At 54.2% G+C, this 57,671-nt stretch carries 44 protein-coding genes (1 of these 44 running past the window's edge); 22 read left to right on the top strand and 22 right to left on the bottom strand.

Annotated elements, in window-relative coordinates; genetic code table 11:
- Positions 1-4,878, top strand: partial view of an amino acid adenylation domain-containing protein gene (locus AC2FD9_RS22120; protein ID WP_496838841.1) — the end only. The gene continues 4,893 nt to the left of window position 1, outside the view; only the last 4,878 of its 9,771 coding nucleotides appear in the window; the start codon falls outside the window, past its left edge; it ends in the stop codon at positions 4,876-4,878.
- Here AC2FD9_RS22120 and AC2FD9_RS22115 read toward each other — a convergent pair.
- Positions 4,873-6,519, bottom strand: coding sequence for a glycoside hydrolase 5 family protein (locus AC2FD9_RS22115; protein WP_496838840.1), 1,647 nt, complete (start codon positions 6,517-6,519; stop codon positions 4,873-4,875). The genes AC2FD9_RS22120 and AC2FD9_RS22115 overlap by 6 nt on opposite strands.
- On the bottom strand, positions 6,516-7,541 hold the full coding sequence (locus AC2FD9_RS22110) for a glucosamine inositolphosphorylceramide transferase family protein (RefSeq protein ID WP_282169652.1): 1,026 nt from the start codon (positions 7,539-7,541) through the stop codon (positions 6,516-6,518). The genes AC2FD9_RS22115 and AC2FD9_RS22110 overlap by 4 nt, the downstream gene beginning before the upstream one ends.
- Before the next feature lie 72 nt (positions 7,542-7,613).
- Here AC2FD9_RS22110 and AC2FD9_RS22105 point away from each other — a divergent pair, with 72 nt between their 5' ends.
- A complete protein-coding gene (locus tag AC2FD9_RS22105) occupies positions 7,614-7,799 on the top strand; it encodes a hypothetical protein (protein ID WP_496707636.1) in 186 nt (61 codons plus the stop codon).
- 247 nt (positions 7,800-8,046) lie between these two features.
- Here the strand turns inward: AC2FD9_RS22105 and AC2FD9_RS22100 are convergent, their stop codons facing one another.
- Positions 8,047-10,542, bottom strand: a complete 2,496-nt coding sequence (locus AC2FD9_RS22100) for a condensation domain-containing protein (protein ID WP_496838839.1) — start codon at positions 10,540-10,542, stop codon at positions 8,047-8,049.
- Positions 10,543-10,837: 295 nt separating this feature from the next.
- Here AC2FD9_RS22100 and AC2FD9_RS22095 point away from each other — a divergent pair, with 295 nt between their 5' ends.
- The 3 genes from AC2FD9_RS22095 to AC2FD9_RS22085 are packed head-to-tail and all read left to right on the top strand — an operon-like array spanning position 10,838 to position 15,450.
- Complete coding sequence (locus AC2FD9_RS22095) at positions 10,838-12,109, top strand: polysaccharide biosynthesis/export family protein (RefSeq protein WP_496838838.1); 1,272 nt, start codon at positions 10,838-10,840, stop codon at positions 12,107-12,109.
- Complete coding sequence (locus tag AC2FD9_RS22090) at positions 12,106-14,325, top strand: GumC family protein (protein ID WP_496758324.1); 2,220 nt, start codon at positions 12,106-12,108, stop codon at positions 14,323-14,325. The genes AC2FD9_RS22095 and AC2FD9_RS22090 overlap by 4 nt, the downstream gene beginning before the upstream one ends.
- A 27-nt stretch (positions 14,326-14,352) precedes the next feature.
- A complete protein-coding gene (locus AC2FD9_RS22085) occupies positions 14,353-15,450 on the top strand; it encodes a glycosyltransferase (protein ID WP_496838837.1) in 1,098 nt (365 codons plus the stop codon).
- A 24-nt stretch (positions 15,451-15,474) separates the two neighbouring features.
- On the opposite strand, the gene AC2FD9_RS22080 is transcribed toward AC2FD9_RS22085, so the two are convergent.
- Positions 15,475-17,193: a CocE/NonD family hydrolase gene (locus AC2FD9_RS22080; protein ID WP_496838836.1), complete on the bottom strand. Its 1,719-nt coding sequence runs from the start codon at positions 17,191-17,193 to the stop codon at positions 15,475-15,477.
- A gap of 128 nt (positions 17,194-17,321) precedes the next feature.
- Between AC2FD9_RS22080 and AC2FD9_RS22075 the strand changes: the two genes are divergently transcribed.
- Positions 17,322-18,029 (top strand): 4'-phosphopantetheinyl transferase family protein, encoded by a 708-nt coding sequence (locus AC2FD9_RS22075; protein ID WP_496838835.1) that lies wholly within the window; start codon positions 17,322-17,324, stop codon positions 18,027-18,029.
- Here the strand turns inward: AC2FD9_RS22075 and AC2FD9_RS22070 are convergent.
- Positions 18,005-18,889: a methyltransferase, TIGR04325 family gene (locus tag AC2FD9_RS22070; protein ID WP_496707629.1), complete on the bottom strand. Its 885-nt coding sequence runs from the start codon at positions 18,887-18,889 to the stop codon at positions 18,005-18,007. The genes AC2FD9_RS22075 and AC2FD9_RS22070 overlap by 25 nt on opposite strands.
- Positions 18,890-19,181: 292 nt before the next feature.
- Here AC2FD9_RS22070 and AC2FD9_RS22065 point away from each other — a divergent pair, with 292 nt between their 5' ends.
- From AC2FD9_RS22065 to AC2FD9_RS22045, 5 genes are all read left to right on the top strand, one after another.
- The gene (locus AC2FD9_RS22065; RefSeq protein WP_496838834.1) at positions 19,182-20,597 is read left to right on the top strand and encodes a hypothetical protein; all 1,416 of its coding nucleotides are present in this window, start codon (positions 19,182-19,184) and stop codon (positions 20,595-20,597) included.
- Positions 20,598-20,841: 244 nt separating this feature from the next.
- Positions 20,842-21,543 carry a sugar transferase gene (locus AC2FD9_RS22060; RefSeq protein ID WP_282169660.1) on the top strand — a complete coding sequence of 234 codons (702 nt, stop codon included), beginning with the start codon at positions 20,842-20,844 and terminating at the stop codon, positions 21,541-21,543.
- Between the two features lie 287 nt (positions 21,544-21,830).
- Complete coding sequence (locus AC2FD9_RS22055) at positions 21,831-22,709, top strand: glycosyltransferase family 2 protein (protein WP_282169661.1); 879 nt, start codon at positions 21,831-21,833, stop codon at positions 22,707-22,709.
- Positions 22,710-23,308: 599 nt separating this feature from the next.
- A complete protein-coding gene (locus AC2FD9_RS22050) occupies positions 23,309-23,974 on the top strand; it encodes a glycosyltransferase (protein ID WP_282169662.1) in 666 nt (221 codons plus the stop codon).
- A gap of 158 nt (positions 23,975-24,132) precedes the next feature.
- Positions 24,133-25,599 carry an oligosaccharide flippase family protein gene (locus tag AC2FD9_RS22045; protein WP_496838605.1) on the top strand — a complete coding sequence of 489 codons (1,467 nt, stop codon included), beginning with the start codon at positions 24,133-24,135 and terminating at the stop codon, positions 25,597-25,599.
- 64 nt (positions 25,600-25,663) lie between these two features.
- Here AC2FD9_RS22045 and AC2FD9_RS22040 read toward each other — a convergent pair whose 3' ends face one another.
- The 9 genes from AC2FD9_RS22040 to AC2FD9_RS22000 form a co-directional block, all read right to left on the bottom strand.
- Complete coding sequence (locus tag AC2FD9_RS22040) at positions 25,664-27,277, bottom strand: GMC family oxidoreductase (RefSeq protein ID WP_496838833.1); 1,614 nt, start codon at positions 27,275-27,277, stop codon at positions 25,664-25,666.
- Positions 27,278-27,632: 355 nt separating this feature from the next.
- A complete protein-coding gene (curA, locus tag AC2FD9_RS22035; protein WP_496838832.1) occupies positions 27,633-28,664 on the bottom strand; it encodes an NADPH-dependent curcumin/dihydrocurcumin reductase in 1,032 nt (343 codons plus the stop codon).
- Between the two features lie 304 nt (positions 28,665-28,968).
- A complete protein-coding gene (locus AC2FD9_RS22030; RefSeq protein WP_282119251.1) occupies positions 28,969-29,742 on the bottom strand; it encodes a hypothetical protein in 774 nt (257 codons plus the stop codon).
- Positions 29,743-29,893: 151 nt separating this feature from the next.
- On the bottom strand, positions 29,894-30,814 hold the full coding sequence (locus tag AC2FD9_RS22025) for an RDD family protein (protein ID WP_496838831.1): 921 nt from the start codon (positions 30,812-30,814) through the stop codon (positions 29,894-29,896).
- On the bottom strand, positions 30,811-31,809 hold the full coding sequence (locus AC2FD9_RS22020; protein ID WP_282119249.1) for a stage II sporulation protein M: 999 nt from the start codon (positions 31,807-31,809) through the stop codon (positions 30,811-30,813). The genes AC2FD9_RS22025 and AC2FD9_RS22020 overlap by 4 nt, the downstream gene beginning before the upstream one ends.
- A complete protein-coding gene (locus tag AC2FD9_RS22015; protein ID WP_496838830.1) occupies positions 31,809-33,059 on the bottom strand; it encodes a DUF58 domain-containing protein in 1,251 nt (416 codons plus the stop codon). Before AC2FD9_RS22015 ends, AC2FD9_RS22020 begins: the two co-directional genes overlap by 1 nt.
- Before the next feature lie 44 nt (positions 33,060-33,103).
- Positions 33,104-34,060 (bottom strand): AAA family ATPase, encoded by a 957-nt coding sequence (locus AC2FD9_RS22010; protein WP_282119247.1) that lies wholly within the window; start codon positions 34,058-34,060, stop codon positions 33,104-33,106.
- Positions 34,050-35,366, bottom strand: a complete 1,317-nt coding sequence (locus tag AC2FD9_RS22005) for a hypothetical protein (protein WP_496838829.1) — start codon at positions 35,364-35,366, stop codon at positions 34,050-34,052. The genes AC2FD9_RS22010 and AC2FD9_RS22005 overlap by 11 nt, the downstream gene beginning before the upstream one ends.
- Complete coding sequence (locus tag AC2FD9_RS22000) at positions 35,363-36,076, bottom strand: DUF4129 domain-containing protein (protein WP_496838828.1); 714 nt, start codon at positions 36,074-36,076, stop codon at positions 35,363-35,365. The genes AC2FD9_RS22005 and AC2FD9_RS22000 overlap by 4 nt, the downstream gene beginning before the upstream one ends.
- 406 nt (positions 36,077-36,482) lie before the next feature.
- Here AC2FD9_RS22000 and AC2FD9_RS21995 point away from each other — a divergent pair, with 406 nt between their 5' ends.
- A complete protein-coding gene (locus AC2FD9_RS21995; RefSeq protein WP_496838827.1) occupies positions 36,483-37,382 on the top strand; it encodes a hypothetical protein in 900 nt (299 codons plus the stop codon).
- 100 nt (positions 37,383-37,482) lie between these two features.
- Here AC2FD9_RS21995 and AC2FD9_RS21990 read toward each other — a convergent pair whose 3' ends face one another.
- The gene (locus AC2FD9_RS21990) at positions 37,483-38,682 is read right to left on the bottom strand and encodes an ROK family transcriptional regulator (RefSeq protein ID WP_496838845.1); all 1,200 of its coding nucleotides are present in this window, start codon (positions 38,680-38,682) and stop codon (positions 37,483-37,485) included.
- Positions 38,683-38,868: 186 nt separating this feature from the next.
- Here AC2FD9_RS21990 and AC2FD9_RS21985 point away from each other — a divergent pair, with 186 nt between their 5' ends.
- The 3 genes from AC2FD9_RS21985 to AC2FD9_RS21975 all read left to right on the top strand — a co-directional run bounded on the left by AC2FD9_RS21985 (position 38,869) and on the right by AC2FD9_RS21975 (position 41,858).
- Complete coding sequence (locus tag AC2FD9_RS21985) at positions 38,869-39,888, top strand: sugar ABC transporter substrate-binding protein (RefSeq protein ID WP_109311180.1); 1,020 nt, start codon at positions 38,869-38,871, stop codon at positions 39,886-39,888.
- 117 nt (positions 39,889-40,005) lie between these two features.
- On the top strand, positions 40,006-41,076 hold the full coding sequence (locus AC2FD9_RS21980) for an ABC transporter permease (RefSeq protein ID WP_109310884.1): 1,071 nt from the start codon (positions 40,006-40,008) through the stop codon (positions 41,074-41,076).
- Positions 41,076-41,858, top strand: coding sequence for an ATP-binding cassette domain-containing protein (locus AC2FD9_RS21975; RefSeq protein ID WP_282119243.1), 783 nt, complete (start codon positions 41,076-41,078; stop codon positions 41,856-41,858). Before AC2FD9_RS21980 ends, AC2FD9_RS21975 begins: the two co-directional genes overlap by 1 nt.
- Before the next feature lie 289 nt (positions 41,859-42,147).
- Here AC2FD9_RS21975 and AC2FD9_RS21970 read toward each other — a convergent pair whose 3' ends face one another.
- The 4 genes from AC2FD9_RS21970 to AC2FD9_RS21955 all read right to left on the bottom strand — a co-directional run bounded on the left by AC2FD9_RS21970 (position 42,148) and on the right by AC2FD9_RS21955 (position 46,494).
- Entirely contained in the window at positions 42,148-42,870 is a 723-nt protein-coding gene (locus AC2FD9_RS21970) for an alpha/beta fold hydrolase (RefSeq protein WP_496758296.1), read from the bottom strand.
- Positions 42,867-44,408 (bottom strand): ABC transporter permease, encoded by a 1,542-nt coding sequence (locus tag AC2FD9_RS21965; RefSeq protein WP_282119241.1) that lies wholly within the window; start codon positions 44,406-44,408, stop codon positions 42,867-42,869. The genes AC2FD9_RS21970 and AC2FD9_RS21965 overlap by 4 nt, the downstream gene beginning before the upstream one ends.
- The gene (locus AC2FD9_RS21960) at positions 44,405-45,460 is read right to left on the bottom strand and encodes a quaternary amine ABC transporter ATP-binding protein (protein WP_282119240.1); all 1,056 of its coding nucleotides are present in this window, start codon (positions 45,458-45,460) and stop codon (positions 44,405-44,407) included. Before AC2FD9_RS21960 ends, AC2FD9_RS21965 begins: the two co-directional genes overlap by 4 nt.
- Positions 45,461-45,528: 68 nt before the next feature.
- Entirely contained in the window at positions 45,529-46,494 is a 966-nt protein-coding gene (locus AC2FD9_RS21955; RefSeq protein ID WP_108859040.1) for an ABC transporter substrate-binding protein, read from the bottom strand.
- 254 nt (positions 46,495-46,748) lie between these two features.
- Here AC2FD9_RS21955 and AC2FD9_RS21950 point away from each other — a divergent pair, with 254 nt between their 5' ends.
- Positions 46,749-47,648 carry a LysR family transcriptional regulator gene (locus tag AC2FD9_RS21950; protein ID WP_496838826.1) on the top strand — a complete coding sequence of 300 codons (900 nt, stop codon included), beginning with the start codon at positions 46,749-46,751 and terminating at the stop codon, positions 47,646-47,648.
- 44 nt (positions 47,649-47,692) lie between these two features.
- Here the strand turns inward: AC2FD9_RS21950 and cuyB are convergent, their stop codons facing one another.
- Complete coding sequence (gene cuyB / locus AC2FD9_RS21945) at positions 47,693-48,406, bottom strand: cysteate racemase (RefSeq protein ID WP_496838825.1); 714 nt, start codon at positions 48,404-48,406, stop codon at positions 47,693-47,695.
- A 3-nt stretch (positions 48,407-48,409) separates the two neighbouring features.
- Positions 48,410-49,423, bottom strand: a complete 1,014-nt coding sequence (gene cuyA / locus AC2FD9_RS21940) for a D-cysteate sulfo-lyase (RefSeq protein WP_496838824.1) — start codon at positions 49,421-49,423, stop codon at positions 48,410-48,412.
- 122 nt (positions 49,424-49,545) lie between these two features.
- On the opposite strand from cuyA, the gene AC2FD9_RS21935 reads away from it, so the two are divergent.
- Positions 49,546-50,436 (top strand): LysR family transcriptional regulator, encoded by an 891-nt coding sequence (locus AC2FD9_RS21935; protein ID WP_496838823.1) that lies wholly within the window; start codon positions 49,546-49,548, stop codon positions 50,434-50,436.
- A 288-nt stretch (positions 50,437-50,724) separates the two neighbouring features.
- Here AC2FD9_RS21935 and AC2FD9_RS21930 read toward each other — a convergent pair whose 3' ends face one another.
- Complete coding sequence (locus AC2FD9_RS21930; RefSeq protein WP_058273743.1) at positions 50,725-51,354, bottom strand: response regulator transcription factor; 630 nt, start codon at positions 51,352-51,354, stop codon at positions 50,725-50,727.
- A gap of 220 nt (positions 51,355-51,574) precedes the next feature.
- Between AC2FD9_RS21930 and AC2FD9_RS21925 the strand changes: the two genes are divergently transcribed.
- From AC2FD9_RS21925 to AC2FD9_RS21905, 5 genes are all read left to right on the top strand, one after another.
- Positions 51,575-52,816: a pyridoxal-phosphate-dependent aminotransferase family protein gene (locus AC2FD9_RS21925; protein WP_282119234.1), complete on the top strand. Its 1,242-nt coding sequence runs from the start codon at positions 51,575-51,577 to the stop codon at positions 52,814-52,816.
- 31 nt (positions 52,817-52,847) lie between these two features.
- Positions 52,848-54,044: a malate--CoA ligase subunit beta gene (locus tag AC2FD9_RS21920; RefSeq protein WP_058273745.1), complete on the top strand. Its 1,197-nt coding sequence runs from the start codon at positions 52,848-52,850 to the stop codon at positions 54,042-54,044.
- Entirely contained in the window at positions 54,044-54,934 is an 891-nt protein-coding gene (gene sucD, locus AC2FD9_RS21915; protein WP_109313481.1) for a succinate--CoA ligase subunit alpha, read from the top strand. Before AC2FD9_RS21920 ends, sucD begins: the two co-directional genes overlap by 1 nt.
- Positions 54,934-55,905, top strand: coding sequence for a 2-hydroxyacid dehydrogenase (locus tag AC2FD9_RS21910; RefSeq protein ID WP_496838822.1), 972 nt, complete (start codon positions 54,934-54,936; stop codon positions 55,903-55,905). The genes sucD and AC2FD9_RS21910 overlap by 1 nt, the downstream gene beginning before the upstream one ends.
- The coding region (locus tag AC2FD9_RS21905; protein WP_496838821.1) for a phosphoenolpyruvate carboxylase at positions 55,905-57,671 on the top strand (1,767 nt) is incomplete at its 3' end. The genes AC2FD9_RS21910 and AC2FD9_RS21905, both read left to right, overlap by 1 nt.

Genomic DNA, 57,671 nt, shown 5'->3' with positions numbered 1-57,671 from the left:
TCGGTTGAACCGGAGGCCACACAAACGGTCACGCAAAGCGCTACGGAACCCGTGGCTCCTGCGGTATTGCCACCATCAGTTGTGCCCGCCGCGCCGATTGGTGATGGGTCAGTCGCTGCTGTCATGCAGGCGCAGGTCGCTGCCATGCAGTCACTTTTTGCACAACAGCTTCAAGCTTTGTCTGGAGCTCAGACAGCGGCACCTACTGCTGTGACCAGTACACCAAAAGTTGAGACAGAGATTAAACTAGCAGTTCCTGCGCTGCCCAAAAATGCGGCGAGCAAAGGCGCCTTTTCGATTGGACGTGCAACCAATGCAGCCGGCGGCGACCTCACGTCCGAGCAACTGGCCTTTGCGCGGGACTTGGCAACAAGTTACAGCCAGCGGCACGCCAAATCCAAAGAGTATGTACAGACCTACCGATCTGTGATGGCCGACCCGCGCACGGCAGCTGGGTTTCGCGCTGAATGGAAGGAGTTGGTGTTCCCGGTTGTTTCCGATCGTTCTAAAGGTGCGCGCCTGTGGGATATCGATGGTAATGAATTCATAGATCTGGTCAGTGGTTTCGGGCCTATAGCTTTTGGCCATTCGCCGGATTTTGTCATTGATGCTGTATCACGACAGATGGAACGCGGCTTTGCAATTGGACCGCAATGTGACCTCGCCGGCCCAGTTCTGGAACGCTTTGCTAAATTCGTAGGTCATGAGCGCGCTACGTTCTGTAACACAGGGTCCGAGGCTGTGATGGCAGCAATGCGCATTGCACGAACGGTAACAGGTCGCGACCAGATCGTAGTTTTTGGCAGTGACTACCATGGCCAGTTCGACGAAGTATTGGTTAAAGGCAAGTCACGTGGTGGCGACCCTGCGGCTCTGCCGATTGCACCGGGAATTCCGCGCTTGAGCCTGTCCAACATGGTTGTGTTGCCGTATGGCGCGCCAGAAAGCATCGATTGGATTCGCGAAAATATTGGCTCAGTCGCTGCTGTTGTTGTCGAACCAGTACAGAGCCGGAACCCAAACCTGCGCCCTAAGGAATTTGTGCGTGAACTGCGCCATATCACACACGAAAGCGGTGCGGCCTTGGTCATGGATGAAATTGTGACCGGTTTCCGGGTTGGTGCCCGGGGAATGCAGGGCGAGTGGGATATCCAGGCCGACATGGCAACCTACGGCAAGGTAATCGGAGGCGGTATGCCAATTGGCATGCTGGCGGGTTCAGCCCGGTTTATGGATGCACTCGACGGAGGCATGTGGCAGTTCGGTGATGACTCGGTCCCGGAAGTTTCTCCAACCTTCTTTGCAGGAACGTTCGTTCGTCATCCGTTGATTGTTGCCGCGGTGGACGCAACGCTAGAACATATGGGCACCAATGGGTCCGATCTTTGGCAGCGCACGGCCGCCTGGACGGCTGATGCAGTCGGCAGGATGAATGCCATTCTTGTAGCGCGCGGGTTACCGCAATTGGTCGAAAGCTATTCAAGCTGGTTTGTTCCAAAACTAATGGACTTCGATCCCAATGCCGCCCTGTTTTACCCGCTCATGAAGATGGCCGGTATCCATGTTCAGGTCGGGTATGCCTGCTTCTTTACGACTGCCCATACTGAACAGGACTTCGATGCGGTTGTGAATGCGTTTGAACAATCCGTCGATGCGCTCAGAAGCGTTGGTATCCTTGTCGGCGACGGGAAAGCCAAACCCGTCGCTAAAACGCCGGTAGCCAAACCGCCAACCGAAGGTATCCCCCTGACCGAAGCACAGCGCGAAGTTTGGATGACCAGTCAACTGGGAGAGAAAGCGTCGTGCAGTTTCAATGAAAGCGCCTCGTTCCGTCTAACGGGTTCATTGAACCAAGACGCCTTACAACGGGCGCTTAACCGTGTAATTGAACGGCATGATGGGTTGCGTCAGGTCTTTGCCAAAAACGGTGAGACGTTCAACATTGTCGATCCATTCGAACTGCAGCTTACGCTTCATAATCTGAGTGACAAAGAAGATTCAGAGGCTGCGTTGGCCAGCCTCGTGCGCGAAGACTCTTCGATTGAAATCGACTTGATTTCGGGGCCTCCCATACGGTCTTTCGTTGCACGGATGTCGGCGGAAGAACATGTTCTGATCATCAATGCACACCATATCGTATGCGACGGCTGGTCATACAACGTACTGGCTTCGGACCTGGTGGCATTTTACAAAGCAGAGGTTTCGGGTACGCCGGCGAACCTTCCGCCGGCCCCGTCTTTCGCTGCCTATGCCGCCACTCAGTCCGGTAAAAATGTGCGACCGGCGACGCGCGCCTATTGGGAAGAACAATATTCAGAACCTACTGAATTGCCGGATATACCAACAGATCATTCTAGACCTGCAATCAAAACATTCTCCGGTGCGACTTGCACGGCGCGCATATCGGGAGATGTCGCGTCAGCGGCACGTAAGGCCGGTGCCGCGCAAGGTTGCACGCTGTTTGCAACGCTGTTTGCCGCGTTGCAGATTGTATTAGGACGGCTGACCGGGTCTCATGATCTGGTCATTGGGGTGCCAACCGGCGGGCAGGCCTTGCTGGACAACAACGAAATGGTTGGTCACTGCGTCAATTTTCTGCCGATCCGCGCCGTTCAAGACCGGAATGCTTCGGTTGCTGACTTTCTGACGCAGGTTCGTGATCAGGTTATGAATGCATTTGACCACCAGGATTATACCTACGGAACACTCGTTCGCGATCTGAATATCGAGCGCACGTTGAACCGGTTGCCGCTCACAGAAGTGCAGTTCAATCTGGAACGACTGGGCGAGGCCGTAGATATGGGCCCGCTTAGCATGACGTCGGCACCCAACCCTAAAACAGCTGTGAATTTCGACCTGTTCTTTAACGTGATCGAACGTCGCGACGGTCTGCGAGTGGATGTCGACTACAACACTGACGTCTATAACGAAGACACGGTGATACGTTGGTTGAAGTACTTTGAGACAGTTCTTTCCGAACTGGCAGAGGATTCCGCGCGCCCTCTGTCTAAGGTTAACGTTCAGCCCGCCGACGAGCTCGAGTGGATGCTGGAGACTGTGAATCGAACGAGCGAGGCTTTGCCACAGGCGACAACGCTCGACAGGCTAATTTCGGAAACTGCCAAAACTTATCCAAACGCGATCGCAGTTGAGGATAATCTGGGACAGCTCAGCTACACGGAACTTGACCGGCTAAGTGATGCGGTCGCCGCTGACATCCAGGCCCTTGTCCGCGGGTCCGGCGGCCGGATTGCCGTGGCCATGTCTCGGTCATCACAATGCCTGGCAGCTTTGCTCGGCGTTCTGAAAAGCGGCAACGCCTACGTGCCGATTGATCCCGCTCAACCCGCATCGCGGCTGCGCATGATACTTGAGACGGCAGATGTTTCTGCCGTCCTGCACGATCAGGCCAATCTACCCGACTGCGCTGAAGGTCTTGATCTGCCTGAGCTTCAGATGAGTCAAGTAAGAGCGGGTGGCATTCCTTTGATCATCGCAGATAGAGTTGATCCAACGGCGTATGTGATGTTCACCTCGGGTTCTACTGGCACGCCAAAAGGGGTTGAGATCGGCCATCGCTCGGTGATCAACTTCCTGACGTCTATGGCGTACGAACCCGGTTTCGACCCGCAATCGGTAATGTTGTCAGTGACTACAACGATGTTCGATATCTCGGTTCTGGAACTGTTCCTGCCGTTGCTGCAGGGTGGTCGAGTGGTTATCGCGGCACAAGAAGACGTTCTGGACGGGTTCCGATTGGTCGAACGCTTGAAGCGTGGCGATGTCACGCATATTCAGGCCACGCCTACGCTGTGGAGCATGCTTCTTGAAGCTGGGTTACGGCCTGACAAAGGTTTGACCATGTTGGCGGGCGGTGAACCCTTGCCAGCCGATCTCGCAGAGAGGTTGATGGAAAGCGGCGCGGATCTGTGGAACATGTATGGCCCGACCGAGACCACGATCTGGTCTGCTGTTTCAAAGGTTCATTCGGGCGAATTGATTACGATTGGTCATCCCATAGCCAATACCGAATTGCATGTGCTTGGTCCTGACGACCAGCCGTTGCCAATCGGGGCTGAGGGCGAACTGAACATTGGTGGTACAGGGTTGGCGAAGGGGTACTTCCGACGCAACGATCTAACACAAGCAGCATTTCGTGAAGTGTCCCTGAACGGGCACCCACGTCTTTTGTATAAGACCGGCGATGTTGCCCGCCGTTTGGTCGACGGCACAATCCAAGTGTTGGGTCGCAATGATGGGCAGATCAAATTGCGCGGTTTCCGCATCGAGCTTGGAGAGATTGAAACGGCAATGCGCGCGGTGCGCGGCGTTCAGGCGGCCGCCGCGACTTTGCGTCCTTCGCCGCGTGGAGACAAGCAACTGGTCGGATATGTCGTTGCCGAGCCAGGACATGACCCCAAACCGGAAAGCCTGACTACGGCTTTGGCCGACCGGCTGCCGCACTACATGGTGCCGACTGCTTGGGTATTCCTCAGTAATCTGCCCAAAACCGGCAACGAAAAATTGGATCGCAAAGCTCTGCCTGATCCGGACGTTGTTGCGACAGTCACCGCATTGTACACTGAGCCCAGTACGCCGACGGAAAAGAAAATGGCAAAAATCTGGGAAGACGCTCTGGGTATCGATCAAATTTCAACGTCGCAAACCCTTTTTGCGTTGGGCGCAGACTCCTTAACAGTATTCCGTATTGCCGCGCGCATGATCGATGCTGATTTGAACGTTGAGGCGAGGCACCTATTGGAATACCCCTCAATTGCGCGCCTTGCCGCATTTGCTGACAATCGGGTAGAGGAGGACAGCGCACCGCGCAAACCTTCGCTGAAATCCTATCGTCGCGGTGCCCGACGGGGACTATAAGCGATTTTCGGAGCCATCCGGATGCGAAACGGGTGGCCCTGATATCTTGATCCGGCGTTTTACGGATCCATCGCCATTTGGGCCAGTAGGTGCGATTTCGAAATCCACCGTGTCACCAGATTGCAATTCCAATTCAATCTCGGGCAAAACATAGCCATCATTTGTAACCTCGGCCTCGTGAACAGGTGTTCCGTTGTGCAAGACAGACAGGCGCGATGGTTCGGTCTCTGAGGAGGCTTTCCACTGCCCATTCACTATAAATCGACCATCCATTTGTGCCGTAAATCGTTCTATGGCGTTATAAGGATTGCCATTAAACCGCGCGGTCGTCACACCGTCGTCAGTGATGCGAAGAGGCGAAAGATCAGGTGCGCCGCGGTAGCTCGGCCAATACCAATCGATGATTTCCAGCGGAACCAGACCGATGCTGGGGCGTCTGGCAAAGTAGCTCCATGGTGCCTGATTGAACTGGTATCGCGTGTCCGCGTGTACTGTTTGTACTGACAACTCGACTTTCAGATTCTGTCCAATGATCAGAATTGGCGAATCTGTCAGAGTGTTCACAGGATCAATGGGGCGGCCGCGAGCGTCAAAAAACTCTGCCACTCCTTTCACTTCGAGCACGCCGCTGCCCCACGCGACGAATGCTTCACCGTTCTTTCCAAATTCGTAGATCCGCGCTGGTTCAATCGTTTCGCGTGCGACTGGACGGCCGAATGTCAGGAGCTCACGCTGTAGAAACTCAAATGAGTCAGCTGCGGGTTTTCGTTTTTCAGCGTTTTGCGTACGCAATCCCATGTTGGGCCACCAAGGCTCATCCAGCAACGCATACCAATACGCGTCGTTTATCCCGGATGCCGCCATTTGTGTCACCATCAAGATCATGTAATCAGGTGCATCATTCTGATCTTCAAACCAATTGCCGAACTCGGTTACGTAGATTGGGCGTTCTCCACCGTATTCCTGCATCAAGGCCTTCAGACGATTCAGTTCTGGCAGGACGGTATTGGGGTTGTCGCGATAAGGATGCACGGAAATCGCATCGCAGGCTTGCAGGCCGCCCTGACGAAAAAATTCACGATAGAACCCGATCGCAATTGTGTTTAAGCCGCTGCAGATGATCTTGGCATCGGGATGATCCTGCTCCAGGCGCGTGCGTACCGTTCGAACCAGTGCAGCCAGATATGCCGGTGGGTTCTGGGTAAATGGACCTCTGACAAAATCGCTCGAGTTGAATTCGTTCCCGATTTCGATCTTTAAATTATCGACTCCATAGTGGCTGATAATGGCGCTTACCCAGGCGGCGAAACCTTCGCGACCCTCCTTACTGTGCGGCGTATCACCGTTGTCGTACAAAGGATTCCTGTCGGTGATGACGATAAGCGGTACCATACCTTTTTCAATCAGCGGCAACATGTACTTGTCCGCGACCGCAAAATTGTAAACGCCTGGTCGTTGTTCCGCCGTGGCCCACCCAATCTCATCACGAAGGTGCGTCGCACCCAGATCTTGCGCCAGATCGAGGGCGGCTCTGCTCCATCCCTGTTCCAGATGCGTTTGTACGCCAAGGTTGAACCCATCTTCGTCGGCGATGGCTGATCCCGCCAGAAACACAACTGAGATCGCGAGTTTCCACTTCATTCTGCGCTGCTCCAGTCCATCACGATCTGGCCACCGGCAACACTCAGATGATGCATGCCTTTGACACCAGGTCGATCCTTGGGCGTGAACTGCCGGATAAACCGCTCTTCGTACTCTGTTTCGTCAAGCTTGATAATTTCCATGAGGTTCAGGCCAAAACCGTACACGCCATGGCTGTTGTTTTGCGACGGCCGGAATAGCCGATCCCCTTGCCGGATGATCGCCCCTGCGTTTCTGGCGCAGTCTGACCCAAACACGACAGGATTTTTTGGATGAGGTTTGATCGTTTTCAGATCCGGGCCATCGACCTCAAACAGATACAGTTCGCTGGAATGATCCTGAAAAGCAAAATGATCAGATAAGTTGGTAATCAACCACCACCGCCCATCATCCCCAAGATACATGCTGGAATCTGCTAAGTACTGACCCTCGAATGCTGTGGCATGCAATTCCCATTCTTCTGGAAATTTGGTGCAACGCCATATCTCAAGGCGTTTAGCTGCCTGGGTTTCGGGCATCATAAAGATTGAGTCTCCGGCCCGAAACACGAAAGGAAAAGAAAGGTGATAAGTACACTTCAACGCGGTAACGGGTTCGGTAAGACAGTCTCCTTCCAGACGCGCCACCTCTATGCGACCATTGATATCTTCGGCATTCATGGCTTCGAAAAATACCCACTGTTGCCCTTGATGCTCGAAAAGGAAGGGATCGGCCATTATGCAAGACGATCGCGGCAGGCCTTTTGCCTTTCGTGGATGAAACCCTGAGACCGGACCGGATGAGCTACCAAGTTGCCAAGACTCTCTGATTTGTCCGGCTCGTGCAAGACGTTCAGATTTCAGTTTTTCTGACACGTCACTTACAAGGTTGAATGCATAGACGAGAGAGGATTCAAAGTCAGGTTTTGCCTTGGTAGCCTCGGGAAGCTGCTTGGTTTCAGGCACAATGCGACGCTCTGCCAATTCATTCATTGCATGGAACAGAAAGAGGATCGACTTTTCAGCTACAAAGGCTCCGGTCAAAACACTGCCAGGTTTGCGGTTGTAGCTGGTTTGCCGAAAAACCCGTTGAGTTGGGTCTTCGTAGGATCTCGAATGGATTTCGACCTGGACATGGGGGGCGCGGCCCGCTCCAGTTGTCATGGCAGCCTTGAATGGGTCGCTCATACCGCCAAATGCAACTGCCCATTCTCCGAAACGGAGCTGGGCCAACTGATACTTTGTCAGCGAAGCGGGGCCAAGCGCAAGCGCAAGGTCGGCCTGATCTTGGGTGACCGGTAGAGTGCTAAGGAAATCTGCGGCCGGCTGAGTATCATAAGGCAGAATACGTCGCGCGGCCAGAACCTGTTCGGCCCGCATTAACAAGCGCATCAAAAGTGTTCCTGAACGGTCCCGCCGATCAATTCCGCCAACAATCTGACCCGCAACTTCAAACCGGGGATCATTTCGCAATCGGTCGATCAATATCGCTTGCCAATCCTGCAAGCCTAGCAGTCCCGGTGGTGTTACCAGTGCGACTTTAAGCTTTTCATTTTGCACTGTCGCTCTCCAATCGGCGTGCCTTCGCATCGAAGACTTCGGATATTCGGCCAAAGCCCGATCGCATGAGGGAGTCACCATGCCAGCCATTCACCGGATAGACAGCTGTGTCCGCCGAAAGCAGCTCCGACCATCCCAATACGCCATCGTCAGGAACCATGGCCTGAGATCTTGTGATAAAGAGAACAACTTCGCCGTCATATGGTTCAAAGCTGTAGGCCCGCGTTTGACTTACTAAAGCATCCACGGTGTCGTCGACCAGCGTTTCGGTTGGAGACGCCGGTGGTGCGAGCCCTGTTGCTTGGAGAATACGCTGTGCAAAATCGTTCTGACCGAGGAGATCTGTTGTACTGATCTTTCCACGCCACCGTAGGCTTAGGTAATACCGAAGCCTGCGCATTCTAATGGTCCATTTATCGCGTATGCGTTGAGACCGTGTAAACTTGCCAATTGCGCCGGGGGCCCAAGTGTCAATCATACCAACACAACGCACCCGCTCGCCTAAAGCAGTTAGTTGCTTAGCTAGCCGAAACGCGACACGACCATCGACGCAAAGCCCGCACAAAAGTATGTCGCGCCCTGAATATCGGTCTTGAACAATTGATGCCGCTTCGTCAATCGCCGGGTCGAATCCGGCTTGAGATAGTGCATTGAGCTGCGCCCGATCAGCAATACCGATATTGCCAACAGCACAAATTGCTCCGATCTCTTTGCCCAGTGATTGATAAAGGAATGGTTGATTAACCGTCAGCAAGATGGGCGCGGTTTCTGGCGCGGATTTGAGTTCGGCCAGAGACCAGATTGAATCGGGCGTTGTTTCGTCTCGAGGCGTTGGATGCTTTGTTGCAACAGGTTCGGTCTGTCCCAGTAGATTGGCCAGCCCGTCCAGAGTCGGATCATTCAAAAACGCGTGCAGACTTGGTCTGGTCTCGAAAGTCTCTCCTACGCGCGACAACATTTGCAAAGCCAGTACGGAATAACCGCCCAGATCAAAGAAATCTCCGTTGACGTGATCAACAGGCAGCGCAAGAATGTCGGACCACAAGGAGGCCAGTCGAGGTTTAACGTTGTTCGGGGACGGTGTTGGCTTTGCAAGTGACGTAAAACCATTCAGGTTTAGCGGAGGGTTTTTTACCTTAGTGGGTCGATTTGCTGCTATCGCTGAGGTCGGAGCGGGGTCGCGTCGCATCAAGGCTTGGAACACCTCGAGCAAAAGGTCCGAAAACGCCTGAATAGTGGACTCGTCAAACAGATTGGCATTGTAGTCTATCGCCAGACGCCATCCTGAATTTCGACCTATAATGTTTACATTGAGATCGTAAAGCGTACCAGGTGAGTGTGATTGAACCGAAACCAGTTCTATATCGCCATATTTCCTTTCGTTTAAGAAAACGCGCTGAAGGTTAAACATGATCGAAACCAACGGGATACGTAACGGGTCTCGCGGTGGGTTTAGTACCTGAACCAGCTTATCGAAGGGCAATGTCTGGTGTGCCAGGGCGCCATTTACGACCTCACGAGCAGCGCGACCTTGATCGATTACTGATCTGCTTGCGTCAATGTCGAGGCGCATGACGATGGGATTAGTGAAAATCCCGATCAGTGGTTCCAAATCTATTTCTGTTCGGCCTGCAACCTGGATGGCAAAGCTTACGTCATTGCGGCACGAAAACCGTTCTAGCGCCGTGCTGAAAGCGGAAACGCCCAGGGCAAAGACTGAGGTATCCAGCTCTTTTGCGGTTTCAGAAAGGTTGGTTTCGAAGTCCTGCGGAAGTTCCCTGGCAAATGACTTCGGCTCGGGCTCTGAGGCCGCACGCGGTCGATCAAGCGGCAGTTCGAAATATTCCATGCCACCGAGGGTTTGCTTCCAGTACTCTTCCTCTTCATCCATGGCACCGCTCTGTTCGTAATCAGAAAGCCACATAGAAAAGTCACCGTACTGCAGTGTTAATTCTGGCAGATCAGGATCGGTACCAGTCTGCAGCGCTTCGAGATGTACGCCCAGTTCATGACCCAGGACACCGATGGAGTATCCGTCGAACACGCTGTTATGTACCGAAATCAATAGAGCTGCGCGTTCAGTTTCCATTGGAACAATCGCAACGCGAAAGAGACAGGGTTCAGACAGGTCGAATGGCTGTTCTGAATGTGCAATGGCAATCGAGTTAATTCGCTCTGCGCGATCGGCTTTGGGGACATTAAGGATATCAACGAGATCGAGTTTGAATTCAACATGTGCGAAGACTTCCTGCACAGGCTCCCCGTTTTGTTCTACGAAACGTGTTCGAAAAATCTCATGCCGGTCGATGATCTTCTGGAACGCAGTTTGAACCATGTCGCTGGTTACCGGTCCTCGCAATTCCCACCGTATGGCTAGATTCAGTCCCTTATTACCGGGGTGAATCTGCTCCATAAACCAGCACCGTTTTTGGGTAACAGAAGTGGGAAAGGTTCCGACTATCTGCTGCTGCTTCAATGCCTTCATAAAATCGCTCCGCTAAACCCAATCACCCTGGACGCGGAAAAACGTTTCGCAAGCTATTTCGAGCCAAAAAACTCCCGGCATGCGGCGAACAGGGCAAAATGCGGGTACTAATTACACAATCCAAGTTTCTCTGCCGCAGTCGCGCGAGTCAAATAAAACTCGCTAAATACTACAGGCGCCGTACAACAATCATAAGTTTAAGCCCGCACTTCGCAACTCACGGGGTGAAATGCTCCTGACAGGGCACAATTATTCGCTATCATGTGACAGTTGTTATTTAGTTGTAAGCGATTCGATGATTTGGCTTAAGGGTTCTGATTTAGCTTCCGCGCGAAATCTCGTGCGTAGCCTGTGCGCTGTTTCCGTTTTTGTAAGCGCAGTGATGGTCGGCGGTATTGGCCGGGCGACAACCTTTGATGGATATCTGATAAACGTGGGTGACGAGCTCGAGCTGGATATTCTCGATGATAATGAACCACCGCAGCGATTTACTGTAGGCCTCGATGGTGAGGTGCAGTTACCTTACATCGGCGGTCTACAGGTATCTTCTATTGCGGTTGGCGATGCGAGGGATTTAATTCATCGCACCTACGTAAAAAATGAAATTTTTGTGGACCCCTTGATCGAGCTTTCGGTTGCAAGTTTCCGGCCGATTTCGGTTTTGGGGGATGTTAAGAATCCGGGAAACTTCGACTACCAGCCTTTCATGACTGCAGAACAAGCCGTCGGTTTGGCTGGGGGTCCAGCGATTTCTGCAAACAACGAAGAAGCCCGTGTTCTAGAGCGTAGAAATCTGAAAGGCACGTTGAACAGCCTTGAATACGATCTTGCATTGTCGGCCGCCCAATATGCACGGGCTCAGGCATTGTTGAAAGGCGAGGACAGTTTGAATTGGTCTAACCTGCCGCCAGACCTGCGCCCGGCAGTGAACCGAGAGTTGTTTGACGAACATAAAGCAAGTGAAGATCAGGTCATCACGTTGGAGACGCGGAATGCGATAACCCAACATGAGCTGCTGACGCAGGCCGTGTCCGAAGCTGAAAGCCAGATCGCCATCCTGCGGCAGCGCGAAGTCGTGCAGCAAAGGATTGTGGATGTTTCTCAGACAGAACTGGAGAGAATGATTGATCTGGCGGCCCGAGGTTTGATCCCAAAATTTGATGTCCGAGACTTTGAGCTTAAGACTTCCCAGGCAGAAAGCAGTCTGTTGGATCAACGCGAGCGACAGTCCGAGGCATTGGTGCAACTTGCAACTCTCAAGGGACGATTGTCCCAGTTCGCTTCGGATCTGGAGCAGAAGCGGCTCAACGAATCCCAGCGGATCTGGAACGAGATCAAGAAGCTGATTTCAAACAGAAATTCTATCGAAGACAGATTGGGGCTTTTGGACCAGTGGATGAATGCGGCCTCTGGTTTGGAGAGCGAAATGCTGCTCGAATTCCAAGTGCGCCGACGCGAAGACAACGGGGTTCGCAAGCTACTGTTGCGACCCGGGGACGAGCTTTCGCCGGGCGACTTACTGGTTATCGTGGTGAAACCACCCGAAACGTTGGGTGAACTACAATGAATGTGCGTAGAAACCCGGAGTCGTCCAACCCGCGCGAAGTGGGTCGCGCTGCCAAATCGAATGCCGGTTTCCTAGCTTACCAATCTATCGACGTGATGTATCTGTTCTCGATTTTACGGGTTAATGCACGATTGATTTCCGCAGCGGCCATCGGGTGCGCCGTAGCGATGTTCATTTATCTGCTCTTTGTTCCTCCGACTTACACCGCTTATTCGCAGATCATTCTCGACACGCGCGAAGAAAGTGTATCGCCTGTCGAGGAAGTGGTTTCTGACCTTAATCTGAACAGCTCGGTCCTGGCCGGTGAGGTCGTGACGATGCGGTCGAACGTGCTGATTGGCCAGGTTGTTGACGAATTGGGTTTGTTGGAGCATCCCCGATACGACCCCCGCCAACAGCGCAGCGAAGGCCTATTCGGCCGGGCCAAACGTCTATTGCGCGGAGACGATCCGCCACATGTGGTCGCTGCGCGATTGCCCGAAGAAACGCTACGTTCATGGATTATCAGTGCGGTGCGAGACAATCTGTCTGTAACGCAGATTGGGGTGTCCTATGTGATTGGAGTGAGTTTCCAGAGCACCGATCCGGTGCTTGCTGCAGACATAACCAACGCCATCGCAAACCGGTACATTAACAGTCAGCTTGACTCGAAAATGGATGCCACATTGCGCGCCAATTCTTGGCTATCTGACAGGTTGGCTGAATTGAGCGTTCAACTTGAAGCTGCAGACGCAGCGGTGGTTGATTTCAAGGCCGAGATGATCGAAATCGCGGATGGCAATGAAGAAAGCATCAGCCAGCTATTGGCCGAATTGAATACTAAACTGGTCGGCAGCTCAACCGAGCGCGCGGATGCTGAAGTGCGCCTCTCTCAGGTTAAAGCGCTACAAAATCTTGGCGGCTTACGCGCAGTATCAGACGTTGTGACCTCACCGCTATTGGAAACATTGACCCAGCAAAGAACAGAATTGGCGACAAATCAGGCTCAATTGGCTAGCACCCTCGGGCGTCGGCATCCGGATATGGTTCGAATTAACGCGCAAATCGCGAATATTGACCAATCGATTGATACCGAATTGAGGCGTAGGATCGAAGAAATGCGGGGTGACGTTATCGTGACCACCAATCGAGAGAACGCATTGAGGAGCCAGATCGCCGTTGTATCTGAGAGGGCGGATTCACTGGCCAAGGCCTCGGTACGTTTAGGGCAACTGGAACGGGCGGCGAATGCCAACCGTCTAGTCTACGAAAACTTTCTTTCGCGCTTCAAGGAAACCAGCGCACAGGCGGATTTCCAGCTTCCAGAAGCGCGTATTATTGGTCAGGCCGAGGTTCCGTCTGTCCCCTCTGGTCCGCGCAAGACCCTGCACATGATCGCGGCCTTTGTTTTCGGCCTTTCTGCAGCCACTGCTTTCGTATTCTTGCGAAATCTGGCGCGGTCGCCGGTGAACACAGCGGATGAATTGGAAGCACTGACACAGCGCCGCAATCTGGCTTTGATCCCATACGTCCGGCATTTTGGAAGCAAATACAGATGGCTGCGACAAGAACTGTCAGGCGTGGAAAAATCACAGTTCATGGAGAACGTGCGCACCATTCGCACGAGCCTGTTCGGGCTGGGGAAATCCCGTCAGCCCAAAGTAATAATGATTACGTCTTCTGTTCCGGCAGAAGGAAAATCGTCACTATGTTGTGCTTTGGCGCGGGCAATCAGCACTTCGAAAACATCCGTTTTGTTGTTGGATGCTGACCTTCGGCATCCGGATGTACGAAAAACATTGGACCTACCGTCCGACGGGCCGTGTTTGGTGGAATACCTTAATGGAAATGCAAAGATTAAGGACTTACCCATCCGATCCGATCTGGCTGGCGTTGATGTCATTTCACCATCGTCTGAAACCGCGAGCGCTGCGGATTTGCTGTCGTCTAATCTGTTTGCTGGCTTGTTAAGCCGAGTAAGTGCTCGCTACGACGTCATCATCGTAAACGCGCCGCCTGTGCTGTATTTGTCAGATGCAATTCTGCTGACCAAACATGCCGACACAACCCTGGTCGCCGTGCGTAGTGGCAAGACACCGGCCAAGGTGGTGTTTAGCTCGATTGCGAGGTTGGAGGAGAATGGGCAACCGGTGTTTGGAACGGTGATGACAATGGTACGTCGCCAGGATGCAGCAGCGCGTGATCTTGGGAGCTATTCGTACAAGTACAACTATTGATTTGAGTGTTTGTAAGACAGTGATGTTATGAAAGTTGCCCTTGTTCATTATTGGTTGACTGGTATGCGCGGTGGCGAGCACGTGTTGGAACAATTGGTCAACCTATTTCCTCAAGCTGACCTGTTCACGCATGTTGCCGATCCAGACAAACTGTCGCCTCGGCTAAAAAGCCGTCCCATCCATGAAACATTCATCGCCAGGCTTCCGGGCGCGCGACGCCACTATCAAAAGTACCTGGCTTTTATGCCTCGGGCACTCGAAGAACTGGATCTGTCGGGTTATGACCTGATCATTTCATCCGAAAGCGGGCCGGCCAAAGGTATCATCGCACCACCGGGTACGCCTCATATTTGCTATGCACATTCACCGATGCGATACATCTGGGATCAGTACGGTGCCTACAGCAAGCGGTTGTCACGGATTGAAAAGATGTACTTTTCGCATCTCGCGCACAGGCTTAGAATTTGGGATGTCAGCACTGCGGCCCGAGTCGACAAGTTTGTGGCCAATTCCAATTTTGTGGCACAGAGAATACGGCGTTACTATCATCGTGACGCACAAGTTGTGCATCCGCCGGTCGATCTTGATGCCTACCACCTACCTGACGAGACCAATAGACGCAGCCACTACTTGTTTGTCTCTGAACTGGTTCCGTACAAAAAAGCGGACTTGGTCATCGAGGCCTTTCGTGATCTCGACCGGCAACTGGTTGTCGTAGGTGATGGTAGCCAGCGGTCCGAGTTAGAACAGAATCTTCCTCCAAATGTTCGGTTGCTAGGTCGGGTCCCCAGTGCAGACTTGCCGGGTCTGTATCAGACTGCGAAAGCGTTGATATTCCCGGCCGAAGAAGACTTTGGTATTGTCCCGGTCGAAGCCATGGCCTGCGGGACACCTGTGTTGGCCTACGGCCAAGGCGGTGTGCGCGACAGTGTTATTGAGGGCCGTACAGGCCTGTTCTTCGACGATCAATCAAGCAGTTCTATTGTGGAGACTATTCATCGGTTTGAACGCGCGCTTTTTAATTCCGGCGACATTAGCGAACACGCAAGCGGGTTCGGTGCAGAACGGTTTCGACGTGAGTTCTCCAACGTCGTTGACGCTGTCCTTAGTGATTGGGCCGTCTAAGCGCTTCGCTGTTTTTGACCTATTTCAATGCGGCAGGGTTTGCAGGATCAGCGCGGAGGGTTCGTTAGTGTCACTGAGCACAGTGATCTCTGTCGATCGGACCTCTGTTTCAGAATAGATTGGCCCGCCTGTATTGGTGTTTCTTGAAAGGCGCGGAAAGTTGGTTCCGGCCACGTGCAACCGAATTTGATGACCAGCTTCGAACTTATAGGCGATTTGGCGCATGTCGACTGTTACTTCGTAGATCTGTCCTGGAGTCATCAGCTCGGGTGTTTCAAATCCACCCCTGTATCGCAACCTTAATGCGCCCTCTTGCACCAATAGCGAATTTCCTTGTGTATCTACATCCGAAATGCGCAAGACTAGGTCGGAATCCGGAGTTGAAATGGTGACCCATAGCTTTGCTTGGATTGGGCCCGCGACTGTTATTGGCTGTTCCAGCGGTGCGGATGAGAACAACAGCACATCGTCTCGTTTCTCGATCGAGTTCTGCAACACGGGCCCTTCTCGATCCTCGGGATTTCCAGTGCAGCAAATCGGGCCACCGATAGAGGGAACAGGGTTTTCGGGGTCGGACAAAAAGCTACTCTTTAAGTCTGAAATTGCGCTTTTTTTCCAAAGCAATGACTGACCTGCGCTCAAATATAGCTGCTTTTGAATTGCGTCGGCAGGCGGCCATTTGTTGGCTTCGCGCCACTGGTTATCCACGAGTGTAAAATAGGTGTATTCAGGTAAATCAATGGCGGGTCCGTTCCCCAGGTGCCAAGCCAGAAACCGGCTAATGAGATCAACATAGCCGATGCGGCGATCCGGTGAGACTGGTAGATCCCCAACGACCGTGTCACCGTCCGTACCGAGGTAGTTGCAATGTGTTCCTGCGCCGATGATAGTATTTACGGATGCGCCCGCATTTTGCAGAGTTTCAGCCAGTGTTAGGCTCGAATCTATTCCGGGATCATGCCAGGTATCAATGAATAGTGCAGGTACCGAGAACGCCTCGTTGCCGGTGATATAGCCGGCGTCCCGCCAGTATTGAGGGTTATCGAAGTTCTGCAAAAACGCTTCATAATCAGTCTCGTCCGAGCGCAATTGTGCGACTAGGCCGTCGACAGGAAGTCCATCGAGAACATCGCCCGGATCAATTGGATGATAACCAGACTTGGGTGCGGTTTTGCCGCCTTCTGTACCAAACCAGCCGACGCTGGCTGCCAGGTTGAAGACTCCGCCTTCAAAGGCACTGAAATAAGCGTTCTTCCCTTCGACTGACCCGATTGCGCCGCCTGCTGCGATTGGAACTATGGCATGCAGGGCTGGATGTCCTTGAGCCGCCAACATGAGTTGGGATTCACCCAAAGCTGAACAACCCAGTGTTCCAACCCGTCCATTTGACCACGGTTGATTAATGATCCAATCTAGCGTGGCCGCGCCGTCCGGACCCTCGTTGGGGTATGGGGCGAATGTCCCTTCTGATCCGTACCGTCCGCGCATGTCCTGAGCGACCACAGCGAACCCCCGGCGCGTCAGCTCTCCAACCCAAAACCGCACTTCGCCGTAGGTTCGTTTGCCGTAGGGAAGGCGCATCAAAACCGTTGGGCGCGGGCCGGATTCAGCCGGAAGGTAGACATCCGTCGCCAGGCGCACGCCGTCAGGCACCGTCACCATGACATCCGCTAAATCCGGTGCACCAGCTTGTACCCACCACGCGATTTGATTTCGGTTTTTGTCCAAAAGGGTTTTGCCCATCAGGACTAAACAACCAATTGCAATCACGGAACAGATAACAAGAACAACCTTGCGTTTCATTTAAACACCCTATCGACTTGCTAGGTTCGCCACGAGTAGTTTCGGTATTAGAAGGAAGGATTTTTTGCGTGCTCAGTGTGGATCTTTGGCTGTGGTCTCTGGAAGAAGCGGACGAACACCTTGATCATTTTAGTAAGGAAATGTCGGTTGACGAACTGCGAAGGGCCGATCGTTTTGTCAAATCCAGTGATCGGAGCATGTACATTGTAGGTCGCGCCGGATTGCGGAGAATCTTGGCAGATTACATTGGTCTTGACGCCAAGGCGGTCGAGTTTGAGTACGGGCCGCATGGCAAGCCGTATTTGCAAAATGGCCCTGGGTTTAACCTCAGTCACTCTGGCGGTCGGGCTGCATTGGCAGTGTGCTCGTATGCCCATCCGGGTCTCGATATCGAGTTGGTGCGACCTATCGAAGATGCGGTGGCTAAACATCATTTCTCTCCAGCGGAATACGCCGAGTTGTCGTGCTTGCAATCGTCGGATTGGTTGCAAGGGTTTTTTCGCTGCTGGACCAGAAAAGAGGCTGTTCTGAAATCACTGGGGCATGGGTTGTACATGCCCCTTGATTCTTTCGATGTGACCCTCTCGCCCGGCGTTCCGCCCCGATTGACGCGGATTGAAGACGACAACCCTTTAAGTTGGACTTTAATTCATTTCGAACCTGCGCCGGGTTGGATCGGCGCGTTGGCCCTGCGTGATACAGGTGGCCCTGTCGAGCTTCGGTGGCGATCCGGTGATCCGATCGTCCGAGCCTACTCACGACGTTCCAGAAAATAGCCTCGGCTGACACTTGGGCCCAAACCGGGATGCGTTGAAATGATACGACCAAGAGATGGGATGTCCCATTGATCGCGTATTACATAGCCCATTTCGGTTAGGTTTTTTTCAAAGTCATTTCTGTTTCTGATTTGATAAGGCACCCGGCCAGGCCCGATCTTTTCCAGAGTTACTACGGTCGGGCCACAGCGAGTCGCGACCTTGTTTAGCAAGATGTATTTGGGTGGGGCGTCGAGCTTGCCGATCAATTCAGCCAGAGAAATATCCAAGTATTGCATCAGGCCCGACCCTAGCAACACGTCTATCTGACCAACTTTCGCAAGGTCGTCTTGAAACACAATTTCAGCAGGTAACTCCTGACTCTCCTGTGCGGCGCGGGCCAGATCGACAGTTATGGGCAAATCGTAAACTGTCCACTGCAACCTGTCGATTGGACACAAATCCCGAAAGGCGATGTATTTCGACCCGAAATGCCCCCCTGCATCCAGCAGGTGCATTCCTTCGCTAAAAACTTCGTTAATCCAATGAATGACCGGATAATCCCAAACAACGGTTTTGCGCATCAGGTCGGTGTTCACCTGTGCCACGTCCTTATCATTATACCCGTTGCCGTGGGCTTTACCTGCGGCCGCTGCATAGTTTGGATAAGCGCCAACCATGGCCGGGGGGCGAATGCCGGTCGTCATTAGCCGAGCCCAAGCTGCTGAAACCGGTAGCCCAATCCCACGTTTCAAAAGACTTAAGCTAAATTTTAGGGTTTCTCGTGATCTAAACAAAATTTTACCACCGCACAAAAAGCGAGAAAAACCGCCAGTATGAATTCTGAGCCCGAAGAAAATACTCCGCCAAACTACTTTCAAACCGGATTCGGGAAAACCCAAAGGCAAAATGCGCTCGTTATTGTTAACATTTCGGAAACATTACGAGGGATAGTTGGCAATTGCTGCTCGAATTTTGGGGTGTTAGTGCTTTCGGTTCGCGATCTGAAAATGCTCAGTTACTTTGACAGAGAACGATTTTCGATATGCCGCTTGCCGATAACCGATTCGGGCAACGATGCTTGTCGAAGTAACAGACGAAACAGTGAATTTGACCAATTTAATAGATGTTCCGTTCGGGGTTCACGCTCCGAGGTTGTAAGCGAGGACGAAAATGGCTGTTTATCCTGCTGCAGCCGCATTCTTGCTATTGTGGCTTTGGCTCAGCGCACGAAATGCTGACAATGGGATTTTGATGGCCATAGCGGTCATCCCATTTGGGATGTTCGCAGCGTTGGTTGCCGGTGGTCTCTCAATGATCATTGCCAATTTATTGGCAATTCTTTCGATCTTTCTATTGATCTTACGGCGGATTACGCATGCGCCTGGGTCGGCAGAATTCCGTTTGCCCCCGTCGGGTGTCTATCTTCTTGTTTTTGCGTTGTACTCTGTTTTCTCCGGAATCGTCCTAGTGCGCCTGTTCGAGGGGCAGTTTCTTGTTTTCCCGATGACGGTGACAAACAGAGGGCCACAGGTTAGTAACTTCTTCAGCTCTGTAATGCTGCCACTACGGCCTACAAACTCCAACATAGCGCAATCGGTCTATATCCTGCTGTCCTTTGCCTTCTTTCTAGCGACAGTTTTTGTCGCCAGACGGCGCGGGGCAGAGTTCATTGAAAAAGGACTGGTTTGGGCCGCCTCGCTTAACGTGGTTCTTGGACTCTTAGACTTTCTGGGTGCCGATGCGGTTTTGAGCCTAGTCAGAACTGCCGACTATACCCTTCTAAACGAACATCTGGTGGGGCCGTTCAGTAGGGTGATCGGAGGATATGCCGAAGCGTCCGCTTATGGGGCCGCTTCGGCTGCGTTCTTTACTTACTTTTTTATGTCTTACTTGGTTGTCAGAACGCAAAGCCACGGCATCTTGGCAGCAGCCAATTTTGTTGGCGCCGTGCTTGCCATGTCCAGCACAGGCATAGCCGCTCTTGCCGCAGGGGTATTCTTCGTGACTCTGCATTTCAGAGTTTTTCTGGGCTTCAATATGTCTCGTGGGTTTGGGCATCTCATGGTCATAGGCGTTTCGTTTTTCGCCATTGCGATCAGTGCGTTACTTCTGGTGCCAGTCGTGATGGATAGCGTTTCAGATATTCTAGACCGTTTGGTTTTTTCCAAACAAGATTCCCTATCAGGACGGGAACGCGGCGCGTGGGCTGCGGCTGGGTTTGATACTTTCTTCCAAACCTGGGGGCTTGGGGCCGGAGTCGGCTCAGTGCGGGGGAATGGCATTGCATCCGTTCTTTTAGGAAGTGTGGGCTTTCCCGGAACGATTGCTTTTTTGATGTTCATTTTCAGCGCAATTGGTTTGCCAGCTACAGGAGCCGATCGCGGCACGCTACGGTTGTTTAGCGCTGGTCGCGTTTGCGCGCTGACATTATTGACAGCCATGTTAGTTTCAGCAACGACACCGGATCCAACTCTGCTTCTTATGGCGGTTTCGGGGCTGTGCGTTGTTGCCCGAGAACAGGTTTTCGAAGGCTACACGACTGAGACCTTGGCAGCATCTGCCGAAGGGTTTTCGAATCGTGTTTAGCTTTGGTGGATTATTTTGTCAGGAACAGTCCGGAGGTAAACTTGAGTACTGTTGATCTTATGGCGACAAACTGACTTGAAGAAGTAGGTTATCCACAGGACGCCTGCTGCCCTTCCTCGATTTTACAAAAAAGTTGCGGCTTGGGCAGGGATTTACTTATACTTTGAATGGTGGGGAATTGTAATGCGGGCCAATGTTTTTCGGGTCGCGCGTGTTGTGTATTGTATTAACGATTGGCTGTGTAATGAGAACGAATTTTAATCGTGGGGCTGAGGTGGAGTCTTCATTGCTCGGTGGCTCATCTTCTGGTCGATTAAAGAAGTACAACGGTGGTTCAGACACTTTTCTCAAATCGTTGTTTGACCGTTTGTTTGCATTTTTTGCGCTGATCTTTTTCTCTCCTTTTCTCATTCTGATCTCACTTGTTATTTTGATAACGGACGGTGGGCCGATTTTTTTTGGACACAAACGCATCGGCCGAGATGGCAAAGAATTCAACTGCCTCAAGTTTAGAACGATGGCACGGAATGCCGAAGAGCGTTTGGCGAAGATCTTGGAATCTGACGCCGAAGCGCGCGCCCAGTGGGAAGCTCAACAGAAACTGGATGATGACCCGCGGATTACGACGGTCGGCGAGTTCTTCCGTAAGACGAGCTTGGACGAACTACCGCAATTCTGGAACGTTTTAGTGGGCGACATGGCGATTGTCGGACCTCGCCCGGTCGTTGCTGCAGAAGCGTCGCACTATGGCGAGCATTTCAGTGACTATCTTTCGGTCAAACCAGGGATTACCGGGTATTGGCAGGTCAGTGGGCGGAGCAACACGACCTATGCCGAAAGAGTACAGATGGATGTCTATTACGTGAACAACCGGTCATTTGGACGCGACCTCAAAATCATTCTCAAGACGATAAAAGTGATGATCATGAGCGATGGTGCTCGGTAGCGAAATCTTGGGTTGCGGTCAGAAGAAAACGAACAAAACCACGACTAACCAGAAGAGGAGACAACCGCCAATCACCAGCCTGCGTAGTAACTTAGGTGACGCGGATTCGATCATTTCGATGATGTTGAAACGCAACGTTTTATTCTCGTGAACGAGGGCCATTTGCTATGCTCGACTTTTCTTTTTCATCATTACCACCACGGCTACGCTGAGTACGAATACCTGTCAATAAGGCAGGCTGTGGCGGCGGTTTATCGGCAATATTATGTCTAAAGTGTGTTAGCGTTATGCGTTTAATTGTTTCCATTCCGACTACAAATCGCCCGGATATTGTGGTTCCCACAGTTTTGGACATAGCGCGCCAAAAAAGATTTCCAGACCTCGTGATCGTAGTTGTTGCGCGGGCCGACGATATTGACGCGCATAAAATTGCCAATTTGCCATTCCCAGTTTGCATCGTTCAAAGCGAACGCGGCTGTTGCATTCAACGAAACACAGCCTTGAGCATGCTGCAGGAAGAAGATGTCCTGCTGTATTTGGATGACGATTTTCTAATGGCGCCGGATTATCTGGCCAACCTAGAACATCTGTTCAAGTCTCGGACCGACGTCGTCATGGCGACAGGGACAGTTTTGGCAGATGGAATACATGGCCCGGGAATCAGCCACTTGCGAGGTTTGGAAATGGTCTCGCGAACAGCGCCCACCGTTACTTCTGAAATTACTGACGTCTACAATTGCTATGGCTGCAACATGGCGCTGCGCGCAGCACCAGCTTTGTTGGACAAAATACTCTTTGATACGCGGCTCAAGCTTTACGCTTGGCTTGAGGATGTAGATTTCTCACGCCAGATGTCTGCGCATGGTCGCATCGTTCGATCGAGCAATTTGCGAGGTGTCCATTTAGGAACCAAGGTTGGGCGATCAAGCGGCTTGCGTGTTGGGTACTCGCAAATTGCCAACCCGCTTTATCTGCATAGAAAAGGGACGATGGCGTTTAATCGCGCTCTGAACATCATGTGTAGAAACTTGGCGAGCAACTTTGTCAGGTCTTTCAATTCCGAGCCTGAAATTGATCGGTTGGGGCGCTTGAAAGGAAACCTGCATGCCTTTGGCGACTTGGCGCGCGGCAGGATTAACCCTGAGAAAGTGGCGCGGTTCGAATGACGAACCCAGCTCCAAGTCGCGTGGTGGTACTTAGTGACTTCGCAAAAATTCGCGGAGGGGCTTCCAAGCTTGCGGTTCTTCAGGCCCGGTTGCTTGCGAGACAGGGCATCCCTGTTACATTTTTTTGTGGCGACGATGGGGGGCAGATGCCGACTGGGGTCGAGCTGATATCTATGGGTGGTCAAAGCTTGTTGGATCAGGGTGGACTGTCCGCAGCCGCGTCGGGGCTCTGGAATCGTAGGGTTAGAAGGCGGCTAGCCACTTGGATCAAAAAAAATGACTGCCCGGGCACCATCTACCATGTCCATGGGTATCATCAGACTTTGTCGCCGTCGCTTTTGTGCCCTCTTAAGCCGGTGAGAAGCCGCGCAGTCATGCACGCCCACGACTACTTTCTGAGTTGTCCCAATGGCGCGTTTTTTGATTTTCGCCAGCAAAACACGTGTCCACGCGTTGCGATGTCCGCGTCATGCATACTGCATAACTGTGACAAGCGTAGCTACGGGCAGAAAATCTGGCGGGTGTCACGGCAAGCGCTACAAAACCGAGCGCGACGCAAGTTATTGCCGGACGTCACGACCTTACTAATCCACCCGGGTATGGAACACCGATTGTTTCCGGACGGCACGCCCGGCCCGGTAGTCGCTTTAGCCAATCCGTCAGAACCTCTTTTTCCAGATCCGGTGCCATGCCATCAGAACAGTGAGTTTCTGTACGTTGGCGATCTGCACGAGTACAAAGGGGTCTTCCTATTGGCCGAGGCCGCACGGTGTGCCGGTGTCAAAATGCGGTTTGTGGGCAGTGGTCTGGATCTGGCGAAACTAAAGGTCGACTTTCCCGAACACCGGTTCGATGGTTGGCAAGATCGAACCGGGTTGGAGCGTGCCATGGCCAAAGCCAGGATGCTGGTAGCGCCGACATTGGGTCCCGAACCATTTGGTTTGGCACCGGTCGAAGCTTTGTTATGTGGCGTTCCGGTTCTGGCATCGGATAGCCTGCTAATTAGTCGGGACATTTGCGCTCAAGAGATGGGCGAGAGCTTTGCCGCCGGAGATCGGGATGCGCTGGTTGCAGCATTGGCCGGCCTGTCTGCTGACGATGATTGGGTCGCGCAAATGGCTTCGAATGCCAAAACGGGCGCGCGCCACATCTCATTGTCTTCGCAAGCTTGGTGCGACGCCTTGTTGTCTCTGTACCGCGATATCCTGCAAAGCCCAAGCACAACTCGGGGGACGGAACGTTTGCGTGCCCCTGTGGCCACGTAATGGAGGGACGTTTTGGAAAACACCCGTTGCGATAAATTTGACGCGCAGTGTCGCCTGAGTTGGTTGGGTTTGTCGTCTGCTTGTCCTGCTGAGAATGGCGGCGGGCAACAATGGCCCAACACTGACGCCAGAGCCGGTGCGTCGGACAGGTTGAGCCAATGACACAGCCTGCCCAAAAAAAAGATACTGTGTTGCGTGGCGGGGTTTGGACCACGGTATCCAAGATTTTTACCCAGTTGACGCAGTTTGCGATCTTCTTGGTGGCCGTACGTATGATGACTCCTGCTGAGTTTGGCGTTTTTGCGTTGGCTGCGGCAATGGTCGTTATCCTGACACAAGTTTCAATGGCAGGCTGGTCAGAGTACATCATGCAATGGCATGGGCCCGAGGACCGTATTCGCGAAACTCTTTTTGTGGCCATTCTATGCGGTTTTACGATCGCTGCGATGGGTGTTTTGAGCGGAAGCGCTATCGGGGGCATAGTTTCTGACCCCGTTGCCAAGCCGCTTCTTCAGGTTTTGTCAGTCGGTGTGTTTTTCACTTCGATGGGTGCTGCATACAATGGCGTTTTGGTCCGGCAGGACCGGTTGACGACCGCAGCGCTGATCACGCCGATTGCGGACGTTGCGAACCTGGCCGTCGCGATTTGGGCTTTGTATCAAGGGTTTGGCGTTATGGCGCTGGCATGGGGACGGCTTTGCGGCGCCGTAATCTGGAGCGTCAGTGGTCTGATTGTAAGTAAAACCACACCCGAGATCATGGGGCGTGAAACGCTTACGGATACAGTGGCCTTTTCCAAAAAGATCATAATGACCCGTCTGGTGGTAAATGTTCGTATCTATTTCGCAACCCTGATTATTGGTGGATTTTTGGGCGCAACCTCAGCCGGATATTATCGTGCGGCGCAGCGCATTGTCGCGGCATTTGAAGAAATTGTCAGCGAACCGACCCGTATTCTGTCATGGAATCTCTTCCGCCGCAGCCGTGATGCTTATGGCGATACGTCTAGATTTGGGGCACTTTCGCTGCGCTTCTTTCCCATTCTGTTTTATGGGGCGGTTCCCTTGTTTATCGGTGTGTTCCTCATGGCGGATACGCTGACAGCCGGGATTTTGGGACCCGGTTGGGAGCCCGCAACACCGGTTCTACGTATCCTTGCTGTTGCTGCGCTGATCCGTTGCAGCGGCAATGCCAGCGCCGCGATTTTAACGCTGGCTGGTCAAGTTCAGAAATTACCTTGGATTATGGCGTTGTATTCAGGGATCACGATTGCCGCGATCCTGTCGGCGGCGTCTTTCGGCATAACCGCAATTGCGTTGTCCGAAGTGGTGGCTTCACTCATTGTCTTTTCGATCAACGCAATCATCATGAAGCGTTACGCCGGTATTCACTGGCATATCATCCTCTGCAGGTCTTGGGCAGTGCTACCGGCGCTTGCGTTGGCTTGCATTCCCATTTTCTTCGCAGACAGGCTAAATCTGTTTTCGGAAGCCCACGATCTAGTCCGGTTTGTCTTGATTGGGCTGGGCATGATGGCCTTCGTCATTCCAGCCGTTCTTCTGCTGGATGGATCTTTGCGCAACGCACTGAGAAACAGAGGCTTTTCGGAACATTCAGTGGGGTGAGCAGAGAAGGAGATGCCGCACGGTTTCGTGGCTTACATCCGCAATGCGCAATATACGTCACTTATCAAGTTCCTTCGCGGATCATATCTGCCGCTTTCTCCGCAATCATCACAACCGGGGAGGCCGTATTGCCGGATACGATTTTTGGCATGATAGATGCGTCAACCACCCGTAATCCCGACAGTCCGTGCACCCTGAGATCCGCGCCGACCACAGCAGCTGCATCCGAGCCCATTTTGCAGGTGCCGACAGGGTGGAATATAGTTGTGGCGATATCACCTACACCTTTCACAAGGTCTTCCTCTGTCTCCATCGCTGGGCCGGGCAGGATTTCTTCAGGCTGATAGTGTTTCAAAGCGTTCGCCGTCATAATTTTCCGCGCCTGTCGCACGGATTTCGCTGCAACGCGTTTGTCGTTTTCAGTTGAAAGGTAGTTCAGGCGAATATCAGGCTGTGCTTCGATGTCTTTCGACTGAATATGGCAGGTGCCCACGCTTTCAGGTCGCAAGTTGCAGACCGATACAGTAATCGCAGGGAAAGGGTGAAGCGGATCACCCAACTTGTCGGTGGACAGCGGCTGCACATGGTATTCCAAGTCGGGTGTAGCCAGATCGGGATTGGATTTTGTGAACATCCCAAATTGGCTGGGGGCCATCGACATTGGCCCTGATTGCGTCAGGCCGTATTGCAATGCAATCTTTGCTTTCCCAAGCAGCGAATTCGCCATCGTGTTCAGGGTTTTTGCGTTCTGGACCTTGAACACAGTGCGGATTTGCAAATGGTCCTGCAGGTTCTCACCCACGCCCTGACTTTCGTGTTGCAAGACGATGCCATGTTCAGACAGCACATCGCCCCGGCCCACGCCTGACAATTCTAAAATTTTGGGCGTGTTGATCGCGCCCGCCGCCAACAAGACCTCGGACCCGGCATAGGCGTCATATTGAACGCCCTTGTGCAGGTAGCGTACGCCCGTCACCTGCTTGCCATCGAACAACAGCGTCTCGGTTTCAGCATGGGTCAGAACGCGCAAGTTGGGCCGTTTCATCGCCGGGCGCAAAAAGCCTTTGGCCGTGTTCCAACGCACACCGTTGCGTTGATTAACCTCGAAAAAACCGGTCCCTTCGTTGCTGCCATCGTTGAAATCTGCGCGCGGTTGGATGCCAAATTCCTTAGCGCCCTCCTGCACGGCTTTCAGAATGTCCCATTCCAAGCGCTGTTTCGAGACCTTCCATTCCCCTCCGTGCCCATGCATGTCTGCGGGCCCGGCATGGTGATCCTCGGATTTCAGGAAATAGGGCAACACGTCATCCCAACCCCATCCGGCATTGCCCAGCTGCCGCCAATGATCGTAGTCCGCTGCCTGTCCGCGCATATAGATCATGCCGTTGACCGAGGTGCATCCCCCCAGCACCTTGCCACGCGGATAAACCAGCGAACGTCCGTTCAAGCCCGGCTCGGGGGCAGTTTTCATCATCCAGTCCGTGCGCGGGTTGCCAATGCAATAAAGATACCCCACCGGTATATGCACCCAGTGGTAGTTGTCTGAGCCGCCGGCCTCGAGCAACAGCACCCGCGTTTTGGGGTTTTCTGTCAGGCGGTTGGCCAGAACGCACCCGGCCGTGCCCGCGCCGACTATGATATAGTCGTAATCCCCATCAAGTTTCCGGACGCTTGTCATGGACCATTGGTCTTTCTGATTAAAATGCAACAACGAGTTTGCCGATCATGCGGCCAGATTCAATGATCGCGTGGGCTTCTTTGATCGTGGCCACTCAGGACCCAGCAGTCATCGGCGCGAGCTTTACTTTGAAACTTGGGACAGAAAGGTTCCGGACGGAGCCTACCGCTCGTCACTCCGCCGGAAAAAGTCTGGCAAATTCACCGCTCGAATTTTTTCAATCAGGAATCATGCACCCAGACGAAGATCAGAGAGTCCTGAGCCAGGTTTCTACATAGTTTTGAAATTTGACACTCATGCGTTTTGCGAACGAATTAGGGTCTGAGTTGGAAGGACCAACTTTCACTGCCCTGGCTCAATCCACCTTTACAACCATTTTCCCAAAGTTTTCTCCGGCCAGCAGTTGGTTAAATGCAACCGGAGCATTTTCAAGACCTTCAACCACATGCTCTTTATACGTAATTGAGCCGTCCTTCAGCCATCCTGTCATGTCCCGGACAAACTCGGCGTAAACCTCAGGGCCGAAATTGTCGAAAATTATGAAACCCTGCATTTTGACCTTCATCCGCAACAAGGTACCCATGATCACCGGGCCCATATCCGGTCCGTCCGGCAAACCCGGCAAGTTGTACCAGGCCACGACGCCGCAGACCGGAACACGCGCAAACGGATTCAAAAGCGGTAAGACCGCATACAGCACCTTGCCACCGACATTCTCGAAGTAGACATCAATGCCGTCAGGGCACGCGTCGCGCAATTGTTCCGAAAGATCCGCCGCGCGGTGATCCACACAAGCGTCGAACCCAAGGTTCTTTACCACGTGTTCGCATTTTTCCGGGCCACCCGCGATACCCACCACGCGGCACCCTTTTAGCTTTGCGATCTGACCCACGGTTGCGCCCACCGGTCCAGCCGCAGCCGCCACGACAACGGTTTCACCGGGTTTTGGTTCGCCTATCTTCAGCAGCCCCGCATAAGCCGTGTAGCCGGGCATTCCCAGAATGCCCAACGCCCAGGACGGATTGTCTGGCGTCTTGCCAAGATTGACGACCTGCTCACCAGTTGAGATCGCATAATCCTGCCAGCCACTCGTGTTTAAAACGTAGTCTCCGGCTTCGTACCCTTCGAGGTTCGATTCCACTACCTGCCCCACAACCTGAGCCGTCATGACGCCACCGATCGGAACCGGTTCAGCGTAGGATTTCGCGTCATTCATACGACCCCGCATGTAAGGGTCCAGAGACAGGTACACCGTGCGCACCAGCATCTCTCCGTTGCCGGGTGTTGGAATGTCTGTGATTTCAAGCCGCAAAGTGTTTTTGTCCGGGTGACCAGTGGGACGTTCCGCAAGAACTATGCGACGGTTGGTGTCGGATGCTTGGGGCATTGAAATCTCCTGAAAAATGAGAGTGGTGCAACGCAGCCAAGCAAGATTGTCAAAAACTGTCCAGCCCAAAAACCTCGGTCACAAAAGGAAGCACGGATTGCGAGAATCCACGCTACCCGTTCAATGAAGCCAATTTCCAAAGCAGATCGAACGACCGCTTGCCTAACCCTTGAGAAAAGTTGCCTATCAGCTTCGCCAATGAATCAATCAACCAAGCGTATCAGAAGGCCGAAGGCGCAAGCCTGCGCCTTCGGCCATCAAGGGGTGATCACACCCTTTGTAACCTCACTTGAACTACAAGCGATTAATCGAAAACAGATGCGATCTGATCGACGCTCACGCCTTCTTTGATCTCGCGCAGACGGGCATAGATCAGAGCGACTGAAATGCCGCTCAACCCCGCACCAAAAGCTGCAACAACTGAAAAACCTGCCGTCATTGCCCAGCTTCCGACACCTTCAAGCAAACCAGCGGCGAAACTGGCGAGGAAACCACCGATCCCGGCGCAGATACCGATCAGAAGTAAAGCGCCAAAAATTGGCCAGCGGTATCCCTTGGTCAGAGCCGCGCTGCGCCCAAGCCCGCCAAATCCTGCTTTCTCGATCACTACGGCAGGCGCAACCATCGAAAAAACCGCATAAACCCAAAGACCGGGTATGATCAAAGCAAGCGTTGCAAACCCGGTCAGAATTCCTGCGACCGTCGTCAGCACCGCAACCGGGATAGCAGCTTGCAGAGCTGGTGCAAAATAACGACCCACCTGCAGGCGGCGTCCGAGTTTGGCGTCATATGCCAGTTGCACCAGCAGAGCGGTCGTCAGGGCATAGAACACGACCTGCAGCAAAATCGTCAGTACCCAGGTGGTGACGCCGGAAGAGGTGCTGAAATCGGGGTCTGCCGCACCCAACGCCACATCGGCCCCGACCATCATACCCGCAATCACTGAGCTCAATAACGTCGGCACCAGCGCTAGCAGGATGACGGTGATAAAATTTTTGAACAGGATCGAGAAACTCTCGCCCACGATACTCCCGACGCCGAGCGCCTCGCTGCCCGTGTGTTCTGTTGTGCTGGCCACTGTTTTATCCTCGATACTACTCTGTGTTTCGGCTAGTGTATGATGATCATCTAAGGTTGTCTTCAGTATCTTTATGACACCGGTAATTGAGTTTGAGAGCGGCCTTTCCAAGCCAATTTTTGGGCAAAAAAGGGGCGGCTATTGACATGAATTACGAAGAGTTATCGTCGACCGCATAGTGCTTGTCCCTGCGGCGTTCGCCGAACAACTGGCGTTTCTCAAGATGTTCACGCTGCGCATTATAGAACGCCCGGAGGAATTTCAGCCGATCAGCCTCGGGAACTTTGTTCGCGTAGCCGATCTTTTGGCGGATCTTTTCGACCACGCTTTCAATGGTGGCCCTGTCATTCTGAGAGGGACCCAACGCGCGCCTTTTCTCTTGCGCCCGCAAAAGCGTTTCAAGGGTCTGCAATTCGAATGCGCCGTAGTGATCAAGCTGATGCGCCAGAAAGGTAAAACGCGTTTTTGCGGCGGTCTCGCCGACCGGAGCCTGAGCCAAATCCTTCAACAGCACCGGCACCGGTAGGTGGATCACATGTGTACCGGCCATCAGATCGCCCAGCCTTTGCCTGTGACGATTGAACAGCGGCACAAATAGCCCCCCCAGTATCCAGGCCAGTGCCAGCCCCGAGGCCACGGGTGATGAGGTATCAAGTGTCAGCAGCAGGGTTGCGGGCAGAAAAATCTCAGCCTCTTTCATAAGGTTCCTGAGCACCAACGCATGCGTGCTAAGCGATCGGCCATCATGTGAGACGACCTTGATCTTCATCAACCGCTTTCCCAATGTCTGACCGTTCCACGCCAGTTCGGCGATGACGTAGTAGGGCACCCGGATCACGAAGAACAGAAGACTGCCGATAGCAAGCAGCGTCGTAGGTGTGCCAATACCCAGGGACATGATCAATATCAGGACTGCGACGGCTGCGATCAGCGTAATGCCCACATCTGTAAGCTGCGCGGCAAGGCGCACACCTAGCCCGGCCACCTCAAGGTGGATGGGTACACCTTCGGGCGGGATCAGCTCACCCAGCGATGGGGCTGCCGTCTTTTCTTTGCGTCGCCACAGCTTCATCGCCGCACCCTACCGCCCAAGGCAAACCAGGCCAGCCAGCATAGTCCTAGCCCCCAGCCAATCACGTACCTTATGGCTTTGTCCTGGATAAGCTGGCGTCCGAACCCTTCCACGAGGGCAGCGACCACCAGCATAAAAGCCGCCACCAGCGCAAGCTTTACGGCATCCCGGCCCGCGTGGCGCAAGGCAGCGCGGCGGCTTCTTTTCCCCGGAAAAAGGATCGCTGCCCCCAGTTGCACCCCACCGCCGCATGCAATGCAGATTGCCGACAGCTCGGTCACCCCGTGGATAGACAACCACCCCCCAAGATCACTGCCCAGACCGCGTTCCACGTGCAGCGCATAAAATGCGCCCAGCGACAGGCCGTTATAGAAGGTCAGCAAGACCGCCGGCGCACACAGGAATACCCCAAGGCCAAACACAAAAATCGCGATGCGCGTGTTGTGCGAGAACAGGAAAGTGGCAAAGGCCCCAAGTCCCGAGGTGCTGGGATCCTGATCATAAATCACTTGCCGCAGCTCTTCGGTAGTAGATGTTGGCCCGCGCCCTCCGGCCAGTTCCGGCGGCATGAAAACATGGTACCAAGCCGGGTTTTCCAGAAACAGCTGATATCCCGCCAAAACGCCCAGCCCCATACATAGAAAACCAATCAGAATAAACAGCCAGGACCGACGTATCGCACTCGGCGCGCCGCTTGTAAAAAACTTGCGTACAAGCCCGCCCAGACGCTCCTGAGGGGCATAGACTGACAGATAGGCGCGTGCGGTCAGCGCTTCGAGATAGTCCAGCAGCGCCTTGTCCAAAGAAATTTCGCGGGCAATGGCCAAGGATGTGGTCGCATTTCGGTAAAGCGCGGCCAAATCGCGAGCGGCCGCGAAATCCATTCGCTGTAGTCCGACACGCTCGGCCTGGGTGACCAAAGTTTCCAGACGACGCCAGTCGGCTTCTCGCTCTTTCCGGAACCGGGCCGAGCGGATGAGGTCGCTTTCTGCCATCAGATCAACTCCCGCGCCTTGATTTCTAGATAGGTCGAGATCAGCTTGGCGGTCACCGTATCGGGACGCGCGTCCAGCACCGTAACCCCCAAACGTGCTAACCTTTCCAACACCAGACGACGTTCGCTGATCGTCTGGTTCGCGGCCACCAGCGTGGCGACCCCATCCAGATCCTTGGGTGCGGATTCCACCAGCGCCTCGACCTCTGGGTCGCGGATGGTGACGAAGATCAGCAGATGACGCTTTGACAGAATGGCTATGTTCTCGATCAGAAGTTCGGCCGAAGTCGTGTCGATGAAATCCGTGAAAATGATGATCAGACTGCGTTTTGGGGTGCGGGCATTCAATTCAGTCAGGGCCAGGGTATGGTTGGTCTCGTGGCCTACATAGGCCAGCTCGCTGGTCCAGCTGCGCAGGCGCGCGAAGGTCTGTCGCCCCGCCCGTGGTGCCACAAAAGATCGCGGACGAACGTCATAGGCGTAATACCCCACCAGATCACCGCCAATTGCCGCCGCCCAGGCCACGGCCAGTGCGGCAGTAACGGCATGGTCAATCTTGGGCAAACCGGCGATCTCTTCGCGCATCAGATAGCCGTTATCCAGCGCTACGATAACGTGGTGATTGCGCTCGGCCCTTAACTCTTTGGCTACAAGCCCCCGCCGTTTGGCCGAGCGTTTCCAGTCGATCGATTTAACGTCCATACCCTGTACGAAATCACGAAGCTGGTGAAATTCGGACCCTTCGCCGATGGCACGGTTTTCCTTCACGCCATAAAGCGTGGACTGCACCGTCGTGGCAATCTCACCCGACTGAATCATCCGGATGTTGGGCACCACACGAACCTCCAGCGCGAAATCCAATCGTGGCACAAAATCAAAAAGCTTCAGGCGTGACGACCAGTGAAGCCAGAGATGTTCGAAAGCCCAGATGCCGCGCCGCACGCCGCGACAGCCAATCTCGGCTGATCCAGTCCCATCCGGTCCGATCTTGAACTCGAGCTCTGTCGCCCCGCTCAATCCTTTTGGCCATTCTAGCCGCGCCTGCAAGTCTTTCGGAGCGTCCGGAACCTGCAATTTTAGCGCCTGTATTTCGCCCACAAAAATCTCGGGCCGCATGTCGAAAACCAATTGCTTTCGACGGCTGAAGGACATCAGCAGATCCGCCGCTGACAAAAGCGCCAACAGGACCCACGGCGCCAGCGCCAATTCACGCAACCCGCCGAAAAATGCAAGTCCCAGAATCGACAACACAAGGGCGACGCAGGCGGCGCTCAGCAATCTGGTAGATGGGCGTATCAGCGGGGAGCCTCGATCTGGTTGAGGATGTTTTCGAGAACCATAGCAGAGTTTCGGCCCTCGATCTCGGCCGAGGCACCCAGAACTACTCGATGGCGTAACGCTGGTACGAAAAGCCGTTTTACGTCGTCCGGGATTGCGAAATCCCGCCCGTTTAACCCCGCCTGTGCCCGCGTAGCCGCTGCCAGAGCATCTGCCGCGCGGGTAGAGGCACCAAAAGCAATCTCGGCACTTTCCCGTGTCGCCCGGACCAGCCGCAGGATGTAGGCAAGAATATCGTCATCGAGGATAATCCCGTCGATCAGTGCCCGGCATTCCGCCAGGGCGGCCGCATCCAGGGTCTTCGACAGTACATCCGTTTCCATACCGCTTTCGATCGGGGCATTGGCATGCTGGCGCAGGATCGCCATTTCGATTGCCTCGGGCGGGAAGTCGATTTCAAGCTTAAAGAGAAACCGGTCCAATTGCGCCTCTGGTAAGGGGTACGTACCTTGTTGCTCGATCGGGTTTTGGGTAGCGACTACAATGAATTCACGGCCCAAGGAGTGATCATTGCCATCAATGCTGACCATCCGTTCGTTCATCGCCTGCAAGAGCGCAGCCTGCGTTTTGGGAGGCGCTCGGTTAATCTCATCCGCCAGAAGCACCTGGGTAAAGACCGGGCCGCGCGTCAGGACGAAATCATTGGTCTGAAAATTGAAGATCGAAGTGCCCAGTACGTCTCCTGGCATCAGATCGGGGGTGAACTGGATACGCCCGAATTCCAGATCCAGTGCAGCGGCAAAACTGCGCGCCAACAGGGTCTTGGCGGTGCCCGGCGGCCCCTCAAGCAAGACATGGCCACGCGCAAAAAGCGAGACCAAAAGCAGCTCGACCACATCCTCCTGCCCCAGCACTGTCTTCCCGATCTCGGCACGCAGCGCGTCCGAGCGCGCGCGCAATGTTTCAAGTGTCATTCGTTATCTGCTCCAATAGCGCTTCAAGTTCGTCCACATGGTGCATTGCCTCTGCCGGTGGGATCCGATGTGGAAGGTTCCGGATATCCCTCAACACTGTTTCCAGGTCGCGAGAGAGATCCGGATTGTGCCGCGCCACATAGCCCAAAAAGACCTTGGGTTCAGCATAGTGATGGGCAAGCGCCGGGCCAAACAAAGCCGACGCAGATGCCGCTAGCCGGGCCTTTGCGTATTCACCGGCCAAAGCCCCGTCTTGATCCGAAAGCCGCATCAGACGTGCCCGTGCTCGCACCGCCAGCGATTTTGCGCCTGTGTTGACACCGTCCTCAACCTGCACCGGGCCAAAACGCTGCCATGAGCGCCAGATAAACAGAGCCAACACCAATACCCCGCTCAGCCAGAGCGTCAGAAAAGGCGGGCCAAAAAATCGCTTCAGATCGGCCCAGCTACGTTCATAACGCACGGTTTCTTCGGAGTCCGAGAGCCAGACCTCGCGGCTGTAGTCGATCATCACGTTGCGCTCGTCGGCGAGCGCGCTCAGAAGATTGCGGGCGACAATGGCATTATCGCCCAAGCGCAGCCCATGGTTGTTCAACAAATCGGGGTCCGACAAAACCAAAACCCGCGCGTCCCCTGCACCATCCGCCAGCGGGCATTCCGCCAGAAGCATCGCATCCGAGTTACCAATCAGCGGAGAGCAATCAGCCCCGGTGAACAGTTGTGCCGCATAGATCTGAGCCGATTGCCGAACGTCGTCGCCATCAAAATAGTCGAAATCCGTAAAAGGCGTGCGCGCATATTCGATCCGAGCACCCCTTTGACCGGTCAGCTGTTGCAGCAGTGTTTCGATCTGTTGCTGCCGACTGATCAAGACCGGATGCGCCCGACCGGTTAGCCGCATCCCGCTGCGCCATTTGGGCAAGATCACCAAGGTCTGTACCCGACTGGCCTTTTCCAGCACCGCATCAAGCCGCAGATCGTATTCATCCTGCTGTAACAGCAGTTCTTCTTTTGTGCGCGGATGAACCCTATCCTCATCCAGCACTGTGTCAAATAACGGCAGCACCAAAAGGCCAACGGTTTCCTGATCGACCTGCCAGCCCCCCAGAAAGCTCTGCGCACTTACCTCATTCGTGTTTAGCCAGATCCGCAGACCGTCAAACCCAGACGGAGAGCTTCTCAGCACCTGCTGGCGTTGCGATATAACGTAAAAGATCGTGAACAGCAGCAACGCGACGAAACCCAGAATAATCAGGGTTTCACTTCTGGGGCCGCGTCTTGTTTCTTCGGTCGCTGAGGAGTTCATTTGGGGACCTCAGTCAACAGCGGGCGGATATCCGCGACATGGGCCTGAAAGTCATCCTCGCTTACGTCTCGCCCTCCAAAATGCACCCGTTCGCTTGCCAGAACCAAATTGCGTAGGGCGCCAAGACAACGTTGGTCCTCTGGCAAGTGGCGCAACGCGTCGCGCGCAGTCCAGCTGCGCTGCAGCAGCACCCCATTGGCCTTGATCGCCGCGCCCAGGGCGGCCTGCGCCAACCGGATCAAAGCCTCGCGCCGGTCCGCTATGCGCAGGATCGCATTCAAGCTGCCCGGAGTGGGCGGCGTTCCTAACCCCGCACGCGGTGCACGCCCGTCACGCCCGCTTTCCGTATTCTCGCCCTCGCGCCCGAATGTGACGGCAAAGCCGCTGCCGTAGCGGACAAAGACAAAAGCGATCATCATCAGGATCGCGGCGGAAATAAGCAGTGTCGCGAAATTCACATCGCCGCCCACCGACCATTGGTTTGAACTAGAGGGTGGTCGCGGCTCTTGCGTTGTCTGCATCGGGGGCGGAGGGCTTGCCGGGTCGAAGTAGGCCACATCTGCATCGACACGGCTTAATCTTATCGCCTTCAGAAAGGCTTCGCCACTTTCGCCGATCTCAACGGGGTTTTCGGTAGCCTCTAGGGCGGCTGTCAAATGCGGCACAAAGAAAATGCTGGTTAAGTAAATCAATCGCAAATAACGGCTCATGTGCATATCGATAGTAGAATGCCAGCCGGCACGCAATCTTAAGTTGTTAACTGATCTCGCTTGGTTTTGGCACAAGATCTCTGTGTCAGCGTGTAGCGTTTCAATGCAGCTTTAAGGTGAGGCATATGCCTTCATCGTACACCGCTAAAACCGCGACGTGAGTCAGTGTTTGCCTATAGGACCTTCTGGGTCAAACTAAGTACCGCTTACGCACCAATCTGGAACCAGGAAAACCGCAGATCGCGGCGCACCGTCCACGACAGGTGCCTCAATGCCAACCTGGGAAGAAACGTTCAACAAACATGATTTTGGGAATGGTCTTGAGAAATTGATTGGTTACTCAGGTCGCGCCGCAAAGAAACAAACACGTCGTAGTTTAGCCAAGTTTCCCGAGTAAGCCCCACCTATGAATTGGTTTATACTAATAGCTCATCGTTTATTGCTGAGAATTGTCATCGCGATCACCACTTTGACAGTCGCACTGTCAGTGTCGTATCTGGTGCAACAGCTTGATTGGAATACCAGATCCGATCTGGGCATTGTTCCATACTTCACGGTTGCCGGCCTTGTCGCCATCCTCGCATTGTTGAGCGTACCCGGATTGAACGAAAAGATCGTCGCGCCCTATAAGGCCCGACATATCTTAATTCAGGTTGCAGTATGCCTGTTCGGCGGTGTCATGATCACTTTGACAGGGGTGGTCGCATTTAACACACCCTTGGTGGCTTGGCTGGCTCCAGCCCACATGGCAGCGGTTCTCGCATTGGGATGTGGACCTTTGTACATCTGTCTGGGCATTATGGGCAGCCTTCATGCGCTCTGGCCGATGCCTGATGAAGATGTATCCGACGATTTAACCGCGCTGCGCAAAGTTCATTTTTCTGCCCGCGCACTCGCTTCTGTTTTTGCATTTACCACCAGTGGAATAATCTTGGGGTCAATCTTTGTTCTAAATAGCCCGACAACACCGATTACGGTAAAATGTTCCATCGTCATGTGGTTTTTTGCAGTTGTACTTGGTTCATCGCGGCTTAGCGTGGCAGATTTTGGGAAACCCGTCAGAACTTGGAATATTGTTCTGCAGTTCTTTGTCGTTGTAACAGCGATCTTCATCATAAAGCTCACCACTCGGGCATTGGTCTTTCACACACATCTGTTCGAACGTTTGTCAGAAATTGACGCCGTATACCCAAGGCTTGAAAATCTGCTGATGCTGCCATTTATTGTTTTCGGACTGACAAGCATCGCTCTTATGCTGGCGCGTAAAAAAGAAACTAGCGATGACGTGGCCAAAGTCTTCGCTTAGTTTTGGTCCTGTATTGCGGCCGCGAGTCCTGACCAATAATGTATCCCAGACTTGGCACCCAAGTCCTTGACCGTGCGGGAAACAAGCACGTGGACTTCGGTTACATCCCAGAAAGCCCTGCATTCGTGTTCAATAAAAACTGGCGGAAAATCGGGCTGCTGGCCGCCCCAATACCGCGGGCGTTTTTTCCAACCGCAGCGGCTTCGACAACTGGTGGGATCAATCCGCGTTTGTCTTGATTAACCAGATAGCGGCGCACGCGTGAGACCAGTTCTTCCCGCACATTCGTCGGAAACGCGCCGTCTATGAAAATGGCCTCAAAGTCGATGACAGCACAAATTGAAAGCGCGGCCTTGGCCAATTCCTGTGCAGTCGTGCCAATCCATGGTTCGACATACCTGGAAATGCTGCTCCAATCCTGTGGCGATTTCCAAAGAATACCCGGATCAACACCCGCTTCGATCAGCCTGTCCTCAAGCAAAAACAGCGAAGCGCTATCGATCAATTGCTGGCTTTCGCCCAATGGCCCTGTGGTGCGCATCGCACCCAACGCGCCAGCATTGCCCTGATTGCCTTCGAACACAGTGCCATTCAATGCAACCCCGCCGCCGATCATCGAACCGATGAAGAAGTAGAAATAATCGCGATATTCAGCCCCTCGGCCATAGAGGTGCTCGGCGTGGCAAGCGGCTGTTGCGTCATTGACGACAAATACCGGTAGGTCGCTGAACTTGGCAACCTCGGAGAAGAAGTTCACGTTTTTCCAAGAGCTGAATTTCTTGGCTGGCAGCCCCGACAAATCATGCCATTTCCAAAGCTCGAATGGAGTTCCAATACCAATCCCGCACACGCGATCGCGAAGTTTTTGGGGTTCATGGGCCAGAAGCGTTTCCAAACCTGTTTCCAGAAACCCGAACACGGCCTCGGGCAGCGGATAATCGTAGGTCGTTGAAATCTGTTGGCGGGGCTTGCCGGTGAAGTCGATCAAGAGCAGATCGGCGCTGCGCCGACCGATCTTCATCCCGACTGACAGGATGCCTTCCGGGTTGAGCTCCATGGGAACCGACGGTTTACCAACCCTTCCACGCAGAGGAGTTCCACGCTTGAGAATCTCGTCCTTTTCGAGCTTGCGCAAAATGATTGATACGGTCTGTGGGGACAGGCCCGTCAGCCGCGCGACATCTGCACCTGCTGTCGGTCCATGTCGTTGTAAAACCGTCAAAATCAGACGTTCATTATGATCGCGAACACCGCTTTGGCTTACCCCGCCGGTCAGTATTTTTAGCGCCTCTTTCTCCATAACCCTGAACATAACCACCTTGTTTTCTTATGAAAAGGCGCTCGGGCAAATTAATAAATAAACTTTATTTATTTATTGACAGGCAGGCCAGAATCACAGTTTCTTGAACAGGACCTTCATTAAGGGATGGAGGCGAGTCTTGCCGGCGCGCCGCGCGGGGCCACAACAATTTTCTGGGAGGAGAATATGAGAAGTCTACTCAAGCTAGCCGCATCTGCGACCGTTCTCACGTTTGGTGCTGCATCTGCTCACGCTGCCGGGGAAACCGTCTGCCTGATCACTAAGACCGATACCAACCCCTTCTTTGTGAAAATGAAAGAAGGTGCGACAGCCAAGGCCGAAGAGCTTGGCATGACGCTTAAAGCTTTTGCCGGTAAAATCGATGGTGACCACGAGACCCAGGTTCAGGCCATTGAAACCTGCATCCTCGACGGTGCAAAAGGAATTCTGCTTACGGCATCCGACACAAGTTCAATCGTACCCGCCGTTAAACAAGCGCGAGACGCCGGTGTGTTGGTAATCGCGCTGGACACACCCCTTAGCCCGATTGATTCAGCCGACGCCACATTTGCGACGGACAACTACAAGGCCGGGTTGCTTATCGGACAATGGGCAAAGGCCAAGATGGGCGATGCTGCCGCGGACGCAAAGATCGCGACGCTAGACTTGAATGTCAGCCAACCAACTGTGGACGTTTTGCGCAACCAAGGATTCCTTGAGGGCTTTGGCGTGGAGCTGGCGGATCCCAATGTTATTGGCGACGAAACGGATGCACGTCTGGTCGGCAGTGACGTGACCGACGGCAACGAGGAAGGTGGGCGCCGTGCCATGGAGAACCTTCTGGCCAAGGATTCAGCGATCAACGTAGTTCACACGATCAATGAACCCGCAGCGGCGGGCGCGTACGAGGCTTTGAAATCCATCGGACGTGAAAATGACGTGCTGATCGTTTCGGTCGACGGCGGCTGCCCCGGCGTACAGAACGTACAGGCCGGAGTCATCGGGGCCACAAGCCAGCAATACCCGCTTTTGATGGCGTCATTGGGGGTTGAGGCCGTCAAAAAATGGGCCGACGAAGGGACGAAGCCGGAAAATACACCCGGAAAAGACTTCTACGACACCGGTGTTGCTCTAATCACCGATCAACCCGTTGACGGCGTGGAGTCAATTTCGGTCGCAGAAGGTTTGGAGCTCTGCTGGGGTTAAACGCAGACCTATCAGGTGAGGCGCGCAAGGGCGCCTTACCATTCCTTTCACCAGCAAACTGAAACTTCCTGTAAGCTGATTTCGTGGTCACGAAGCCAGCCACGAAAAGGGGGAGATATGTCCGAAGCGAACCAAAGCGCCCAAGAATTTGAAACTGCCACCAGTCGAACCGACACTGTGGCAGAGTTTGACGATCCTCGGCGTGGTGTGCTGGGCAAGCTTCAGCATCTGCTTCACGTCAACCCGTCCCTCGTACCTCTGATCGTTCTGGTCGGAGCGATTTTGATCTTTGGCCTGCTTTTGGGGTCAAAATTCTTTTCACCCTTCGCAATGACCCTGATCCTGCAACAAGTTCAGATCGTCGGTATCGTGGCCGCCGCACAGAGCCTCGTCATTCTGACCGCAGGCATTGATTTGAGTGTGGGCGCGATCATGGTTTTTTCTTCTGTTATCATGGGACAATTCTCGTTCCGATACGGCATACCGGTGCCTATCGCAGTCATGTGCGGACTTGGCGTCGGAACCCTGATCGGTGCTCTCAACGGCTGGCTTGTCAGCCGCGTCAAACTTCCCCCATTCATCGTCACGCTTGGAATGTGGCAGATCATTCTCGCAACAAATTTCCTGTATTCCGCAAACGAGACGATACGCAGCCAGGATATCGAGGCAAACGCCCCATTTCTGCAATTTTTCGGCACCAAATTCAGCATCGGCGGTGCAACATTCACTGTTGGCGTCCTATTCATGCTCGTCCTGATCTTTGTATTGGCCTACGCGCTTAAACACACAGCCTGGGGGCGACACGTCTATGCTGTGGGCGACGATCCGGAAGCAGCCGAGCTATCCGGCGTTAACGTCCACAGAACACTCATGTCTGTTTACATGCTATCCGGTTTGATCTGTGCCTTTGCCGGCTGGGCTTTGATCGGCCGCATCGGGTCAGTCTCACCAACATCTGGCCAATTGGCCAATATCGAAAGCATCACAGCGGTCGTGATCGGCGGCATCTCCCTTTTCGGCGGGCGCGGATCCATTCTGGGGTCGCTGTTTGGCGCACTGATCGTCGGCGTGTTCACCTTAGGTCTGAGGCTGTTGGGCGCGGATGCGCAGTGGACCTTCCTTCTTATCGGACTTCTCATCATCGCAGCGGTCGCGGTCGACCAGTGGATCAGAAAGGTATCGGGCTAATGTCAGACACTACCCCAGTCGTCCAGGGCCGTGGGATCGTCAAACGCTATGGACATGTGACCGCCATAGACCATTCCGATTTTGAACTGCGTCAGGGTGAAATACTCGCGGTTATCGGTGACAACGGTGCAGGCAAATCATCCATCGTCAAAGCCATCTGCGGCGCCACGATCCCGGATGAGGGCGATATTCTGATCGAAGGGAAGAAGGTGAACTTCACCTCACCGATCGACGCCCGGAACATGGGGATTGAGATCGTTTATCAGCAACTTGCCATGTCTCCTGCCCTGTCGATTGCGGACAACATGTTCATGGGGCGTGAGATCCGGAAATCGGGGTTCATGGGCAAGTATCTACGTCAGCTTGACCGCCCCGCGATGGAAAAGTTCGCCCGTGAAAAACTGACCGAACTTGGCCTGATGACCGTTCAATCCATCAATCAGACGGTCGAGACTCTGTCTGGTGGACAGCGCCAAGGCGTGGCCGTCGCCCGCGCCGCAGCCTTTGCGACCAAGTTCATTATCATGGATGAACCGACGGCTGCGTTGGGGGTGAAGGAGAGCCGGAAAGTTCTCGAACTTATTCAGGATGTGCGGGCACGTGGCATTCCGATCATACTAATCAGCCACAACATGCCGCACGTCTTCGAAGTCGCTGATCGCATCCATGTGCACCGGCTGGGCAAAAGGCTCTGCACGATTGATCCCAAGGACTACACGATGTCCGACGCCGTGGCTTTCATGACCGGAGCCAAAGAACCACCGGAGGAGGACGCCGCTTAAACGAACGCGACGCAATGCGCGTTTGTGAAATGAAAGTCTGTAACAATTCATGAGAATTTCACACTCAAGCGTCGCTTCGGAACACTTGCTTGCCTGGGAAGTAGTGTTGTTACATCAACTTCTGGCCCACGAAGATACCCGAATCACACGTTGACCAAAACAGATCTATGCAATTTTTCAGAGTAGACATTGTTTCACTGCACAGCTGCCCCGGTGACGATTAATCTCGTGTATTACCAAATCTTCAGCAGAATTTCATTTATTGTTTGGGTACTTTGGTCACGATAGGTCAGCAGGCACCAAAAAAATCACTTAATACTCCGTTGAATAGTCCGGCTTTTTCCAGATGTGTCGCATGTGCAGATTCTGGTATCACCGCAAGATTGGCGTTTGGAATGGACTGCCACAGTTTTTCAGTCTGGCTCCATGGGTAGGTACGATCACGATCCCCCCAAAGAACCAGCGTTTTGGCCTGGATCGCCGACAGGCTTTCAGCACCGCTCCAGGAATGCATCGCATCCAAACCCGTGAGTATGGCTTTCAGGCTGCTTTGCTCCGCTATCGCGGCACAATCTTCATAGGTCACAGCCCGTTCCCGCTCGAGAAACCAGGTTGCAGCAATCCGTCGGGCCGTCGCTTGCGGTCCATCTGCGCAGGCGCGCGTTTTTGAGGTATCAATGGTTTCAAACCGCCCAGGCAGCACACCCACAGAACCCGTGCCATAAAGAACCAAACGGTCCACACGCTCGGGTGCGCGGGCAATCATTTCCTGTACGACCATTCCGCCCATCGAGTGCCCAACCAGGTGAAATTTCTCGATGCCACGCATCTTCAACTCATTCAGCGCCCAATCAGCAAAACCCAAGATGCTGCTGAGGGCATCAAGCTGCGCATTTTCACCAAACCCTGGCAAGTCCAGCGTGACGACATCGTAACCTGCCAACGCATCGACCTGCCCTTGCCATTGCCGACTGCCGCCCAGGAACCCATGGACAAATACAACGGGTGTCATTTCCGGCCGCCCTGCACGATGCGATCCAGGATCATGGCACAGAACAGGATTGAGAACCCTGCAAGGATACCTTGGCCAACATTCGCGTACTGCAACGCTTCCAGAACGTCCTCGCCCAACCCTTTAGCACCGATCAACGAAGCCACGACAACCATTGCCAGTGACAGCATGATTGTCTGGTTGATACCGGCCCGAATAGACGGGCTTGCCAGCGGTAGGTCAACTTTGGTCAGCAGATACCACTTATTGGCGCCAAAGCTGATCGCCGCTTCGCGCACGCTTTCGGGCACACCGCGCAAGCCCAGAACGGTCAGGCGCACCACTGGCGTGCCGCCGAAGATCATGGTGACCACGACCGCCGCCGGCTTGCCGACACCAAAGAACGCGATCACGGGGACCATGAAGACAAAGGCCGGCATGGTTTGCATGAAATCCATGATCGGCTGGATGAACGCATAGAACCGTGGGCGACGTGCAGCAAACATGCCCAGCGGAATACCAATGACAATAGACAAACACGCCGCTGTCCCCAACAAGGCCAGCGTGGTCATGGCACCTTCCCAGAAACCCAAGAGGCCCATATAGGCCAGAAATGCGCCTGAATAGATCGCCGTGCTAATGCCAGCGGTCAGCCAGGTCAGCAGAATGATCAGGCTCGCGATCACGATCCATGGCGTCTGGACCAGTATGACTTCTAGCGCATCCAGCAAAGTGCGGATTCCGAATGTCAGCCCGTCAAAAAAAGCCTCGCTGTTGCGTACGCACCAGGCGATGAAATCTTCCACCCACGTGATACTGGTCAGGCGGATGTTTGGGTCTGTCGGGAAATGGCTAAGCAGCGAAAAGCGCCCGGGGAAACTGTAGTGCATCATCGCTGCGGCGACGATCAGCGCCATGAAGATCGCGCTGAACACAATCTGCGATACCGGCATGGCCGAGCGTATCGAACGGTCTGATAACCATTCCGAGAAACGTGCCTCAAGCGCCCAGTTCGCCACTTGAGACTGTATCAGTTTGACGATGATCAGTATGATCAGGCCGGTCAGAATGATGTAAGGACCTTCAGCGGCCATCGCCTCGGCCTCGGCACGGATACCCCCTATGTTTTCTTCAAGCGAGTCCACCGTTCGCTGATAGACATCGATCTTGTCCGAGTTGTTTTCGATTGCCGCCGCCAATTGCTGACGACGCAGTTCAAGCGTCCCTTCAATCGATGCAATACGCTCCATTGCCTCAGCTGCCAGATCGCCGAACAGTCCTCGCGCAATCTGCACAAATGCTATTGTTTCGAGGATCAGAAATGGTAACGCCCATGACCACAGACCCCGCGCGCCGAACCAGACCGGACCAAACAATCCGGCCATCAGATTGAAAGTTGGCGTAAAGCGGGACGACGCACCAATCTTGTCGAAATTGCGGATGTAGTAGTCAGGGCTGGTGCGCACAAAGGTGCGAATGTTTTCACGCCGCTCTTCGGCATAAGCAAGGGCCGCTTCGCTTTCGGTATCTTCCAACGGGTTCACATCAGAAAGGCTCATGACACTTCGGTCCCTTCGATCACGGTGCGCAACAGATCGGCACGGGTTATGACGCCAACATCCACGCCTCCGTCCTCCACAAGGATTGCGCTGCTGTTGTCGATTGCCAGATTTATCAGCGTGCTCAGATTTTCGCCTTCATTCACGCGCGGGGCATCCGCCGATAGCGGCCCATGGGCCGCTATATGTTCTGGAATTGGCCGCATGACCGCATGGGCGCGCACCACTTTGAGGCGTGAAATACCCGCAACGAAATCAGCCACATAGTCATCAGCGGGGTTCATGACGATGTCTTCGGCTGTTCCGATCTGCACCACCTTTCCATCGCGCATGATCGCGATCCGATTGCCGATGCGGACCGCCTCATCCAGGTCGTGTGTAATGAAGATCGTGGTCTTTTTCAGGATCTTGCTCAGGCGGATAAATTCATCCTGCAATTGCCGCCGGATCAAAGGATCAAGGGCCGAGAACGGCTCGTCCATCAAAAGAACATCCGGGTTGGCTGCCAGCGCGCGAGCCAGGCCCACACGTTGTTGCATGCCACCGGACAGCTCGTGTGCGAACTTTGATCCCCAGGCACCCAGTTCGACAATATCGAGAATAGCAGCAGCCTGACGCATGCGTTCATTCTTGCTGACCTGCCGGATTTCCAGTGGCATTGCCACGTTATCCAACACCGACCGATGCGGCATCAGTGCAAAGTTCTGAAACACCATACCGATTTTGTTGTTGCGAAACTGCTGAAGCTCTTTTGGCCCCAAGGCCATGACATCGGTGCCTTCGATTTCGATCTTACCTGCAGTGGGCTCCAGCAGTCGGTTGAAATGGCGGACCAGAGTGGATTTCCCGCTACCTGACAGACCCATGATGCAAAAAATCTCACCCCGGTTTACCGAAAGGCTGACATCAGCGACGCCGACAACACAGTTGTATTCGGCCAGCACTTGGGACTTGTCCAACCCACGGTCGCGGATCGCCTGCAGCGCCACCTCGGGCCTGCCCCCGAATATCTTCCAAACATTCGAGATTTCAATAACGGTATCGTCGCTCATGTGTCCCCCAGAGAACTGTGCTTGGGTGGCGCCACCAATTGGCGCCACCCTTTTTTCTGGAAGTGGGATCAGAGACCCAGCCAGGCGTCCACGCGATCCGGGTTCGCCTCGACCCATTCGCGGGCAACTTCTGCCGGATCACGACCTTTACCGCTGATTTCATAGGCAAAACCGCTAACATCGTCCGCCGTCAGGGCGAAATTCGCAAAAAAGTCAGCAACTGCCGGAGAACGGTCCGGCAATGTGTTGGACCACGCGATCTGAACGTTCTTAAGCGCGTCTTTGGTCGCAACGCTGGATTTGCTGTACCAATCCGGATCGTCCGAGGGCTGAACCATCACGTATTTTGCCGGGTCGAAAGTCGGCTCGCTCAGCATTTGCACGTCGAACATGTACCAAACCGCATGTGGCTTGTAGCAGTAGAAGGCATAGCCTTCGCCTTTGGCGATGCTATCCTTGATCCGCGCGGTCTTCACGCTTTCCTCGGCGCGGACCGGTTCGATGAAATCAAGCAGACCGTAGTCGCGGGTTTTGACTTCGTTCACATTGGCCGAAGCCCAACCCGGCGCTCCGATCCACATTTCACCCTTTCCGTTGCCATCACTGTCCATCAGCGCGGCAACATCGGGACGGCCTAAATCCGCAATATCGGTTATGTTGTTGGCTTCACCAAAATCCTTGCTAACGCAGAAACCCTGATTGCCTTCATAGGGGTTCGACGACAGAGTTACTGTGCCCGCTTCGTCCACATACTTCTTGGTAAAGCTTTCTTGGTTGGGCAGCCAAACATCGGGGTGCACGTCGATATCGCCCTTACCCTGATCCATCGCCTGAAAAATCGTGGCGTTGTTGCCGGGCACATATTCAACTTTGCCGCCGATACGCATTTCCACCACCGCACCCAGTACGTGTGCAATGGCCTGCGCGCCGGTCCAGGATGGCACACCTATTTTGACCTCTTCGGCTGCGAAAGCCGGTATCGCATAAATGCTTACCGCGGCTGCGATTCCCAGCGTTTTCAGATTGGTTCTCATGGTCTTCTCCTCTGTTGAAATGCGCCGTGTTTCGGCGTCGTTTTTTCCGTCGTTCGACTTTCCTATTGCGCAATAGGGTCGAGCCAATATCCCTTTGGCTGCAACATCGGACGGAAGGAAAAAAAGAAGACCAACCGCCAGACCCTGTCCTGAAGTCTAGATCAAGAGCTTTTCTCAGAGCCAATTCAAACATTTCATCAAACTATTCATTTTTTGCATAGTTTGCGTTATGCTCGCCTAGCACGTCTGTTGACATGTTGGAGCACACATTGGACCTGAATTGGCTACGTGACTTTGAATGTCTCGCCCGGACCTTGAATTTCACCCGCGCATCCGACGAGAGAAACATCACGCAATCCGCATTCAGCCGTAGAATCAAAGCTTTGGAAAGTTGGGTTGGATTGCCCTTGGTCAACCGAGCGACATACCCTGTTCAGCTGACAGAGGCCGGTCAACAGTTCCTGCCTGTTGCTCTGGCGGCCATGTCTCAGCTATCGGAATCGCGCCAATCGTTACGGGATGCCGATCGCGGCGATAGCCGGTTCATCAGATTTTCGGTTCTTCACACCATAGCCGTTAATTTTCTGGCAACCCGGATAGACGAGTTGCAGAGGCAAATCCCCGAATTACGCACACGTGTCTTGTCTGATTCCTTAAGCACATGTTGTGATCTTTTGATCGAAGGCGCGGTGGATATCCTGCTTTGTTATTATCATCATTCAGTCTCGCCAATGATTGATGAGGCCGCATTTGAACGTAAGGATCTGGTAAAGGATCGTCTGGTGCCGGTGGCGGCTGTTGAACCAGCGCGCACTATGGGATGGGATCTTGCACGACAGGACGGCCCGCCGATCCCCTATCTTGCCTATGACCGGTCTTCGTTTCTGGGAATGGTCGTAGAAAACACCATTGATCGGAAAACCCTGAATACCGAGACGATCTATGTCGACAGCCTTGTCGAGACCATTAAGCGGCGATTGATGACAGGAAGCGGCGTTGCCTGGATGCCCGAAACGGCAATTACAGCAGAACTTGATCAAGGCTTGCTAGTGCCAGTCGGTGATGATGCGTGGAGCGCGACGTTGACAATTTCGGCCTTTTCCAATCCATCCGGCTTTGATCAAATCGCGCACCAGCTTTGGGAACATTTGTGACGTCAATCTTCCAAAGTGAGCTGCTACTGTGCGCGACGAGTTCTCTAGTCTGCGTCGCTAAGATAGCCTATTTGAGAAAACTCAATGATCGCGTGGACCAGCAAATCAACCGTGTCCGCTGCTTTGACCTCATCCGCGACGCCATCGGCAATAAGCGAGAATTCTGAGCAGGCGACAAGTTGCAGATCGGCCCCCGCTTTGGCCAATGCAATTGAGGCCGTTCGCAGTGTTTCGCGCGCGTCATCACTTGGACCGTCGACCTTAATTCTGCGGATCGCCGTCAGCAGCCTGTCACTATCCGTTGGCCAGACAATCGATAGCCCGCGGGCTTGCAATGCCGTTTCGAAAAGGCGGGTACGGCGCACTGCGGGTGAGGCGAGCACGCCAACACATCCACCGGCCCCCAGTTCACTGACAGCATGATCCGCAGCCAGTTTCACCATATTCAACAAAGGAACGGTCACTGCATCCGTGATCGCGTCGGCATAGTGATGCGCCGTGTTGCAGGGCATTGCCAGCGCAGCGGCGCCAGCGCCCTGAAGACGGCGTGCCATTGCGGCAAGCGTCGGTCCCGGGTCTTCGCCCTTCCCCTCAATCAGATGATCAATCCGCGACGGCACCTGCGGGTTCATATCAATCAGAAGCGGGATGTGATCGCGGTCATCACTTACCGGCACGGCCTCCACCAGCTTACGCTGGAGGAGGATGGTGGCCTCGGGACCCATGCCACCTAGAATGCCAATTGGGCGCAATGTCATTGCTCAGACATTCACCCATCGGTTTTTGTGGTCGAATGCAAAATCATAACCACCAAGGGCCGCAGCACCTCCAGTGTGCAGGAAAACGATCCGCTGGTCATTGAATTCACCCTTGCGGGCCAGGTCGATTAAGCCCGCTGCGCCCTTGGCAGAGTAGCAGGGGTCCAGAAGAATGCCCTCAAGCTCGGCAAACATCTCAATCGCCTCGATGCCGCTTTCGGTCGGAAGGCCATAGCCCTCGCCCACATAGTTGGTATTGGCCATCACGTCCTCGCGCTTTACCACGCCTGAGCAACCCAGCTTTTCGGCTGTTTTGCAGGCGAGATCATAAACCATCTGTTCCTGCTTTGGTTGAGGCGCTCTTGTACCGATACCCAGCACCGGTACCTGCGCATTCATGGCGCACATTCCTGTCACCAACCCAGCCTGCGTTCCCGAGGAACCTGTTGCGTGTACCAACCGGTCAATTCGCAAACCACTGTCATTGGCTTGCCCCAAAAGCTCAAAGGCTGCGTTCACATAGCCAAGTGCCCCGGTCGGGTTCGATCCACCGCCGGGAATGACATAGACATTACGGCCCTCTGTCCGTTTTTTCTCGGCGGCCTTTTCCATTTCGCCCGCCATGTCGTGACCACCGGGATATTTCTCGGTCGTTGCGCCGTGCAAATGATCCAACAGCACGTTCCCGTTCGTGTTGTAGTTTCCGTCCTGATATCCGGTGCGATCTTCCAGAAGGATATGGCAATCAAGTCCCAGCTTGGCGGCAAAGGCTGCGGTTTGACGACCGTGGTTAGTTTGCGTGGCTCCTTGCGTCATAACCATATCCGCGCCCTGCGCTTCCGCCTCGGCCATCAGGAATTCCAGCTTGCGGGTCTTGTTGCCGCCTGTTGACATGCCGGTGCAATCGTCGCGCTTGATCCAGATCTCGACACCCAGTTCTTTCGACAACCGTTTCATCGGTTCAAGCGGTGTCGGAAGATGAGCCAGGTGAAGGCGGGGGAAGCGGGCGAGATGCATAACATGGTTCCTAATATTGGTTTCCGTCAATTTATAATGTGAGATACGGCTCCGCTAATTCGAAATTTGCCTTCTATGTTGCAAAGTTTGCATATTACTGAGCGTTGCAGTAACTGGTTCTCATGCGTTTGGAATGGATCGATGACATATTGGCCGTGTTGGACAGCGGATCTTTGGCCCGCGCTGCGGACAAGCGGTTGCTGACCCAATCTGCCTTTACCCGTCGGGTACGGCTTATCGAAGACAGTATCGGTGCGACCCTATTTGATCGCCGTCGCAAACCGGTATCTCTGATGCCGGGTGTACAGGCTTTGGAGCCTGAGCTGCGTGAGCTGAGTACGCGGCTGCACAAACTACGTCATACTTTGAAAACAGCGAGTGACAGGGCCAACAAGTCTCTGTCTCTTGTGTGCCAACATGCTCTCACGACAACCGTTTCGCCAAAAGTAGTCCGCACCTTGACCGAAAATGACGCTATCTCGGTTCGGGTCCGATCGGGAAATCAGGACGAATGTCTGTTGCAGCTGATCTCAAAAGAGGTCGATTTCGCGATCATGTACACTATTTCGGACGGCAGTGCCCGAGATCTCGAAAATGCGTTTGAGGCCAAGACGATTGGCACAGATATTCTGATCCCGGTTTGCGCGCCTGCAATGCGTGAGGAATTGGTTGGCGAGACCGTTCCCGCGATAGTCTACCCGCCTGATGTCTTCCTTGGACAAGTGTTTTCCCGATTGGTCGCGCCGCGATTGCCTGAGCATTTTACAATCATCTCCAGAGCAGAGACCGCGCTGACGCTCGCGATGCTGCAATATGCCCTGGATGGAATCGGCGTTGCGTGGTTGCCCTATTCTTTGGCCGCCAATCCGCTTGCAGAGGGGCAGCTTGTACGCGTTGACGATGCTCTGCCTGCACAAGAACTTACAATCAGAATGGTCCGATTGGCTGCAGTGCAGTCAGAATTCAGTGAGCATGTATGGCATCGTCTTGCCGGGCAATTGCAGAGCATTTGATCATCACAAGAACGAAGAAATGATGTGACAGGCTTCATCTGAGCGCTGATATTGACCGACGACGCATTCATGATGTTGCGCAAGGGCACCCTCTTGTAACACAGTACTTGGTCGACCTCATTTTGGGTCGCCTACGCGCTTTTGGCCAAAGCTACGCTGGGCGTTTCATGAGATAGCTGAACGTCCAGTCCAATCCGGTTTGAACGTTCAAGCACAATTGGAGCAGGTGTTCATCCTTGTTGCAATGAGCTGGTTTTTCTATTTTGTCTCGACACAATACCTACGAGCCTAATCTGAAGAAGATTTGGCTGAATAGTAATAAGCGATGGCTTGCGCCCTGTTTCTAACTGACAGTTTTTCATAGATATTCGAGAGGTGGAATTTCACGGTATTGGTGGAAATCTGTAACTCTTTTGACAGTTCCCGGTTGGACATTCCCTTCGACAGTGCCTCAAGGATAGCCCGCTCTTTGCGCGACAAGGTCTGAAGAGGACTATGTTGCACAGTGCGCACATCGATGAATGGGAAAACCATCTTACCTTTAGCAACATCAACGCATGTCTCCAGCAAGCCTTCAACCTCACCGGAACGAGGTGCAAACCCTGCGGCGCCTGCTTGCATGGCCAGCCGTGGGACATCACCTGCCTCATCACCATAGACCACAAAACGCGGTGCATTTTCCTGTTCGCGCAGCACTTCGATCAGTTTGGCTGCACCCAAAGCTGGCAGCTCCCAGGATACCACGCAGACCTTTACCGGCACACGCATGACTGCCCCAAGGAAACCTTCGGCAGTTGCAGATGTCGCCACCAACGAGAATCGTTTGTCTCTCTCGAAGATTTCGGACATCGCCGAGAGGACGAGAGAATTGTTGTTGGCGAGCATGATGTCGATTGGAGGGGGCGTTGTATCGAGCATTGATTTTCCACCTAATTTACCCAAGAACTACCATGTTGGGTAGGTAAGTTTCCGGTATACATCGGTATATTTGCCAGAATGGGTAGGTTTTTACCCACCCAAATAGCTACCCTAAAGCAGTAGTAAGTTACGTTGCGCCCTGACGCAAGGATCGGCTTTTCTTTTTGGTAACGCGACAGACGGGGCGCATTACAGACCCCGTCGCCGAGGAGGATCGCCAATGACGTTTCAAATCTACCCGACGCTCGAAATTCCGGAAACACTGGCTGCGGGACCCGGACCAGGCAATACCGATGCCCGCGTTCTGCATGCCTTCGCAAACGCGGGTGTTGCGGATCACATGCAGGGTGACGTCCTGCGCGGCATGATCGAATGCAAGCACATGCTGCGCAAAATCTGGGGCACCGACAATACCTATACCTTCGCGGTTGCCGGCACCGGCTGGAGCGCGTTGGACACTATGTTCTCGGCCGTTATGCCTGGCGACAAGGTGGTTGCGTTCACCAATGGCACCTTTTCCGGCATTGACGCGCTGACCCTACGGATTAAGGCAGCCACACCTGAAGAACATGCCGCCAATCCACTTGATCCCATTGCGGCCAGCGTCACCGTGATCGAAATTCCGCATGGCCAGCCCGTGACCGGTGAGATGGTCGACGTCGCATTGGCCGAACACAAGCCGAAATGGGCTTTCATGGCACATTGGGAAACCGGTTCCGGCCGTGTCAACGATGTACAGGGATTCTCGGATGCGTGTGAAAATCATGGCACCATGGGTCTGATTGATGCTGTGTCTTCGCTGGGTGTTGCAGACTTTCGTATCGACGATTTCCCCGGCATCGCAGGCTGGGCTTCGTGCCCGCAAAAAGGCCTGTGCTGCCTGCCCCTGACCTATGCGCCGGTCAGCTTCACCAACGCCTTTATCGAGGCGCTGAAGACAACCGGTGCTTACTCTTACGTCCACAATCCGATTTTCGAGGCCCGCCATTGGGGCATTGTCGACGGTCAGGATGTTGAGAAAGGCACCTATCACCGGACCCATTCGGGCTATGCCGTCGCCGCGTTCCATGAATCTCTGCGTCTGACCTTGCAGGAAGGACTGGCTAAACGCGCGCATTCCTACAAAACGCATGAGGCCGTCCTGCGTGACGCCGTCACCGCGATGGGCTGCGATGTCACTTCGGACATGCCAAGCCTCGTAGTGCTGAACCTGCCCACAGAACTGGCTGGCCGCGAAATGGAATTGGTACAGAACTGCCGCGCGCGTGGCTTTGGCATCTGGCCGACACTCAGCGCCCCGGTACAGGTGCGCATCGGCATCCTGAACCAACTGAACCACCAATCGATCAGCCGCATCGTAAAACTGTTTGGCGAGGCGATCCGCGAACTGGGTGGCACAGTGGATTTTGAAGCCATCGAAGCGCTGCTGGAAAGCCGCTACGGCACGTCGATCGCGGCCTGACCGCACTGCATGAACGGGAGGAAGATTGCAGATGGATATTCACGAATATCAGGCGAAAGAGGTTCTTTCGAATTTTGGTGTCGCCGTACCTTCGGGTGCGCTGGCCTACAGTCCCGAACAAGCGGCATATCGGGCGCGCGAGCTAGGGGGCGATCGTTGGATCGTGAAGGCTCAAGTCCATGCCGGAGGCCGAGGAAAAGCCGGAGGTGTTAAACTGTGCAACACCGAGAACGAAATCCATGAAGCCTGTGACGAGATGTTCGGACGCAGGTTGGTTACGCATCAAACCGGTCCCGAAGGCAAGGGCATCTACCGTGTCTACGTTGAATCCGCCGTGCCGATTGATCGCGAGATTTATCTGGGCTTCGTGCTGGATCGCTCCAGCCAGCGGGTGATGATCGTGGCCTCGTCGGAAGGCGGCATGGAGATCGAAGATATCTCGGCCGAACGCCCCGACAGCATCGTGCGATCGATCGTCGAACCGGCCGTGGGCCTGCAGGAATTCCAGGCGCGCGAAATCGCATTTCAACTGGGTTTTGAGGCGAAATTGGTGCAGCAAATGGTGCGCACGCTACAGGGCTGCTACGCCGCCTTCAGCAATCTGGACGCCACCATGGTCGAGATCAACCCGCTGGTCATCACCGGTGACGATCGGGTTCTGGCGTTGGATGCCAAGATGAGCTTTGACGACAACGCATTGTTCCGGCATCCGCAGATCTCAGAGTTACGCGACAAAAGCCAGGAAGACCCACGCGAAAGTCGCGCTGCGGATCGCGGCCTGTCTTATGTCGGTCTTGACGGCAATATCGGCTGTATCGTGAACGGCGCCGGTCTGGCCATGGCCACGATGGATACGATCAAGTTGGCGGGGGGCGAACCTGCGAACTTTCTGGACATCGGCGGTGGCGCCTCACCCGAACGTGTGGCCAAGGCCTTTCGTCTGGTCCTGTCAGACAAGAACGTGCAGGCGGTGCTGGTCAACATATTCGCCGGGATCAATCGCTGTGACTGGGTCGCAGAGGGCGTCGTTCAGGCGCTACGCGAACTTGAGCTTGAAATCCCTGTCATCGTGCGGCTGGCCGGCACCAATGTCGCGGAAGGTCAGAAAATTCTGGCCAAATCCGGATTGCCGATCATCCGCGCCACCACCCTGATGGAAGCCGCCGAACGCGCTGTTGGCGCGTGGCAAAACGATCTGACCCAAAACACCAAGATGAGGGCTGTCTAATGAGCATTCTTCTGGATCGCGACAGCCGTGTTATCGTTCAGGGCATTACCGGACGAATGGCACGGTTCCATACCAAGGACATGCTGGACTATGGCACCAATGTCGTCGGCGGAGTTGTCCCCGGCAAGGGCGGCGAGACCGTCGAGGGCGTGCCGGTCTTTGACACCGTAAAACAAGCTGTCGAGGCTACCGGTGCCGATGCCAGCCTTGTTTTCGTGCCACCACCATTTGCCGCCGATTCCATCATGGAGGCCGCAGATGCGGGTATCCGCTATTGCGTCTGTATCACCGACGGTATCCCGGCGCAGGACATGATCCGGGTCAAGCGGTACATGTACCGCTATCCCAAAGACAAGCGCATGGTGCTGACCGGGCCCAACTGCGCGGGCACCATCAGCCCCGGCAAGGCTCTGTTGGGGATCATGCCAGGCCACATCTACCTGCCCGGAAATGTCGGCATCATCGGTCGATCCGGCACGCTTGGCTATGAGGCCGCAGCCCAGCTGAAAGAACACGGCATCGGCGTTTCAACCAGCGTCGGGATCGGCGGCGACCCGATCAACGGGTCTTCGTTCCGCGATATCCTTGAGCGGTTCGAACAGGACAGGGACACTGAAGTCATTGCCATGATCGGCGAGATCGGCGGCCCGCAGGAAGCCGAGGCCGCAGAATACATCCGCGACAACATAACCAAGCCCGTCGTCGCCTATGTTGCAGGTCTGACCGCGCCCAAAGGTCGGACTATGGGTCATGCTGGTGCGATCATCTCGGCCTTTGGCGAAAGTGCCTCCGAGAAGGTTGAAATCTTGTCGGCGGCGGGGGTGACCGTTGCTGAAAACCCGGCGGTGATTGGCGAAACCATTGCCCGCGTCATGGGAAAGGCTGCGTGATGACCAAACCTTCAGTCCTTGTCACCCGTCGCTGGCCCGCCGCCGTCGAGGCGCGACTGGCCGAAGACTACAACACCGTACTCAATACCGGGGATACTCCGATGTCCCCGGCTGAAATCCGCGACGCCCTGAAACACTATGACGCGGTGCTGCCCACCGTTACCGATACGCTCAGCGCCGAGGCGCTGGACGTCCCCACAGCACAGACCAAAATTCTGGCCAATTACGGGGTCGGGTATAGCCACATTTGCGAGCCCTCAGCCCGAGAACTTGGCATGACCGTGACAAACACGCCTGACGTTCTGTCTGAATGTACCGCCGATATCGCAATGACCTTATTGCTGATGGTAGCGCGCCGCGCAGGCGAAGGCGAACGCGAGCTGCGCGCCGGAAACTGGACCGGTTGGCGGCCCACGCATCTGGTCGGCACCAAGGTCAGCGGTAAGACCCTGGGCATCATCGGCTATGGCCGCATCGGGCAGGAAATGGCCCGCCGCGCCCATCATGGCTTTGGTATGGATGTCGTTATTTACAATCGCAGCCAGGTGGCGCCCGACGTTTTAGCCAAGTGCAATGCCACTCAGGTGGATACTGTCGATGAGCTGTTGCCGCGATGCGACTTCGTCTCGCTGCACTGCCCCGGAGGGGCCGCAAACCGGCACCTGATCAACGGTCGAAGACTCGACTTGATGAAACCCGACGCCTTCCTGATCAACACCGCGCGCGGCGAGGTCATCGACGAACACGCCCTGATCCAGGCCCTGATGTTCGACACAATTGGCGGCGCGGCGCTGGATGTATTTGACGGCGAGCCCCGCATTAGCTCGGACCTGCTGCAATGTGACAACCTCGTCATGCTGCCACATCTCGGAAGCGCGACTAAAGAAGCACGCGAAGCTATGGGGTTCCGCGTCATTGAAAACCTCAATGATTTCTTCAATGGCAAAAATCCAAGAGACAAAGTGATCTGATGCAAGCGTTGGCTCAGGATACCCAGCTGTCCCTTCCACCTTCCGCGTATGCGGACGGTCTTCGGACTGAATTGCGCACGCTGTGGCGAAACATCCTTTTGAAAAGGGCGCCACATGTCGCTTCTTGGGCCGAAGCCAAGCCGCTGCCCCCCATTCCAACTGGCCAGGCCGCAATCCCGTATTTGCAGGCCCTGTCGATCTGGTTTCAGCTTTTGCGCATCATCGACGAAAACGCAGATGTGCGGAATCGTCGACAAATCGAAACCCAAAAAGGTGCCCAAGCGGTTGAAGGTGGATTTGCCGAGGTGTTGTCGGACCTTAATCTGAGTGTTGGGGAAACCGAAAAGTTGGCAGGTAGTTTAATGACTGGCCCAACGCTAACGGCGCATCCGACCGAAGCCAAACGCGTCACCGTTCTTGAAATTCACCGCCGGATTTATCGTATCCTGGTCAGCCTCGAATCTCAGCGCTGGACGCCAATTGAACGTTCAACATTGTTGAATGATCTGGAAGGCGAGATCGACCTACTATGGATGACCGGAGAATTACGCTTGTCACGTCCCAGTTTACGTGACGAGATCGAATGGGGTTTGCAGTTTTTCCGCGACGCAATATTCGATGCTGTACCACAGGTCATCGACCGGTTCGATCACGCCTGTATGCAGGTTTTGGGTAAGACTTTAAATGTGACGCCCAATGTCCGATTTCATAGCTGGATTGGCGGTGACCGGGACGGCAACCCGAATGTAACCTCTGAGATGACCAAACTGGCTCTGCAACGTGGGCGCGAGACAGCGATTGATCTCTACTGTCAGGCTCTTGATAAAGCCGCGCAAAAACTGAGCATTAGCGCCCTGATCCTACCACTGCCCGAACCTCACGGTGAACGGTTGCAGGCAATCATCAACCGCGCACCCAAGAATGACCGCAACCCGAACGAACCGTTTCGGCAGGCCTTGAATGCCATCCGCCAAAGACTGACAAGTGCCGGTTATCAGCATATCTCGCAGTTCGAGTGTGATCTCGACGCGCTTGATGAGGCGCTTTGTGCAGTAAACGCCGGTATTCTGACAAGGCGGCATATCCGACCTCTTCGCCGGGCGGCAACCGTATTCGGATTGCGTACCACAACCTTGGACATACGGCAGAATTCGACGGTCACGACCAGCGTTCTGGCAGAAATCTGGTCTGCATTCGAACCTGCGCCCGAATATGGAACACCCGAATGGTCGACCCGTCTGCGCACCGAATTGGCAGACCAGAACCTGCAGTATCCTCAGCGGGACGGGTTGAGTGATCAGGCGCAGGAATTGCTAGCCTTACTAGCCCTTATGCACGCTATTCGAACAGGGCCGGATCCCAAAGCTATGGGACCATTCATATTGTCGATGACACGCTCGGCAGACGATATTCTGGGTGTCTATCTTCTCGCCCGCTATGCCGGGTTCGGATCAGAGACACTGGATATTTCTGTGGTGCCGCTGTTCGAGACGATCGGTGATCTGCGCAACGCCTCAGCAATTCTGCTGGATGTTTTGGATGTTCCGCTTGCCCGCCGCAGCCTTAAGTCAGGTGGCAATGTGATCGAGGTGATGTTGGGATACTCCGACAGCGGCAAAGATGGCGGATATTTCTGTTCGACCTGGGAACTGGACCGTGCGCAGCGCCGGATCGTTACGGCACTTGCGTCGCAGGGATTTAGTGCCGCGTTTTTTCACGGACGTGGTGGTTCTGTCAGCCGGGGTGGTGCCCCCACAGGCCGGGCA

It is taken from the genome of Ruegeria sp. YTSC230, from assembly GCF_059609665.1.
Note: the sequence above shows the minus strand (reverse complement) of the source record. Positions and strands in the feature narration are given on the sequence as shown.

Excerpts from the sequence above, each read along its gene's own strand:
- AC2FD9_RS22115 (WP_496838840.1), bottom strand. The coding sequence starts at position 6,519 with ATGAAGTGGAAACTCGCGATCTCAGTTGTGTTTCTGGCGGGATCAGCC.
- AC2FD9_RS22105 (WP_496707636.1), top strand. The coding sequence starts at position 7,614 with ATGGATTTCGACCTGGACATGGGGGGCGCGGCCCGCTCCAGTTGTCAT.
- AC2FD9_RS22100 (WP_496838839.1), bottom strand. The coding sequence starts at position 10,542 with ATGAAGGCATTGAAGCAGCAGCAGATAGTCGGAACCTTTCCCACTTCT.
- AC2FD9_RS22095 (WP_496838838.1), top strand. The coding sequence starts at position 10,838 with ATGATTTGGCTTAAGGGTTCTGATTTAGCTTCCGCGCGAAATCTCGTG.
- AC2FD9_RS22090 (WP_496758324.1), top strand. The coding sequence starts at position 12,106 with ATGAATGTGCGTAGAAACCCGGAGTCGTCCAACCCGCGCGAAGTGGGT.
- AC2FD9_RS22085 (WP_496838837.1), top strand. The coding sequence starts at position 14,353 with ATGAAAGTTGCCCTTGTTCATTATTGGTTGACTGGTATGCGCGGTGGC.
- AC2FD9_RS22080 (WP_496838836.1), bottom strand. The coding sequence starts at position 17,193 with ATGGGCAAAACCCTTTTGGACAAAAACCGAAATCAAATCGCGTGGTGG.
- AC2FD9_RS22065 (WP_496838834.1), top strand. The coding sequence starts at position 19,182 with ATGGCTGTTTATCCTGCTGCAGCCGCATTCTTGCTATTGTGGCTTTGG.
- AC2FD9_RS22060 (WP_282169660.1), top strand. The coding sequence starts at position 20,842 with ATGAGAACGAATTTTAATCGTGGGGCTGAGGTGGAGTCTTCATTGCTC.
- AC2FD9_RS22055 (WP_282169661.1), top strand. The coding sequence starts at position 21,831 with ATGCGTTTAATTGTTTCCATTCCGACTACAAATCGCCCGGATATTGTG.
- AC2FD9_RS22050 (WP_282169662.1), top strand. The coding sequence starts at position 23,309 with ATGGAACACCGATTGTTTCCGGACGGCACGCCCGGCCCGGTAGTCGCT.
- AC2FD9_RS22045 (WP_496838605.1), top strand. The coding sequence starts at position 24,133 with ATGACACAGCCTGCCCAAAAAAAAGATACTGTGTTGCGTGGCGGGGTT.
- AC2FD9_RS22040 (WP_496838833.1), bottom strand. The coding sequence starts at position 27,277 with ATGACAAGCGTCCGGAAACTTGATGGGGATTACGACTATATCATAGTC.
- curA (WP_496838832.1), bottom strand. The coding sequence starts at position 28,664 with ATGCCCCAAGCATCCGACACCAACCGTCGCATAGTTCTTGCGGAACGT.
- AC2FD9_RS22025 (WP_496838831.1), bottom strand. The coding sequence starts at position 30,814 with ATGAAGCTGTGGCGACGCAAAGAAAAGACGGCAGCCCCATCGCTGGGT.
- AC2FD9_RS22020 (WP_282119249.1), bottom strand. The coding sequence starts at position 31,809 with ATGGCAGAAAGCGACCTCATCCGCTCGGCCCGGTTCCGGAAAGAGCGA.
- AC2FD9_RS22010 (WP_282119247.1), bottom strand. The coding sequence starts at position 34,060 with ATGACACTTGAAACATTGCGCGCGCGCTCGGACGCGCTGCGTGCCGAG.
- AC2FD9_RS22005 (WP_496838829.1), bottom strand. The coding sequence starts at position 35,366 with ATGAACTCCTCAGCGACCGAAGAAACAAGACGCGGCCCCAGAAGTGAA.
- AC2FD9_RS22000 (WP_496838828.1), bottom strand. The coding sequence starts at position 36,076 with ATGAGCCGTTATTTGCGATTGATTTACTTAACCAGCATTTTCTTTGTG.
- AC2FD9_RS21995 (WP_496838827.1), top strand. The coding sequence starts at position 36,483 with ATGAATTGGTTTATACTAATAGCTCATCGTTTATTGCTGAGAATTGTC.
- AC2FD9_RS21990 (WP_496838845.1), bottom strand. The coding sequence starts at position 38,682 with ATGGAGAAAGAGGCGCTAAAAATACTGACCGGCGGGGTAAGCCAAAGC.
- AC2FD9_RS21985 (WP_109311180.1), top strand. The coding sequence starts at position 38,869 with ATGAGAAGTCTACTCAAGCTAGCCGCATCTGCGACCGTTCTCACGTTT.
- AC2FD9_RS21980 (WP_109310884.1), top strand. The coding sequence starts at position 40,006 with ATGTCCGAAGCGAACCAAAGCGCCCAAGAATTTGAAACTGCCACCAGT.
- AC2FD9_RS21975 (WP_282119243.1), top strand. The coding sequence starts at position 41,076 with ATGTCAGACACTACCCCAGTCGTCCAGGGCCGTGGGATCGTCAAACGC.
- AC2FD9_RS21970 (WP_496758296.1), bottom strand. The coding sequence starts at position 42,870 with ATGACACCCGTTGTATTTGTCCATGGGTTCCTGGGCGGCAGTCGGCAA.
- AC2FD9_RS21965 (WP_282119241.1), bottom strand. The coding sequence starts at position 44,408 with ATGAGCCTTTCTGATGTGAACCCGTTGGAAGATACCGAAAGCGAAGCG.
- AC2FD9_RS21960 (WP_282119240.1), bottom strand. The coding sequence starts at position 45,460 with ATGAGCGACGATACCGTTATTGAAATCTCGAATGTTTGGAAGATATTC.
- AC2FD9_RS21955 (WP_108859040.1), bottom strand. The coding sequence starts at position 46,494 with ATGAGAACCAATCTGAAAACGCTGGGAATCGCAGCCGCGGTAAGCATT.
- AC2FD9_RS21950 (WP_496838826.1), top strand. The coding sequence starts at position 46,749 with ATGTTGGAGCACACATTGGACCTGAATTGGCTACGTGACTTTGAATGT.
- cuyB (WP_496838825.1), bottom strand. The coding sequence starts at position 48,406 with ATGACATTGCGCCCAATTGGCATTCTAGGTGGCATGGGTCCCGAGGCC.
- cuyA (WP_496838824.1), bottom strand. The coding sequence starts at position 49,423 with ATGCATCTCGCCCGCTTCCCCCGCCTTCACCTGGCTCATCTTCCGACA.
- AC2FD9_RS21935 (WP_496838823.1), top strand. The coding sequence starts at position 49,546 with ATGCGTTTGGAATGGATCGATGACATATTGGCCGTGTTGGACAGCGGA.
- AC2FD9_RS21930 (WP_058273743.1), bottom strand. The coding sequence starts at position 51,354 with ATGCTCGATACAACGCCCCCTCCAATCGACATCATGCTCGCCAACAAC.
- AC2FD9_RS21925 (WP_282119234.1), top strand. The coding sequence starts at position 51,575 with ATGACGTTTCAAATCTACCCGACGCTCGAAATTCCGGAAACACTGGCT.
- AC2FD9_RS21920 (WP_058273745.1), top strand. The coding sequence starts at position 52,848 with ATGGATATTCACGAATATCAGGCGAAAGAGGTTCTTTCGAATTTTGGT.
- sucD (WP_109313481.1), top strand. The coding sequence starts at position 54,044 with ATGAGCATTCTTCTGGATCGCGACAGCCGTGTTATCGTTCAGGGCATT.
- AC2FD9_RS21910 (WP_496838822.1), top strand. The coding sequence starts at position 54,934 with ATGACCAAACCTTCAGTCCTTGTCACCCGTCGCTGGCCCGCCGCCGTC.